This is a genomic window from Pseudomonas duriflava (assembly GCF_007830155.1).
Taxonomy (GTDB): domain Bacteria; phylum Pseudomonadota; class Gammaproteobacteria; order Pseudomonadales; family Pseudomonadaceae; genus Chryseomonas; species Chryseomonas duriflava.
In genome coordinates, this window is sequence record NZ_VLKY01000004.1 from 283,088 (window position 1) to 339,680 (window position 56,593).

The 56,593-nt window shown below is 53.8% G+C and carries 53 protein-coding genes, 4 tRNA genes and 1 pseudogene (2 of these 58 cut by a window edge); 29 read left to right on the forward strand and 29 right to left on the reverse strand.

Annotated elements, in window-relative coordinates; translation table 11 throughout:
* The 5 genes and pseudogenes from IQ22_RS07710 to IQ22_RS07730 form a co-directional block, all read right to left on the reverse strand.
* Window positions 1-913 carry the 5' portion of an ABC transporter ATP-binding protein gene (locus IQ22_RS07710; protein WP_145140482.1) on the reverse strand. 77 nt of this gene lie to the left of the window's left edge, so 913 of the gene's 990 nt are visible here — the first part of the coding sequence; the start codon lies at window positions 911-913; its stop codon lies beyond the left edge, outside the window.
* Window positions 910-1,692, reverse strand: a complete 783-nt coding sequence (locus IQ22_RS07715) for an ABC transporter permease (RefSeq protein ID WP_145140486.1) — start codon at window positions 1,690-1,692, stop codon at window positions 910-912. The genes IQ22_RS07710 and IQ22_RS07715 overlap by 4 nt, the downstream gene beginning before the upstream one ends.
* Complete coding sequence (locus tag IQ22_RS07720) at window positions 1,679-2,509, reverse strand: ABC transporter permease (RefSeq protein WP_145140489.1); 831 nt, start codon at window positions 2,507-2,509, stop codon at window positions 1,679-1,681. Before IQ22_RS07720 ends, IQ22_RS07715 begins: the two co-directional genes overlap by 14 nt.
* Window positions 2,506-2,817, reverse strand: a pseudogene (locus IQ22_RS07725) (alkaline phosphatase family protein); the annotation flags it as partial. The pseudogene IQ22_RS07725 and the gene IQ22_RS07720, both read right to left, overlap by 4 nt.
* An 80-nt stretch (window positions 2,818-2,897) precedes the next feature.
* Complete coding sequence (locus IQ22_RS07730; protein WP_145140492.1) at window positions 2,898-3,959, reverse strand: ABC transporter substrate-binding protein; 1,062 nt, start codon at window positions 3,957-3,959, stop codon at window positions 2,898-2,900.
* 272 nt (window positions 3,960-4,231) lie between these two features.
* Here IQ22_RS07730 and IQ22_RS07735 point away from each other — a divergent pair, with 272 nt between their 5' ends.
* Entirely contained in the window at window positions 4,232-4,960 is a 729-nt protein-coding gene (locus tag IQ22_RS07735) for a UTRA domain-containing protein (RefSeq protein ID WP_145140495.1), read from the forward strand.
* Window positions 4,961-5,016: 56 nt separating this feature from the next.
* Here the strand turns inward: IQ22_RS07735 and IQ22_RS07740 are convergent, their stop codons facing one another.
* From IQ22_RS07740 to minC, 5 genes are all read right to left on the reverse strand, one after another.
* Window positions 5,017-6,303: a M18 family aminopeptidase gene (locus tag IQ22_RS07740; protein WP_145140498.1), complete on the reverse strand. Its 1,287-nt coding sequence runs from the start codon at window positions 6,301-6,303 to the stop codon at window positions 5,017-5,019.
* Between the two features lie 335 nt (window positions 6,304-6,638).
* Window positions 6,639-7,274, reverse strand: coding sequence for an RluA family pseudouridine synthase (locus IQ22_RS07745; protein ID WP_145140501.1), 636 nt, complete (start codon window positions 7,272-7,274; stop codon window positions 6,639-6,641).
* A 55-nt stretch (window positions 7,275-7,329) separates the two neighbouring features.
* The gene (gene minE / locus IQ22_RS07750; protein ID WP_145140503.1) at window positions 7,330-7,584 is read right to left on the reverse strand and encodes a cell division topological specificity factor MinE; all 255 of its coding nucleotides are present in this window, start codon (window positions 7,582-7,584) and stop codon (window positions 7,330-7,332) included.
* Window positions 7,581-8,396 carry a septum site-determining protein MinD gene (minD, locus tag IQ22_RS07755; RefSeq protein WP_145140506.1) on the reverse strand — a complete coding sequence of 272 codons (816 nt, stop codon included), beginning with the start codon at window positions 8,394-8,396 and terminating at the stop codon, window positions 7,581-7,583. Before minD ends, minE begins: the two co-directional genes overlap by 4 nt.
* A gap of 162 nt (window positions 8,397-8,558) precedes the next feature.
* Window positions 8,559-9,320: a septum site-determining protein MinC gene (gene minC / locus IQ22_RS07760; protein ID WP_145140509.1), complete on the reverse strand. Its 762-nt coding sequence runs from the start codon at window positions 9,318-9,320 to the stop codon at window positions 8,559-8,561.
* 124 nt (window positions 9,321-9,444) lie between these two features.
* Between minC and IQ22_RS07765 the strand changes: the two genes are divergently transcribed.
* Both IQ22_RS07765 and IQ22_RS07770 read left to right on the forward strand, forming a co-directional pair.
* Complete coding sequence (locus tag IQ22_RS07765) at window positions 9,445-10,377, forward strand: lipid A biosynthesis lauroyl acyltransferase (protein WP_145140512.1); 933 nt, start codon at window positions 9,445-9,447, stop codon at window positions 10,375-10,377.
* Window positions 10,378-10,476: 99 nt separating this feature from the next.
* The gene (locus IQ22_RS07770) at window positions 10,477-11,676 is read left to right on the forward strand and encodes a patatin-like phospholipase family protein (protein WP_244309011.1); all 1,200 of its coding nucleotides are present in this window, start codon (window positions 10,477-10,479) and stop codon (window positions 11,674-11,676) included.
* On the opposite strand, the gene IQ22_RS07775 is transcribed toward IQ22_RS07770, so the two are convergent.
* The 4 genes from IQ22_RS07775 to IQ22_RS07790 form a co-directional block, all read right to left on the reverse strand.
* The gene (locus IQ22_RS07775; protein ID WP_145140515.1) at window positions 11,652-12,509 is read right to left on the reverse strand and encodes a pirin family protein; all 858 of its coding nucleotides are present in this window, start codon (window positions 12,507-12,509) and stop codon (window positions 11,652-11,654) included. The genes IQ22_RS07770 and IQ22_RS07775 overlap by 25 nt on opposite strands.
* 150 nt (window positions 12,510-12,659) lie before the next feature.
* Entirely contained in the window at window positions 12,660-13,442 is a 783-nt protein-coding gene (locus IQ22_RS07780) for an MlaA family lipoprotein (RefSeq protein ID WP_425298848.1), read from the reverse strand.
* Complete coding sequence (locus tag IQ22_RS07785; protein WP_145140520.1) at window positions 13,435-14,739, reverse strand: alpha/beta fold hydrolase family protein; 1,305 nt, start codon at window positions 14,737-14,739, stop codon at window positions 13,435-13,437. The genes IQ22_RS07780 and IQ22_RS07785 overlap by 8 nt, the downstream gene beginning before the upstream one ends.
* A gap of 83 nt (window positions 14,740-14,822) precedes the next feature.
* Window positions 14,823-15,311: a GNAT family N-acetyltransferase gene (locus tag IQ22_RS07790; protein ID WP_145140523.1), complete on the reverse strand. Its 489-nt coding sequence runs from the start codon at window positions 15,309-15,311 to the stop codon at window positions 14,823-14,825.
* 222 nt (window positions 15,312-15,533) lie between these two features.
* On the opposite strand from IQ22_RS07790, the gene IQ22_RS07795 reads away from it, so the two are divergent.
* Window positions 15,534-16,382: a glycine betaine ABC transporter substrate-binding protein gene (locus IQ22_RS07795; protein ID WP_145140525.1), complete on the forward strand. Its 849-nt coding sequence runs from the start codon at window positions 15,534-15,536 to the stop codon at window positions 16,380-16,382.
* Between the two features lie 189 nt (window positions 16,383-16,571).
* Here IQ22_RS07795 and IQ22_RS07800 read toward each other — a convergent pair whose 3' ends face one another.
* Window positions 16,572-17,042, reverse strand: coding sequence for a MaoC family dehydratase (locus IQ22_RS07800; RefSeq protein WP_145140528.1), 471 nt, complete (start codon window positions 17,040-17,042; stop codon window positions 16,572-16,574).
* Between the two features lie 291 nt (window positions 17,043-17,333).
* On the opposite strand from IQ22_RS07800, the gene fadD1 reads away from it, so the two are divergent.
* The 3 genes from fadD1 (at window position 17,334) to IQ22_RS07815 (ending at window position 24,254) form a co-directional block, all read left to right on the forward strand.
* The gene (gene fadD1, locus IQ22_RS07805) at window positions 17,334-19,019 is read left to right on the forward strand and encodes a long-chain-fatty-acid--CoA ligase FadD1 (RefSeq protein WP_145140531.1); all 1,686 of its coding nucleotides are present in this window, start codon (window positions 17,334-17,336) and stop codon (window positions 19,017-19,019) included.
* Window positions 19,020-19,180: 161 nt separating this feature from the next.
* Window positions 19,181-23,230 carry an ATP-dependent RNA helicase HrpA gene (hrpA, locus tag IQ22_RS07810; RefSeq protein ID WP_145140534.1) on the forward strand — a complete coding sequence of 1,350 codons (4,050 nt, stop codon included), beginning with the start codon at window positions 19,181-19,183 and terminating at the stop codon, window positions 23,228-23,230.
* A gap of 421 nt (window positions 23,231-23,651) precedes the next feature.
* The gene (locus tag IQ22_RS07815) at window positions 23,652-24,254 is read left to right on the forward strand and encodes a LysE family translocator (protein WP_145140537.1); all 603 of its coding nucleotides are present in this window, start codon (window positions 23,652-23,654) and stop codon (window positions 24,252-24,254) included.
* Here the strand turns inward: IQ22_RS07815 and IQ22_RS07820 are convergent.
* Window positions 24,245-25,063: a helix-turn-helix transcriptional regulator gene (locus IQ22_RS07820; protein ID WP_145140540.1), complete on the reverse strand. Its 819-nt coding sequence runs from the start codon at window positions 25,061-25,063 to the stop codon at window positions 24,245-24,247. The two genes, IQ22_RS07815 and IQ22_RS07820, sit on opposite strands and share 10 nt — an antisense overlap.
* A gap of 168 nt (window positions 25,064-25,231) precedes the next feature.
* Here IQ22_RS07820 and IQ22_RS07825 point away from each other — a divergent pair, with 168 nt between their 5' ends.
* Entirely contained in the window at window positions 25,232-25,561 is a 330-nt protein-coding gene (locus tag IQ22_RS07825) for a DUF1992 domain-containing protein (RefSeq protein ID WP_145140542.1), read from the forward strand.
* A 69-nt stretch (window positions 25,562-25,630) separates the two neighbouring features.
* On the opposite strand, the gene IQ22_RS07830 is transcribed toward IQ22_RS07825, so the two are convergent.
* On the reverse strand, window positions 25,631-26,410 hold the full coding sequence (locus tag IQ22_RS07830) for a transporter substrate-binding domain-containing protein (RefSeq protein WP_145140545.1): 780 nt from the start codon (window positions 26,408-26,410) through the stop codon (window positions 25,631-25,633).
* 160 nt (window positions 26,411-26,570) lie between these two features.
* Between IQ22_RS07830 and IQ22_RS07835 the strand changes: the two genes are divergently transcribed.
* From IQ22_RS07835 to IQ22_RS07880, 10 genes are all read left to right on the forward strand, one after another.
* The gene (locus tag IQ22_RS07835) at window positions 26,571-26,771 is read left to right on the forward strand and encodes a hypothetical protein (RefSeq protein WP_145140548.1); all 201 of its coding nucleotides are present in this window, start codon (window positions 26,571-26,573) and stop codon (window positions 26,769-26,771) included.
* A gap of 395 nt (window positions 26,772-27,166) precedes the next feature.
* Entirely contained in the window at window positions 27,167-28,162 is a 996-nt protein-coding gene (locus IQ22_RS07840) for a TRAP transporter substrate-binding protein (protein ID WP_145140551.1), read from the forward strand.
* A gap of 339 nt (window positions 28,163-28,501) precedes the next feature.
* Window positions 28,502-28,828 (forward strand): hypothetical protein, encoded by a 327-nt coding sequence (locus IQ22_RS07845; protein WP_145140554.1) that lies wholly within the window; start codon window positions 28,502-28,504, stop codon window positions 28,826-28,828.
* 115 nt (window positions 28,829-28,943) lie between these two features.
* On the forward strand, window positions 28,944-30,065 hold the full coding sequence (locus IQ22_RS07850) for a beta-ketoacyl-ACP synthase III (RefSeq protein WP_145140557.1): 1,122 nt from the start codon (window positions 28,944-28,946) through the stop codon (window positions 30,063-30,065).
* A gap of 232 nt (window positions 30,066-30,297) precedes the next feature.
* A tRNA-Ala gene (locus tag IQ22_RS07855) sits at window positions 30,298-30,373 on the forward strand.
* Between the two features lie 45 nt (window positions 30,374-30,418).
* Window positions 30,419-30,494, forward strand: a tRNA-Glu gene (locus IQ22_RS07860).
* A 41-nt stretch (window positions 30,495-30,535) separates the two neighbouring features.
* Window positions 30,536-30,611 (forward strand) — tRNA-Ala (locus tag IQ22_RS07865).
* 45 nt (window positions 30,612-30,656) lie between these two features.
* Window positions 30,657-30,732: transfer RNA gene (locus IQ22_RS07870), tRNA-Glu, on the forward strand.
* 237 nt (window positions 30,733-30,969) lie between these two features.
* Window positions 30,970-32,109 (forward strand): GNAT family N-acetyltransferase, encoded by a 1,140-nt coding sequence (locus IQ22_RS07875; protein ID WP_145140560.1) that lies wholly within the window; start codon window positions 30,970-30,972, stop codon window positions 32,107-32,109.
* A 24-nt stretch (window positions 32,110-32,133) separates the two neighbouring features.
* Window positions 32,134-32,466 carry a YnfA family protein gene (locus tag IQ22_RS07880; RefSeq protein ID WP_145140564.1) on the forward strand — a complete coding sequence of 111 codons (333 nt, stop codon included), beginning with the start codon at window positions 32,134-32,136 and terminating at the stop codon, window positions 32,464-32,466.
* A gap of 16 nt (window positions 32,467-32,482) precedes the next feature.
* Here IQ22_RS07880 and IQ22_RS07885 read toward each other — a convergent pair whose 3' ends face one another.
* The 4 genes from IQ22_RS07885 to IQ22_RS07900 all read right to left on the reverse strand — a co-directional run bounded on the left by IQ22_RS07885 (window position 32,483) and on the right by IQ22_RS07900 (window position 37,550).
* Window positions 32,483-32,731 carry a YheU family protein gene (locus tag IQ22_RS07885; protein WP_145140567.1) on the reverse strand — a complete coding sequence of 83 codons (249 nt, stop codon included), beginning with the start codon at window positions 32,729-32,731 and terminating at the stop codon, window positions 32,483-32,485.
* 93 nt (window positions 32,732-32,824) lie between these two features.
* On the reverse strand, window positions 32,825-34,024 hold the full coding sequence (locus IQ22_RS07890) for an osmoprotectant NAGGN system M42 family peptidase (protein WP_145140571.1): 1,200 nt from the start codon (window positions 34,022-34,024) through the stop codon (window positions 32,825-32,827).
* Window positions 34,021-35,760 carry an N-acetylglutaminylglutamine synthetase gene (gene ngg / locus IQ22_RS07895; RefSeq protein ID WP_145140574.1) on the reverse strand — a complete coding sequence of 580 codons (1,740 nt, stop codon included), beginning with the start codon at window positions 35,758-35,760 and terminating at the stop codon, window positions 34,021-34,023. Before ngg ends, IQ22_RS07890 begins: the two co-directional genes overlap by 4 nt.
* A gap of 17 nt (window positions 35,761-35,777) precedes the next feature.
* Window positions 35,778-37,550: an N-acetylglutaminylglutamine amidotransferase gene (locus IQ22_RS07900; protein WP_145140577.1), complete on the reverse strand. Its 1,773-nt coding sequence runs from the start codon at window positions 37,548-37,550 to the stop codon at window positions 35,778-35,780.
* A 283-nt stretch (window positions 37,551-37,833) separates the two neighbouring features.
* Here IQ22_RS07900 and IQ22_RS07905 point away from each other — a divergent pair, with 283 nt between their 5' ends.
* Window positions 37,834-38,097: a type B 50S ribosomal protein L31 gene (locus IQ22_RS07905; protein WP_145140578.1), complete on the forward strand. Its 264-nt coding sequence runs from the start codon at window positions 37,834-37,836 to the stop codon at window positions 38,095-38,097.
* A 41-nt stretch (window positions 38,098-38,138) separates the two neighbouring features.
* Here the strand turns inward: IQ22_RS07905 and IQ22_RS07910 are convergent, their stop codons facing one another.
* A complete protein-coding gene (locus tag IQ22_RS07910) occupies window positions 38,139-38,921 on the reverse strand; it encodes a helix-turn-helix transcriptional regulator (RefSeq protein ID WP_145140579.1) in 783 nt (260 codons plus the stop codon).
* 109 nt (window positions 38,922-39,030) lie between these two features.
* Here IQ22_RS07910 and IQ22_RS07915 point away from each other — a divergent pair, with 109 nt between their 5' ends.
* Entirely contained in the window at window positions 39,031-39,861 is an 831-nt protein-coding gene (locus IQ22_RS07915) for a carbon-nitrogen hydrolase family protein (RefSeq protein ID WP_145140580.1), read from the forward strand.
* Window positions 39,862-39,970: 109 nt separating this feature from the next.
* Entirely contained in the window at window positions 39,971-41,299 is a 1,329-nt protein-coding gene (locus IQ22_RS07920) for an APC family permease (protein ID WP_145140581.1), read from the forward strand.
* A gap of 205 nt (window positions 41,300-41,504) precedes the next feature.
* Here the strand turns inward: IQ22_RS07920 and metR are convergent, their stop codons facing one another.
* The 5 genes from metR to IQ22_RS07945 all read right to left on the reverse strand — a co-directional run bounded on the left by metR (window position 41,505) and on the right by IQ22_RS07945 (window position 47,568).
* Window positions 41,505-42,422 (reverse strand): transcriptional regulator MetR, encoded by a 918-nt coding sequence (metR, locus tag IQ22_RS07925; RefSeq protein ID WP_145140582.1) that lies wholly within the window; start codon window positions 42,420-42,422, stop codon window positions 41,505-41,507.
* A 153-nt stretch (window positions 42,423-42,575) separates the two neighbouring features.
* Complete coding sequence (glpD, locus tag IQ22_RS07930; protein WP_145140583.1) at window positions 42,576-44,117, reverse strand: glycerol-3-phosphate dehydrogenase; 1,542 nt, start codon at window positions 44,115-44,117, stop codon at window positions 42,576-42,578.
* A 152-nt stretch (window positions 44,118-44,269) separates the two neighbouring features.
* A complete protein-coding gene (locus tag IQ22_RS07935) occupies window positions 44,270-45,025 on the reverse strand; it encodes a DeoR/GlpR family transcriptional regulator (protein WP_145140586.1) in 756 nt (251 codons plus the stop codon).
* Between the two features lie 131 nt (window positions 45,026-45,156).
* Complete coding sequence (gene glpK / locus IQ22_RS07940; protein ID WP_145140588.1) at window positions 45,157-46,662, reverse strand: glycerol kinase GlpK; 1,506 nt, start codon at window positions 46,660-46,662, stop codon at window positions 45,157-45,159.
* A gap of 15 nt (window positions 46,663-46,677) precedes the next feature.
* Entirely contained in the window at window positions 46,678-47,568 is an 891-nt protein-coding gene (locus tag IQ22_RS07945; RefSeq protein WP_145140591.1) for an MIP/aquaporin family protein, read from the reverse strand.
* A 327-nt stretch (window positions 47,569-47,895) separates the two neighbouring features.
* On the opposite strand from IQ22_RS07945, the gene ybaK reads away from it, so the two are divergent.
* Both ybaK and IQ22_RS07955 read left to right on the forward strand, forming a co-directional pair.
* The gene (gene ybaK / locus IQ22_RS07950) at window positions 47,896-48,366 is read left to right on the forward strand and encodes a Cys-tRNA(Pro) deacylase (protein ID WP_145140594.1); all 471 of its coding nucleotides are present in this window, start codon (window positions 47,896-47,898) and stop codon (window positions 48,364-48,366) included.
* A 230-nt stretch (window positions 48,367-48,596) separates the two neighbouring features.
* Window positions 48,597-49,382, forward strand: a complete 786-nt coding sequence (locus IQ22_RS07955) for a PhzF family phenazine biosynthesis protein (protein WP_145140597.1) — start codon at window positions 48,597-48,599, stop codon at window positions 49,380-49,382.
* A gap of 5 nt (window positions 49,383-49,387) precedes the next feature.
* Here the strand turns inward: IQ22_RS07955 and IQ22_RS07960 are convergent, their stop codons facing one another.
* Together IQ22_RS07960 and argF are read right to left on the reverse strand one after the other, a co-directional pair.
* Entirely contained in the window at window positions 49,388-50,422 is a 1,035-nt protein-coding gene (locus IQ22_RS07960) for an ABC transporter ATP-binding protein (RefSeq protein ID WP_145140600.1), read from the reverse strand.
* Entirely contained in the window at window positions 50,419-51,336 is a 918-nt protein-coding gene (argF, locus tag IQ22_RS07965) for an ornithine carbamoyltransferase (RefSeq protein WP_145140603.1), read from the reverse strand. The genes IQ22_RS07960 and argF overlap by 4 nt, the downstream gene beginning before the upstream one ends.
* 321 nt (window positions 51,337-51,657) lie before the next feature.
* On the opposite strand from argF, the gene grxD reads away from it, so the two are divergent.
* The 6 genes from grxD to IQ22_RS07995 form a co-directional block, all read left to right on the forward strand.
* Complete coding sequence (grxD, locus tag IQ22_RS07970; RefSeq protein ID WP_145140606.1) at window positions 51,658-51,984, forward strand: Grx4 family monothiol glutaredoxin; 327 nt, start codon at window positions 51,658-51,660, stop codon at window positions 51,982-51,984.
* Window positions 51,985-52,148: 164 nt separating this feature from the next.
* Window positions 52,149-54,131, forward strand: coding sequence for an FUSC family protein (locus tag IQ22_RS07975; protein ID WP_145140607.1), 1,983 nt, complete (start codon window positions 52,149-52,151; stop codon window positions 54,129-54,131).
* Entirely contained in the window at window positions 54,118-54,321 is a 204-nt protein-coding gene (locus tag IQ22_RS07980) for a DUF1656 domain-containing protein (protein ID WP_145140608.1), read from the forward strand. Before IQ22_RS07975 ends, IQ22_RS07980 begins: the two co-directional genes overlap by 14 nt.
* A gap of 42 nt (window positions 54,322-54,363) precedes the next feature.
* On the forward strand, window positions 54,364-55,266 hold the full coding sequence (locus tag IQ22_RS07985) for an efflux RND transporter periplasmic adaptor subunit (protein WP_145140609.1): 903 nt from the start codon (window positions 54,364-54,366) through the stop codon (window positions 55,264-55,266).
* 272 nt (window positions 55,267-55,538) lie between these two features.
* Window positions 55,539-55,850, forward strand: a complete 312-nt coding sequence (locus IQ22_RS07990; protein WP_145140610.1) for a DUF485 domain-containing protein — start codon at window positions 55,539-55,541, stop codon at window positions 55,848-55,850.
* Window positions 55,847-56,593 carry the 5' end (the start) of a cation acetate symporter gene (locus tag IQ22_RS07995; RefSeq protein WP_145140611.1) on the forward strand. It continues 912 nt past the right edge of the window, so only the first 747 of its 1,659 coding nucleotides appear in the window; it begins with the start codon at window positions 55,847-55,849; its stop codon lies beyond the right edge, outside the window. The genes IQ22_RS07990 and IQ22_RS07995 overlap by 4 nt, the downstream gene beginning before the upstream one ends.

Sequence of the window (56,593 nt, forward strand, 5' to 3'; positions counted from 1 at the left end):
TGCGATTGAGTACATCTACGAGTAGTTCAACATCGTTAATCTGCACGTGGTAGCGGATAACGTTGCCCAGCAGACTATGTCCCTTGATTTCTGCCAGAGGCCCGGTTGATACGCTTAAATGGATTGATTCAGGGCGTATCGCTACTTGCTGGGTATACGGCCGGCCAAGTATGGCTGATGCCTGGCTGGCGCTCAGTATGTTGTAATTGCCAATGAAGCCCGCCGCGAACAGCGTGGCAGGCGCCGTGTACAGTGTCTCCGCATCGCCGCTCTGGACGATCCGGCCTTCTTGCATTAGGACAATGCGATCTGAAATCGTCAGGGCTTCTTCTTGGTCGTGCGTCACGAACACGGTGGTCAGCTTGAGCTCTTGCTGAATTCGCCGGATTTGTTCGCGTAAATGCTTGCGGATTCGTGCATCCAGAGCGGAAAGAGGTTCATCAAGCAGTAATAGGCGCGGCTGGGTCACGAGAGAGCGAGCCAATGCCACGCGTTGGCATTGCCCGCCGGAAAGTTGGTGCGGATAACGTTCCTCGAAGCCGTTCAGCTCGATCAGTTCGATAACTTCCGCCGTGCGCGCCCTGAGCTCTTGGGTAGCAACCCTTTGCATGCGTAGGCCGAAGGCCACATTCTGACTCACAGTCATGTTTGGAAAAAGCGCGTAGCTTTGAAAGACCATGGCGATGCCACGCCTCTGAGGGGGCAGCGGGGCAATATCTTGCCCATCGAGCAGAATACGCCCACTGTTTATTGGCGTTAGTCCTGCCAGGCAGCGCAGCAAGGTCGACTTCCCGCATCCGGACGGGCCCAGTAATGTGACCAGTTCTCCACGTTCTGCGGAAAAGTCAATATCACAGAAAATGGTATCCGTTCCGTAGCGCTTGTGCAGGCGCTCGACACTAAGAAAGCTCATTGTTTATCCCGGTTCAAGCTGTTGGCCACCCAAGTGACGAGCAGGACGACCAGAAAATAAGAAATGACCAGTGCGCTAGTAAAATGGCCACTGCCGTTGCGCATGCTGTAAAGGTATACCTGCAGAGTCTCGTAGCGTCCTCCAACCAGAATGTTGGCAAACACGAACTCGCCCATCAAAAAGGAAAACGATAGGAAAAGAGCAACCATCAATCCTTTGCGTAGGTTGGGCAATACCACTATCAGCGCAGCGCGAAATGTACTAGCACCCAGCAGATGGGCAGCATCCATTAAGTCGCGCAGATTCAAGGCCTGCAGGTTATTACTGATGGCGCGGTACATGAATGGCAGGGCAATCGTGAAATAGCAGCCGATCAGGATCCAGGGGGTACCGATCAGCGGCAGCGGGCCACTGGCATAAAGTTGCAACAGGCCCACCGAGGAAACAACTGGCGGTACGGCAAAGGGCAGCAGGATCAGTACGTTCATTACTGCATCAAGCTTTGGGAAGTGATAGGCGATAACAAACAGCAGCGATAGTACGAGAAAAATGGCCAGCAGCAGTGCTCCCACACACACTACAAGCGAGTGGCCAAACGCGACAAGGAAGCGGGGATCGTTCCAGAGCGCTACGTACCATTTGAGCGTTAGGCCGCTGGGAAGAATCGTGGCTGACCACTGTGTAGCCAGGGAGTAAACAAGCGTTGCAGCCAGAGGTAATAGCAGGATCAGGAACAGTAGCCAGACGACTAGTCGATGGTACAGCTTAGCGTTGGACATGGTAGCTCCGACGCAGCAGCCATTGGTGGATGACGGTGATCAAGGCCATGAGCGCGACCAGCAACATAGCCAGGGCGCTGGCCATGTTGGGATCAAGAAATATATCGCCGGAAACCAGGGCGGCAATGCGCACCGGTACAACGTTGAAATTGCCCGTGGTCAATGCATAGACCGTGGCGTAGGCACCCAGCGCATTAGCCAGCAAAATGATGAAAGTCCCGAGCAGGGCCGGTGTCAGGATGGGCAAGCCAATGTACCGCCAGTAGTGCCAGGCATTGGCACCCAGCAAGGCGGCAGATTCGCGCCACTCCTCGCGCAGTGCACCGAAGGCTGGGTAGAGCAGCAGAACACCTAGTGGTATCTGAAAATAGGTGTAAATCAGAATCAGGCCGCTCTTCGAATACAGGTTGAAGTCTTGAATCAACCCGGCCTGTTTGAGCAGCAAGGTCAGGCAACCGTTGAAGCCCAGCAGAATGATAAAGGCAAATGCCAGCGGGACGCCGGCGAAATTGCTTGTCATATTGGTGAAGGCGGTAACAAATCCCCTGAGCGTCGAGTCAACCTTGTGTAGCGAATAGCTGCTAATTACCGCAATGACCAATCCCAGCACGCTGGACCATAGCGAGATCTCTAACGAGAAGCGTATTGCTTGGCGGTAAAACGGTGACCCTAGAATTTCTCGAAAGTTATCCAGTCCCCAACCTTGACTGCTGTTCAGGCTGTTAAACGTAATCCAAAGTAAGGGGGCAATTTGGAAGGCAAAGAAAAATACCAGAAAGGGCAGTGTGCACAGTGCTGCCAGCCACTTGCCTTTCATGACAAAAGCTCCCGACAGACCGTTTTGTCATGAGGCACTCCTAGAAGTTCGCATACCGTACCGCATAGTTCGGTTTGGCGAGGCTTGGCCTGGCATAGAGCAAAGGCCTCGCCAAACACAAATAAGGGTACCTCACGCTCTTCCGGCAACAGGCCACCATGGCTGCGGTCGTTGTTCATACCATGGTCGGCAGTCACAAGAACCTGATAGCCCTCCGCCAGCCAGGTGGATAGATAATGGGATAGATAGGCATCTGCCATACGTGCCGCATTGCGGTAGGCGCTGCTGGACAGGCCGTGCACAGAGCCCTTGCAGAAAACCCATACAGTCGTGAGCTATCTGGTAGGTAAGACCATCAAGCACAACCAGAATCGTTTTCATGGTGCCGTTATTGCTGCATGTGCATGATCACGTTTTCCTGCCACAGGCGCGGCAGCCGCTTGGCCGTTTCCTCCCAAGCTGCTGCATCGGTGATGGGCTTGGCGTTGGCGTATTGTGTGCTGGGCAACAGCTTGCTCTTTACATCGTCTGGTAGCTGTAAATAATCGGTGCGGATAGGGCGGGCATAGCCACGAGCCAGGTTGATCTGGCCTGCATCCGAGAGAATATATTCGCGAGTCAGTTTCGCAGCGTTCGGGTGCTTGGCATAGGTATTAATGATTGTGGTATAGCCAGACGTAATCGAGCCATCCGAAGGAATAAGCACTTCGAAGCGCGAGTCATCAATTTGGTCTCGATAGTTGAGGCCGTTGAAATCCCAGACGATACCTACTTCCACTTCGCCTTTTTCCAGGGTAGAAACGACGGGGTTGATAAGTGATAGCCGTCCTTGCTGCGCCAGCTTGCCAAAAAAGTCCAAACCCGGCTTGATATTCTTTTCATCCCCGCCATTGGCGTAGGTTGCCGCCAGCACGCCGCTGACCGCCTGGGAAGCCGAGCTGACATCACCGATGGTGACTTTGTACGTGCCCTTAAGCAGGTCAGCCCAGCTATGAGGTATGTCCTGTACCAACTGCTTGTTGACGATAAAAGCGATAGTTCCGGTATAGGCCAGCATCCAGTGACCATCCTTGTCCTTGGCCCATTCTGGGATTTGATCCCAGGTGGAGGGCTTGTATGGCATGGTCACGCCTTTCTGCACGGCAATCGGCCCGAATGAGGCTCCCACGTCGCCAATATCTGCCGTGGCGTTTTCTCCTTCAGCCGCGAACTTGGTAATTTCCTGGGCTGAGCTCATGTCAGTATCCATGTGCTTGAGGCCATACTTCTTTTCCAGATCGGCCCACGTATCTTTCCAGTTGGCCCAACTGTCCGGCATACCAACGCTATTAACCTGGCCTTCCTGGCGGGCCGCTTGTTCGAGTGATTGAAGGCTGTCAGCGGCAGCCAGGACTAAGCTGCCGCTCAGCGCGACAGCGCCGCCCAACAGTGAAGCAAGCAAGCGTTTCATCTGGTGCTCCTTCGATACGGTAAGTAAATAAAGCTGGTCTACATCAGTAGGATCCAGGCCAATCTAGCAAGCGTGGATTACGGTTTAATTGCCGCTTCGAAGGGGTATTTATTCGTTCGAGCTGATGCGTCACGCAGACTTCCAAAGCGTCTGGCTCATGGAGTAGGGCCTGTTTTGGTCATGCGGTGGTCATTAACCGGACTTATTCTGCCTATGAATAAAGCCCTTTGTTTGGGCGGATGTTTGCCTGCTATTTGTCTGGACTAGTCCACATGAGAGCACCTGTACATGAAGATGCGTCGCGAACGGTCACAGCAATCTATCGAACGCTAGAAGAACAAATCGTACGAGGCCTTCTACCGCCGAGCGCTAGATTGCCGGCAGAGCGCCAATTGAGTGAGTTATTCGCCACAACACGTATTACGCTACGTGAGGCGCTTGGCCAGCTGGAATCACAGGGGTTGATCTATCGAGAGGAGCGTCGAGGCTGGTTCGTGTCGCCGCCGCGAGTGGTTTACAACCCTTTGGTACGTTCGCATTTCCATGCCATGGTTACCGAGCAAGGTCGGGTTCCATCTACCGAATTGTTATCTGCACGTCTAATCCCGGCGAACTCGAGCGTATGTGAATTGTTGGCGTTACCAGCCCTGACCGGGGTTTACCAGATCAGACGGACACGACGTATTGATGGGCGGCTGGTGCTGTATGTGGAACATTATCTCACGCCGGCCTTTTTTCCTGGTCTGCTTGATAATGACCTTACGCATTCATTAACTGATCTATATGCCCAAAAATACGGTATTCACTATGGGCGGGTCCGCTTTGACATACGACCCACGGCTTTGCAGGCTGAAGCTGCGCTGGCGCTTAAGGTAGCAACGGGAAGTCTTGCCCTTCACATTACACGGCTCAAGCGAGATCAGCGCGGTCAGTTAATCGACTGTGATCTGGAGTTCTGGCGGCACGATGCTATCCACGTGAGCGTTGACGTGCCGGATTAGGAGTTTAGAGAAGGGTAAAGGCAGGTACGAACAAGGTTCAATACCTGCCTGACGGCTCAGGGTAGGGTATGGCTGGCGTAAAAAGCTTTAAGCACTTTCACTAAATAGGTTAGGTCCTGGCTACCGGCCAGCTCTCGAATGGAATGCATGGCAAAGGTTGGCAAGCCGATATCGACGGTCCGAATGCCTAGCTGGCTGGCCGTAATCGGGCCGATGGTCGAGCCGCAAGCCATATCGCTGCGCGTGACGAAGCTTTGTACGGGTATCTCGTTTTCCAGGCATAGGTGCCGGAAGAAACCACCGGTTTCACTGTTCGTCGCATAACGCTGATTGTTGTTGATCTTGATTACCGGTCCGGCATTGAGTTTCGGGCCGTGATTGCCGTCGTGCTTCTCCGCGTAATTGGGATGTACACCATGGGCATTGTCAGCCGAGATGAGCAAGGAGCGGGCAATCGTTCGAGTAAAATTTTCGCCTTCCGGCAGTACACGGCGTAACACCTGTTCAAGGAAGGGACCATCGGCGCCGCAGTGCGAGCAAGAGCCAACTTCCTCGTGATCGGTACAAACCAGTACGCAGGTTTCATTGCCCTCGGCCGTTAGCAGGGCTTCCAGACCGGCATAGCAGGACAGCAGGTTATCCAGGCGGGCCCCTGCGATGAAGTCATCGTCCAGGCCTATCACGGCTGCCCGCTGGACATCATAAAACGACAGCTCGAAATCCAGGATCGACTCAGCCAGGATGCCATGTTCCTTTTCCAGCTGCTCGGTCAGCAAGGCGCGAAAATCGCGCCGTTCTCCAGTAGGCACCTGAGCTACGATAGGCGGCAGTTCGTTTTGCGCATTGATTGGCCAGCCCTGGTTTGCCTCACGATTGAGGTGGATGGCCAGGTTGGGAATAATGGCGATGGGTTTCTTGAAATCAATCAGACGGCTGTGCTGCATGCCGGTCTGACGAAACGTCACTCGACCTGCCAGTGACAGATCACGGTCAAACCAGGGGGCCATCAACAGCCCGCCATAGACTTCTACACCCAGTTGCATGAACCCCTGCTTATAGAGTTCAGGGTTGGGCTTTACCCGTAGACATGGACTGTCTGTATGAGCGCCTACCAGACGCATGCCTTCCCGAAGAGGATCGTCACCCAGGCGAAAGGCGATTAAAGACGAATCGTTACGGGTGACGTAGTAGCGGCCACCGGGGCGTACATGCCAGGTGTCGCGCTCATCAAGCCGTTGATAGCCGGACTGCTCCAGGCGACGAGCCAGACTGGCCGTGGCATGAAAGGGAGTAGGGGATGAGGCAAGAAAATCGATCAGACCTTGGTTGAGTGTGTCGCGCATGCGGTACTCCTTACAATATGCCTCTAGTCTATCGAGTGCTGGGCGAGTCAGTCGATGCCGCTTTATACACTCACAGCAAAGATAAACGACCGATAGCGCTCATGAGCCCACTTCCTCTCTTACTGCAGCCTTACGATATAACCGTTTCTGTATACTCGCGACGCACGTCGTACGCCCTTTACGGGATAGCGCGGTGCCATAGACGAGTCAAAGGTCAATAGCGAGAGCCATACGAACCAAGCGCTGCGGCAGTATCCAGGGTCTTCAATGCTCCGTTTCTTTCGGATCTACATAAGCCTTTTACCGAGGGCGTTGAGTAACTGAGCTGCACATGCTTAGAACGGTGCCGTACTTTCGAAGCGCATACGTTCACCGGTCTGGGGATGCGTCAGAACAAGCAGGCACGCATGCAGGCAAAGTCGCTCATGAGCGATTAAGGCCTGTTCGTGGGCATACAGCTGGTCGCCCAGGAGCGGATGACCAATGGATAGCATATGTACCCGCAATTGATGAGAGCGCCCTGTAATCGGCGTCAGCTCTACTCGACTGTAACGGCCATGTCGCTCAAGAACACGCCAAAACGTCAAGGCATGCCGTCCTAGTTCATGATCAACCACGTGTCGCGGTTTGGTAGGAGGGTCATAACGCAGCGGCAATTCGATACGGCCACTGTCGGCGTCCGGCTCGCCCCAGCACAATGCGGTATAGGCTTTTTCAGTTTCACGGTCATGAAACTGGCGCGATAATTCACGATGACTGTCAGCATCGCGAGCCAACACCATTACGCCGGAGGTTTCCCAGTCCAAGCGGTGAACAATACGCGCTTCGGGATAACCATTTTCCTGCAGGCGGGTAACCAGACAGTCTCGGTTATCCTCGGCTCGTCCTGGCACAGATAGCAGTAAGGTGGGTTTATCAACCACCAAAAGGGCGGCATCCTGATACAGGATACGAATGTTCGAAAGAGGCATTTGACGCTCGAAAAACCGTCGGCGGCTTGAGCCGCCGTCGTGACTGCCAGTAGGATCAGCGATCCGGCAGGGTAATGTTAAGTTCCAGAATCGAGCAGTTACCCTGATTCTCCAATTCGACCTGAATCTGGTCTTGCTCGATAGGCACGTATTTACGGATCACTTCCAGTAGGTCTTTCTGCAATTGCGGCAGATAGTCGGGCTGGGAGTGCAGTCCACGTTCGTGAGCGACTATGATTTGCAGCCGCTCTTTAGCGATCGAAGCGCTGTTTTGCTTCTTCCGATCGCGAAAGAAAGCGAAAAGGCTCATTCACTCCCCCCGAAAAGACGCTGTAGGAAGCCCTTCTTCTTGACGTCGAGGAAGCGGTGCGGCATTTCTTTGCCTAGTAAGCGGTCAACCGAATCGCTGTAGGCCTGACCGGCGTCGCTCTGCTCGTCAAGAATCACGGGGACCCCTTGGTTGGACGCTTTTAATACGGCCTGGGACTCTGGAATTACACCTAGCAGGCGAATAGCCAGGATCTCTTCGACATCTTCGACACCTAGCATTTCGCCCTTGGTTACCCGCTCAGGGTTGTAGCGCGTTAGCAGAAGGTGCTCTTTGATCGGTTCCTCACCATTTTCGGCACGGCGTGACTTGCTCGCCAAAAGGCCAAGCATCCGGTCGGAGTCACGTACGGAAGAAACTTCCGGGTTGGTTACGATGATAGCCTCATCGGCAAAATACATGGCCAAATGAGCGCCTTTCTCAATACCGGCTGGCGAGTCGCAGACGACATATTCAAAATTTTGCTTAAGTTCTTCGATTACCTTGCCGACACCTTCAAGAGTGAGGGCGTCTTTGTCACGCGTCTGGCTGGCAGCCAGCACGTAGAGGTTGTCAAGGCGCTTGTCTTTGATAAGGGCCTGGCTCAGGGTTGCTTCGTTGTTAATGACATTGACGAAGTCATAGACGACGCGGCGTTCGCATCCCATGATCAGGTCGAGGTTACGCAGACCCACGTCGAAGTCGACAATGACGGTCTTGTGTCCACGCAGCGCTAGACCGGTCCCGATCGCAGCGCTGCTAGTAGTTTTGCCGACACCACCTTTACCGGAGGTGACTACGAGTACATTGGCCAAGCTGATTCACCCTAATCGAATTGAGCTCACAGAATGTACGCTGAAGTGCCGGGATCACCGGACGCCGGAAGACTAAAATACTCGGCTGACTACAAGCGCCATTCAGGTCAGGAAGTGGTACGTCAATCAGTACCACTTCGAAAAAATTCGCGGCAGTATCCGTCAAAGACGTGTGATGTTCAACACATCTCCAGACAGACTGATCTGTACAGGATTACCCCATTGAGGATGCCTGCGTAGGTCTTCTGCCACTTTGTATTGTCCTGCAATCGAGATTAATTCGGCCGTCAACTGCTGGCAAAAAATTCTCGCTTTTGTGTCGCCTTTCACACCCGCTAAGGCGCGCCCCTTCATGGGGCCGTACACATGAATATTGCCATCGGCGAGTAATTCAGCGCCGGGGCTGACCGGTGACAGTACCACCAAATCGCCACCAGGGGCATACAATTGCATGCCGCCGCGTACAGGAGCAGTAATAACTTTGGTCGCGTTGATCAGCGGCGCTGCAGGCGCAGCCGGCTTTTCAACAACCGGCTCCGGATTGGCAGGCTCTCGCTCGCGCAAGTCTACGACCCGCTCTCGTCCCGTATGGGAAGCCGGGGGTAGAATCGGTAGGTCATATTCGTTGGCGGCCCGTATGTCCTTGGCTCGCTTGGCACGCAGTGCCAGCGTGCGCAGGCCGTAACGGCGACAAAGGTCTAGCAGGGCGCCCAAGTCGAGGATCTCATCCTCTTCTTCGAGTTTGTCGAGCGAAAGGATAAGTGGGGTGTCACGAAAGAAGTTGGGTGCCTGCGCTACCTTTTGCGCCAGTTGGCGATCGAGGCGGGCGAGGTCATTGCGGGAGAGTTCCAGCACGGTCACGGCAAGCATGTTGCCCTTGAGCTGAAAGACGGAGTCGTTATCGAGGAGATCAACCTGGCTCATGATGGGACCAAATGCGACAGATGCCGAGGACTTATAGCGAGATGGCAACCCTATCGCAAGCATAGCTGTTTGCTGACGGTCAGGAATGTAGAATGTCTCGTTTGTTTTACTGCCAGGAAATTTGATGGAGCGCCCTCGTTTTAGACGTGCCTTTCTCCACCCTCGGTTTTGGTTACTGTGGTTAGGGTTGGGCTTGCTATGGTTGATCATTCAGCTGCCGTATAGGGTGTTGCTTGCTCTGGGACGGCTGTTGGGAATGGTTATGCTTCGTATGGCCTCAGACCGGCGGGCCATCGCAGCGCGCAATCTTGAACTGTGCTTTCCACAGTGGACGGTCAAAGAGCGCGAACGTGTACTCAAGGAAAATTTCGCCTCCAGCGGGATCGCCTTGCTAGAAATGGCGATGAGCTGGTGGTGGCCGCCGGCACGTCTGCGCCGTCTTGCCCATATCGAGGGGCTTGAGCACTTGCAGCAGGCCCAAAAGGACGGTAACGGTGTGATTCTGATGGCGCTGCACTTCACGACGCTGGAAATTGGTGCGGCATTGCTCGGTCAGCGTCATACCATCGATGGTATGTATCGGGAGCACGGTAATCCGGTCTTTGATTACATTCAGCGGCGCGGACGCGAGCGGCACAACCGGGATGCCACAGCCATCGAACGTGAAGATGTGCGCGCCATGCTCAAGGTGCTGCGTGCCGGGCGTGCCATCTGGTATGCACCCGATCAGGATTATGGTGCCAAACAGAGCCTGTTTGTGCCGCTGTTTGGTATTCCTGCTGCGACAGTAACGGCTACGACAAAGTTTGCACGCCTGGGGCGAGCGCTTGTCATGCCTTTTACCCAAGAACGTCTGGCGGATGGTTCAGGGTATCGGTTGGTAATCCACCCGCCATTGGATGGATTTCCTGGCGAAAGTGAAGAAGCCGACTGCCTGCGAATCAATCAGTGGATCGAGAGGCAGGTGAGCCAATTGCCTGAGCAATACCTTTGGGCACATCGGCGGTTCAAGACGCGTCCCGTAGGAGAGCCCAAGCTGTACGCCAAGAGACGATAGGCTAGTATCAAAAGATCACTGGCCTGTTCAGGTTTGAGACCTGCTCGTCATATTCATTTGAGTGACTTGTCGTTTTGCTGTAGTGCCAGGGAGTCAGTTGTGGGCCGTTATGTGAACAATGCTCCGGTTACAGGATTAATTCTTTCAGGCGGCGGGGCGCGAGCGGCTTACCAGGTCGGTGTTTTGTCTATGGTTGCCGAGTTGCTACCGCCAGGTGCGCATAATCCCTTCAAGGTTATCGTAGGGACATCAGCGGGGGCTATCAACGCCACGGTGTTGGCCTGCGGAGCCTTACAGTTCGGCTTGGCCTGCCAGCGTCTTACCCATGTATGGCAGAACTTTCGCACACACCAGGTTTATCGGAGCGACTGGTGGGGCGTTACCCGGCAGGCAAGCCGTTTTCTTGGGCAGAATCTTCTGGGCTTACGTGGACATGGCGAGCCTACTGCCTTACTCGACAATGCTCCGCTACGTGAGCTTTTATCGCGCGAACTAGACTTTTCCGGAATCACCGCTGCGGTAAAGGCGCGCCAGTTACAGGCGATTGCAGTCACTGCATTCGGCTATGAGTCAGGCCATTCGATGACGTTTTATCAAGGGCATGGGGCAATCGATCCGTGGCTGCGGCACCGACGGGCAGGCTTTCCGACACGGCTGACTGTAGAGCACCTTATGGCGAGCACAGCGATTCCCCTCATCTTTCCTCCGGTAAAGGTTGGTAGAGAGTACCTGGGTGACGGTTCGGTCCGGCAGGCTGCTCCGATCAGCCCAGCGCTGCACTTAGGGGCGAGCCGGGTTCTGATCGTGGGAGTCAGCGCGCCTGAAGCAAATGGGGGAGAGGATTCATTGCCGACAGGGCAGCCGCCTACCTTGGCACAGATCAGTGGTCATTTGCTCAACAGCACATTTATCGACAATCTGGAAAGCGATGCCGAAGTAATCAAGCGAGTCAATTTCATGAGCCGCTTGATTCCGCCTACCGAGCGCACCGCACGCCTGGGTGTAAAACCGATCGAGACGCTAATCATTGCACCCAGTGAGCCATTAGCTGATATCGCGGCTCGGCACCGTCGCTCCCTGCCGCGGGCGCTGCGTCTGTTCCTTAGAGGGCCGGGCGCTACCGAGGCCAGCGGTTCGGCTGTCTTGAGCTATCTGTTGTTTGAGTCGGGGTATTGTAGCGAGCTGATCGCGCTGGGGCGGCGCGATGCTCAAGCGCAGCGTGATCAGCTGCTGGCCTTTTTAAATGCTACAGAAAGTACGGGCGAGCCAGTCTGTCAGCCGCCGAATTGCCCCCTTTGATAATCACCAATCGCTTGTTCGATCTCTGCCTGTGTGTTCATTACAAAAGGGCCATATTGAACAATAGGTTCGTTCAGTGGGGCTCCAGCTATCAGTAAGACGCGTGCATTTTCAGTGGAAGTAATCGTTAGGGTACCTTCATTGGATAGTCGTACCAGGTGGTTGGCAGACACGGGCGTCGACTGTGTTCCCTCAAGCATTACCTCGCCTTCATAGACATACAGCAATACGCGATGCCCATCAGGCACCCTGGGGCTGATATGGCTACCTGACGGCAGGATCAAGTCGTAGAGCTGTGGGTCCGTGTCGGGTCGCTGTACCGCTCCGGTCTGCTCGATGACGCCATCGCTGAATCGACCGGCCAGCACTACAACTTCGACGCCTTCAGCCGTAACGACGCGTGGAAGTTCTTTCGGTTCATAGTCTCGGTAACTGGCCGGACTCATTTTGCTCTTACCGGGCAGATTAAGCCAAAGCTGGAACCCACGCATCAGGCCTTCCTGCTGTTCAGGCATCTCACTATGGATAATGCCACGCGCAGCCGTCATCCATTGCATGCCGCCGGGCTTCAGCAGACCCTGGTTGCCCAGATGGTCCTCATGGCGCAGACGACCTTCAAGCATGTAGGTGACCGTTTCGAAGCCCCGGTGCGGATGAGCAGGAAAGCCACCGATATAGTCGTCAGCATTAGCCGTGTCGAATTGATCAAGCATCAGAAAGGGGTCGAAACGTTCTATACCTTGGCCAGCAAAGACACGCGTCATGCGTACCCCAGCACCATCCGAAGCGGCTCTGCCTACGTGTAAGTCCAATACGGTGCGATGCATGGTCATTTTTCATATCCCCTAGGGCATGAAGCAATCTATCGATAAGCACCTATGTTAAAGAGTAAAAATGAATGAATGGTTGAGCTTTTTGCTCTTTTATTATCTGTTTTTTCGATGAATGTAACCATTAAAAACCGGCGCTAGGCCGGTTTTTAATTACTCGCTAACTTGCAACTCTCGTGCCTTGGTATAAACGTAGCGGACTTTCTCGTACTCGAAAGGTGAGTTGAGCTGGCCGTAACGAAAGCTGGTTACGTAGCGCAGGTCAATCCCGCGAAGTAGAAGAATTTCTGGATGTCGACCGCTTTCTTCGCTGACATTCAGGAAATTGATCTGACTTTCGGCGGTCATGTCGACTGCCAACCCGCCAGCATCACGTAGGTTAGAGGGACCAAACAGCGGAAGGACTAGATAGGGCCCCTCCGTTACACCATAAAAGCCTAAAGTCTGTCCAAAGTCTTCGCTTTGTTTGGGTAGTCCCATGCGTGTCGCAGGGTCCCATAATCCAAACACACCGATGGTGGTATTCAGTAATAGTCGCCCGGTGTTGTTGAGGGTGCGCTTCCCTTTAAATTGCAGCAGGCTATTGAGGGTATTGCCTACGTCGCCCAGGTTGCTGAAAAAGTTACTGACGCCGCTGCGCACAAACTGCGGCGTGATGTAGCGGTAGCCATTGACGACCGGCAGCAGTACCCACTCATCCAGCCGGTAGTTGAAGTGGTAGACCCTACGGTTCCAGGATTCCCAGGGATCATAGACGTTGAGTGCATCAAGCGAGGCGCGCTCGAATTCACGTTGGTCAAGCCCTGGGTTATACCTCAGTGTTGATAGCGGATTGGTGAATCCATCCGCATCAATGGGGGTTGAAGGTGCTGGAGTAGTTTCGGCATACACACAGGCGCTGAAGAGCAGGGGAAGCAGAAATAGACACTTAGCCACGGAAGAACTCCAGCATATGGTCGGCATTGACGCGATAGTTGAGGTTGCCGCAGTGACCGCCTAAGGGATAGACAGTCAGGCGTTTACCAAACGTACGGCGCAAAAAGCCAAGATCGCCAGGGCCGAGAATGAGATCATCCGCATTATGCATAACACCAATCTTGTCGCTTTCCTTGAGATAGTCGGCAATGGACGTCAGGCTCGATTGCCGAGCTAGCTCCGCCAGGCTGGTACCTTTGGTAGTTCGCTCCCAGAATGGCAGCAACTGGTCATACATATAGCAATCAAAATCGCACAAAAGGGCGCGGGCAAAGAAGCGCGACATGCTGGTGCCTTCATTGATCGGATAGCCTGGCGGGGTAATCAGCCCTCGCCGGTTGATCAGATCAGAGGTAAAGGCAATATCAGCTGCTGAAAAGCGGAACGAAGTGCCGATGAGCATGGCCATCTCTTCATTGCTCAATCGCTGTGGTGATTGTTGGAAGTCCAACAACAAGGCCTCGTTGATATCGATATAGCCTTTTTGTTGGAAGTAACGCGAGAGCTTGGCCAGCACCAACTCGTAAAAGGTCCGGTTATTAGTAACGCCTTTCACTTGGGTTTGTACCAGGCGATCAAGATTTCGAACCGATGTCAGCAGATTGACCGGTGGATTGACGAGCAGGACACGCTTGAAATTGAAGCTGCGCTGCGTTTCGTCAAGTTTGCTGACAAAGGCGGCTTCAAGTGCCCCCAGGCTATAGCCCGTAAGCAGATAATTCGTTACGGGTAGTTTAGGATGCTGTGCCCGTACAGCCTGCATGACTCGATACAGGTCTTCTGCATCACCGGGCGTATAGCCCGGCGTCGCTTGCCGTGAGGCTGCTGCCATGAAGTCATAACTGGTCGGCGACGAGAGCTGGACCACATGGTACCCGGCGCTGTAGTAGAGGCGCTTGAGGTACTCCATCGAGCTGGCTGCATAGCTGGCGCCCGTGCCGGCAATAATGAACATCAAGGGCGCCGGCTGATCCTGTTGGGCGAGGCGATAATGTAGCTTTTTAACCGGCCAGAAGTTATCGGGGAGCTCGAACTCACGCTCGGGGCGCAGGTTGATACTGTAGTCGTCCTGGTTGATCTCGAAATCTGTTGGCAGGAGCGGTCGTAGCTCCTGCGGTGTAGAAGCGATAGTCGCCTCGAAGGGGTTGGAAAGAGGGAAACCATAGCTGGCGGCGTCAATATCAACCGCAAAGCTACGACTGGAGAGGCCGAGCAAAAGCGCACCTAAAAAGGCTGTGATGCGCAACGGGGTAACCATGAAGGCTTCCTTTCGCGAGGTTATTTATTAGCGATTATGACCATAGCCTAGCGATATGGTGCGCCTCACTCAGGTCCGTCGTTTCAAAGTGTGCGCCCGGCCAGATTTGTCAGCGCCTCGCCAGTGACTCGGTTGACCGTCCACTCATCCATCGCCGTTGCACCCAGGCTTTGGTAGAACTGAATTGCCGGCTCGTTCCAGTCCAGCACGGACCACTCTAGGCGCCCGCAGCCACGCTCAACTGCTAGCTTGGCCAAGGTAATCAGCAGGGCTTTGCCAAGCCCGACTCCGCGAGCGGAAGGTTGAACGTAGAGGTCTTCGAGATAGAGGCCGGGTTTGGCGAGCCAGGTGGAGTAGTTATGAAAGAACAAGGCAAAGCCGGCCGGGAGATCGTCTACTTCACCGATTAATACTTCGGCATAGCGAGGTGTGCCAAATAATGTCTGACGGAGTGTTTCTTCTGTAGCGATTACTTCATGAGGAAGCTTTTCATAATCGGCCAGCTCCTTGATGAACGCCAGGATGGTAGGTACGTCATCAGCCGTAGCAGGACGAATATTTAAGCAGGGCATGGCATGTTCTCGGATTCAAAATAGCAAAGGATGCCGACCCATCATTGGTGAAGCAAGCTGCGCTTTGTTAAGGCTTGGCCATGCATTTTTGGATATACCAAACAGCTGATGTCGTGGCAGGGGTCGTCAAGGTCGCTTTCAAGCTCATGCGGGTCTTGTCTGGCTTGAAGATAGAGGGGGCTCGAGTGGCCCTTCATCCAAGACCTTGGGAGAGGAAACCTGATGCGAGCAATAAAAAAACTACTAGGTATAGGCATGGGCCTAGCCCTGTCTGCCGCTGCTAGCTTGGCCCTGGCAGCCAAACCCATTATTACTATTGGCTACGTGGATGGCTGGGCCGACAGCGTCGCGACGACCCATACTGCCGCGGAGGTGATTCGGCAAAAGCTGGGCTATGAAGTGAAGTTGATGCCAGTGGCGGCAGGGATCATGTGGCAGGGGGTGGCTCGTGGCAAACTGGACGCCATGTTGTCGGCCTGGCTGCCAGCAACTCACGGCTCCTATTATGAAAAGATGAAAAATGACGTAGTGGACCTGAACGTCAATACACCTGATGCCAGGATCGGTCTGATCGTGCCGCAGTATGTAACTGCCAATACCATTAGCGATTTGCAGGCACAAAAGGATGCCTTTGCCGGACGTATCGTTGGAATCGATGCAGGGGCTGGCGTTATGCTCAAGACAGATGAAGCCATCAAGGCGTATGGGCTGGATTACAAACTGGTTGCCAGCTCCGGAAGTGGAATGATTGCTGAGCTCATCCGTGCGGAAAAAGATCAAAAGCCTATCGCGGTAACCGGCTGGATTCCGCACTGGATGTTTGCCAAATGGAAATTGAAATTTCTTGAAGATCCCAAGGGCGTTTATGGCGGCTCCGAGCACGTTAATACTATGGCCAATCCTGCTTTGGAGGAAAAAGCCAAGCCGGTGTGGGACTTCTTGAAAAAATTCGCTTGGCAGCCCGGTGAAGTCAACGAGGTCATGCTTGCTATCGAAGAAGGTAAAAAGCCTGATCAGGCTGCTCAGGACTGGTTAAAGGCGCATCCAGAACGGATGAATAGCTGGCTATAAAGTTTGAAGAGGCCCCGCTTTAAGCGGGGCCTCTTGTTTCCGAATCGTGCTGCTGCTTCGTTCTAGAAGTGCTTCTAAAGGCAAGCCGCATCGCTATGCCCTTTCTACGCTAAACATTACCGAGCACTAAAGCAGTTCAGCTTCTTGGGCTAGTGATGTTTGATCGTGTACACGATGCGGATTGTAGTATCAGCCAATCGTAACGGGCGGTAGCGTACTGAGTTCGATACTTAGTGGTTTGCGAGGAGCCAGAACTTCAGCTTCGCCTTCTACTACAGATTCATCATGCTGATTAAAGATCCGCGTCGCCAGGCGAACTCGATTTTTCGGCAACTTTTCCAGCACTTCGATTTCAATGCGTAGCGTATCGCCCAGTTTGACCGGCTTGCTGAACGTCAGGCTCTGCCCGAGATAAATCGAGCCAGGGCCTGGCAACTCGCATGCGATGGCTGCACTGATAAGGGCTCCAGTCAGCATGCCATGGGCAATCCGCCCCTTGAAAGCGGTTTTGGCAGCGTAGGCTTCGTCCAGGTGTACAGGGTTGCGATCCCCCGAAACCTCGGCAAATAACAAGATATCTCGCTCTTCAACAATACGGCTCACGATGGCCTTCTGGCCGACTTCCAGGGTTTCGTAGGGCTTGTTTTCAGTAATGCTCAACAGGACTTCTCCCTTGTTTGGATAGGGTGACTTGCAGGCTAACCTGTAAAAGCGAATAAGACGCTTTAGGCAGGCCGAGCGGCACGTCTTGGGGTTCTTTCTCAAGCAAACAGGTTAGTGGGTGCAGTGTTGTGACTGTATTTGCTATTTTGGTCATTTTAAGAGCTTTAGGTCCGCCTTTCGGTGCTGGTGGCAACAAGTTAAAGCTGATAACCTCGCTGCGCCTTCGCCCTTCTGCCGGAGGCGATACAATCACAACAAGAACACGTTGTCGCTTAGGAGTGGGCTTCCATGACCCAGAATTTCTGGAAGGACAAATATCCAGATGGTATCGCTTCGGAAATCGATCCTGATCGTTATCCCAACGTTCAGGCGGTGCTTAAGGAGTCTTGCAAGCGCTTTGCAGACAAGATCGCTTTCAGTAATTTAGGGCAAACGCTTACCTATCAGGAACTCTATACCCTGTCAGGGCAGTTCGCGGCATATCTGCAAAATCATACTGATTTAAAGCCGGGCGACCGCATTGCCATTCAGCTACCTAATGTTCTGCAATATCCTGTAGCGATTTTCGGTGCCATGCGGGCGGGGCTTATTGTCGTCAATACCAACCCTTTGTATACCGCCCGGGAAATGCAGCATCAGTTCAAGGATGCGGGTGTCTTGGCATTGGTTTGCTTGGCAAATATGGCGCATTTGGCTGAGCAGGTGCTGCCAAATACTGAAATTCGCCATGTGATCATTACGGAGGTTGGTGATCTCTTGCCTCCGCTCAAGCGGCTGCTGGTCAATAGTGTGGTGCGGTATGTGAAAAAGATGGTACCCGCCTATCATCTGCCTCGCGCCATAAAGTTTACGGACGCCTTGGCCCAAGGGCATAAGGAAGTGGTGGTGGACGCTTTACCGGCCAGCGATGACGTGGCGGTTTTGCAGTACACAGGCGGTACGACCGGTATCGCCAAAGGTGCCATGCTGACGCACCGTAATCTGCTGGCTAACATGCTTCAGTGCCAGGTATTAATGGCTTGTAACATGCAGGAAGGGCGGGAAATTGTTATTGCCCCTTTGCCGCTCTACCACATATATGCCTTTACCTTTCATTGCATGGCGATGATGTTGTTAGGCAATCACAACGTCTTGATCACCAATCCGCGCGATTTACCCGCAATGATCAAGGACTTGTCCAAATGGAAGTTTACGGGTTTCGTCGGGCTTAATACTCTGTTTGTAGCGCTATGCAATAATGAACACTTCCGGGCGCTGGATTTTTCTGCACTCAAGGTGACCCTTTCCGGTGGAATGGCGCTTCAACATGCGGCGGCTGACCGCTGGAAGGAAATTACAGGGTGCGGCATCTGCGAAGGTTATGGCATGACCGAGACCAGTCCGGTAGTCAGCGTCAACCCTATTCAGCATTGTCGGCTGGGTACTATCGGGATACCGGTTCCTTCAACAGACTGTAAGGTAGTGGACGACGATGGTGTCGCTCAACCGTTCGGAACGCCGGGCGAGTTGTGTGTGAAAGGTCCGCAGGTCATGAAGGGCTACTGGAACCGTCCGGAGGCTACGGCTGAAGTGTTAAGCCCAGACGGCTGGCTGCGTACCGGAGATATTGCCGTGATCGAGTCCGACGGTTATATCCGGATCGTTGATCGGAAAAAGGATATGATTCTAGTCTCCGGTTTCAATGTATATCCAAATGAGTTGGAGGATGTACTGGCGCAGCTGCCGGGTGTGCTGCAATGTGCCGCTATCGGGGTTCCGGATGACAAGGCTGGCGAACAGATAAAGGTCTTCGTGGTGCCCAAGCCAGGTACTTCGCTAACTACCGAGCAGGTGCTTAAACATATGCACGATAACCTGACCGGCTACAAGCGCCCTAAGTATGTAGAGTTTCGCGATAGCCTTCCTACGACTAACGTCGGCAAGATTCTGCGCCGCGAGCTGCGGGATCAAGAGCTGAAAAAACTCAGCGCTTGACTGCGGCCGTCTAACAGAGCCCCGACTGGATCGGGGCTTTTTCGTTTTCAGCCAGGCAAATCTGCGACAATAGTCTTTCGCTTTTTCAGCAGCTTCCATGATCGGCGAACTGCGCTGGTCTGCGAGCGCTCCTAATTAAAATGGTTGCCATACAGCATTCAATGACAGATCAGACACCGTCTTTCGACCAGCTCTTGCAACGCCTCGACTCGGCCCTGATGGCCGATCGTCACCGTCTTCGCCGCCAGTTAGGCGAGCTTCGCAAACATCCAAACGAGACGAAACTGGCTCAATGGATAGAACGTCTCGAGGCCTCGTGCGCTCGTGTGGAGGCGCGTAGGGCCAGCGTGCCAGCCCTGCGTTACGACGATAATCTGCCCATTGCGGCCAAACGCGATGAGATCAAGGCTGCCTTGGAAAAGCACCAGGTTGTGGTCATCGCAGGCGAAACCGGTTCAGGAAAGACCACGCAGCTTCCCAAGATTTGCCTGGAAATGGGGCGTGGCACCAAAGGACTGATCGGACATACCCAGCCTCGTCGTCTGGCGGCACGTAGTGTTGCTGCCCGGGTAGCCGAAGAAATCGGCACGCCGCTTGGCGAGCTGGTGGGTTATCAGGTGCGCTTCGAGGATCAGAGCAATGAGCGCAGCCTGATCAAGCTGATGACTGACGGTATCCTCCTGGCCGAGACGCAGCATGATCGTTACCTTGAGCGCTACGATACGATCATTGTGGACGAAGCCCACGAGCGCAGTCTCAACATCGATTTCCTGCTGGGATTCCTGCAAACCCTATTGCCGCGACGGCCAGACCTCAAGCTGATCATTACCTCGGCGACGATCGATCTGGAGCGGTTTTCAAAGCATTTCGGCGATGCACCCATTGTGGAGGTGTCCGGGCGAACCTATCCCGTAGAGACCTGGTATCGTCCGCTGGCGGCCGAGATCGATGAAGACGGTAATCGCATCGAAGAAGACCTGAGTGTGGATCAAGGCATTCTGGCTGCCTTGGATGAGCTGGACGCTTATGAGCGCAGCGAGAAGAAGCGACCGGGCGATGTACTGGTCTTTCTGCCAGGAGAGCGGGAGATTCGGGATGCGGCCGAGGTGTTGCGTAAGGCAAATCTCAAGCATACGGAAATTCTTCCGCTCTATGCGCGCCTGACACCTGCTGAGCAGCAAAAGATCTTCCAGTCTCATCCGGGGCGGCGTGTTGTGCTGGCTACGAACGTAGCGGAAACCTCACTGACCGTACCGGGCATTCGTTACGTGATCGACAGCGGGACCGCACGGATCAGTCGGTACAGCTATCGTGCCAAGGTCCAGCGGTTGCCGATTGAGGCCGTGTCCCAGGCCAGCGCCAATCAGCGAAAGGGACGCTGTGGGCGGGTAGAACCGGGTATCTGTATCCGCCTTTATAGCGAGGAGGATTTTCTCTCTCGCCCGCATTTTACCGATCCGGAAATCCTGCGGACCAACCTGGCGGCGGTCATTTTGCAGATGCTGCATTTGCGTTTAGGCCGTATTGAGGACTTCCCCTTTATTGAGCCGCCGGATGGCAAGGCGATCAAGGATGGCTTTACCCTGTTGCAGGAACTGTCGGCTGTTAGCCCACAAGGGCAGTTGACACCATTAGGGCGGCAGTTGGCGCGTTTGCCAATTGATCCACGCCTGGGCCGTATGTTGCTCGAAGCGGCCGAGCAGGGCAGCTTGGCAGAGGTGCTGATTGTAGCCAGTGCACTATCGGTACAGGATCCGCGTGAGCGGCCGGCCGAGCGTCAGCAGGCCGCTGACCAAGCCCATGCACAGTGGAAAGATCCCGATTCGGACTTCGCGGCCCTGATCAACGTGTGGCATGGCTTTGAGGAGCAGCGGCAGGCGCTAGGCTCCAATGCACTGCGCAGTTGGTGCCGTAAGAACTTCCTCAGCTACTTGCGTCTACGCGAGTGGCGAGACGCGCATCGTCAGCTCACGCTCATTTGTCGCGAACTCAGGCTGCAGACAAACAAGGGCGGCGATGCACGCAAAGGTGACGTGAAAGAGGAGGTGGCCCAGCACCAGACGTCTGGTGAACAGGCTCGCTCTACAGACAAGAAGGTCAATACCAAGGCGGCGTTGCAAGCAGAAGCCGCCGAGGCCGCTCAACGTGCGAAAGGTTATGCGGCTGTGCATAAAGCCATTCTTTCAGGCTTGCTCAGTCAGATCGGTAATAGGACCGAGGAGGGGGACTTCCTTGGTGCACGGCAGCGTCGTTTCTGGGTACATCCCTCGAGCGTGATCGGTCGTAAGAAGCCCAACTGGGTAATGGCGGCCGAACTGGTTGAAACCACCAAGCTGTTCGCGCGAATGGTTGCAAAGATTGAACCGGACTGGGTCGAACCGCTGGCGCGTCATCTTACCAAGCCCAACTACTTCGAGCCCCACTGGGAGAAGAAGCGCGGACAGGTCATCGCCTATGAGCAAATCACGCTTTACGGCTTGATCATTGTGGCGAGGCGTCCAGTACATTACGGTCCGATCGATCCAGTCGTTTCACGCGAGCTGTTTATCCGTGAAGGCTTGGTGCGCGGTGAGATTCAGTCGCGCGCCAAATGCCTGAGCGCTAATCGGCAGCTCCTTGAGCGGCTCGATGAATTAGAGGCCAAGGCACGCCGCCGCGATATCCTGGCTGATGAGGAAACGCTGTTTGACTTCTATGCGGCCCGCCTGCCGGAAGATGTCTACCAGACAGCAACTTTCGATAGTTGGTACAAGCGGGAAAGTGCGAAGAATCCGCAGCTTCTGATCATGCGGGAAGAGGATGTGCTTGCCCGCGAGGCCAGTGAGGTCACAGCAGCGCAATATCCGGACACGCTACGGATCGGTGATCTGCAATTGCCGCTTACCTATGAGTTCGATCCGACCCATCCGCGTGATGGCGTCACCCTGCGCGTGCCGGCTCCGCTGTTACCGCAATTACCAGCGGAGCGGCTGGACTGGCTTGTGCCCGGGCTGCTGTATGACAAGGCGGTAGCGCTGGTTCGCAACCTGCCCAAGGCCGTCCGCAAGAACTTCGTTCCGGTACCGGATTTCGTCAGGGCAGCCCTAGATAAAGTTGTCTTTGGTCAAGGCTCGCTGTATGAGAGTCTTGCTCGTGAATTGCAGCGAATGACCGGTGCGCGAGTCCCTGAAGAAGCCTGGCCGGAAGCGGCCAAGCTTCTTGATCGTCATTTGCGCATGAACATAGAGGTAGTGGATGCCGATGGCAAGTATTTGGGTGAAGGTTGGGATTTGTCTGAGCTGACGGCACGGTTTGCCGAAGCGAGTCAGGCAGCGCTGGCCATTCCCCAGCACAAGGCCGAGCAGCAGAAGCCGGTCGAAGCCAAAGCATTTGCCGCTGTACCAGAGCAGGCCCAGCAGAAAATCGCCGGGCTTTCCATGACAGTGTATCCCGCGTTGGTAGAAGAGGGTGGTGTTGTTAAGGAAGGCCGCTTCCCCACGGCTTCCGAGGCTGAATTCCAGCATCGTCGAGCGCTTCAGCGGCTGCTACTGCAGCAATTGAATGATCAGGTCAAGTTCCTGCGCACCAAACTGCCGGGGCTGACCGAGCTAGGGTTGCTCTATCGCGAACTAGGCCGTGTAGATGCTCTGGTGGAGGACATTCTGCTGGCCAGTCTGGATAGCTGCATTCTTGAGGGAGAAGCAACACTTCCGCGGGACGGTGCCGCATTGGCTTCGCTTGCCGAGAAAAAGCGCGGCGGATTGACCGAGCATGCCGAGCGTGTGGCTCGGCTGGTTCTGGATATCCTCAAGCAATGGCATGCTTTGCAAAAGCGTTTCAAAGGTAAGATCGACCTGGCCCAGGCTATGGCTTTGAACGATATCAAGCAGCAAATCGCTCATCTGGTCTATCCCAGGTTCGTTCGCGAAACGCCATTGGAATGGCTCAAGGAGTATCCACGCTACCTCAAGGCTGTTGAGCAGCGCCTGGATAAGGTGGGCTCGCAGGTACAGCGGGACCGTGTCTGGACTTCGGAGCTAATGGGGTACTGGGATCAGTACAAGGCTCGAGTTGCCAAGCATGCCCAGGAAGGCAAGCGCGACGTGAACCTGATGTTGTATCGGTGGATGCTGGAAGAGTACCGCGTATCGTTGTTCGCTCAACAGCTAGGAACGCGTATGCCCGTTTCGGATAAGCGCTTGAGTAAACAGTGGCAGTCAGTCGAGGCTTGAGCGTTTCGATCGTAACGTCCCGTAAATCAGGGCGCAAAGTCCTGGTCTACCGGGTTGGTTGGCCAGTCTTCGAAGATTTTGATAGCCCAAACAGCACGCCCGGCTGTCCTTTAGGCCTAAAGCATTCTCGTTCCAATAAGAAGTGCGGGTGTAGCGGAGTTAACTATCACTACCGCAAGTGCCAAAGCAGCAGGCTTGGCCAGTGCGCTTCATCTTGGGTAGTGTAGTGGTCGGCTGAGGCATTTTCACTGGAGCGGCTAACCAAACGAATAGCCGGACATGGAAAGTGACAAGATCAAGGCTTTACGTGTGGATAACAGGATAAAGAATACCCTTACTGGTTAAGGGTAATTTCCTTCAATACGGCTTTTTCATTGGGTATTAACGTGTTTCGCGTCTTGATTACGCGAGTGAGTACCTAATGGACATGCTTTTTCCCATGGCTGCCTTTGCGCTGGCCTCTTCTATATCCCCAGGGCCCGTCAACCTGGTTGCGCTTGGAGCAGGCGCCCGTCATGGTTTCTTGAGCAGTTTGCAACATGTGACCGGGGCGACTGTAGGGTTTACTGTCTTACTGCTTTCGATTGGGCTTGGGTTGTATAAGCTGCTCGGGCATGTGTCAGGCTTGATTCAGCTTATTCAATGGGGTGGGGTCGTTTTTCTTCTGTATATGGCCTATCAACTGGCACGGGATGATGGAAGCTTAGGGGCTAACTCTGTTGAGAACCGACCCTCGTTGTATCGAGGAGCACTGATGCAATGGCTAAACCCTAAGGCATGGTTAGCTTCGTTAGCAGGGATGGGCGCTTATGCAGCAGATGGAGACGTTATAAAGGTTTGGCAGTTTGCTGCACTGTATTTTGTTGTCTGCTATGGCTCGATTGCCTGCTGGGCCTATGCCGGCAGTTTTCTCAAGAGCTATGTGCAGCAGCCTCGCCGTATTCGGCTACTCAATCGGATCATGGCCGCTTTGCTGGCGGGCAGTGCGTTCTATCTATTGAAGGGCGGAGCTCTTCAGCCCTGATAATGACCTGGGGTCGCAGCCAAGTGCTTTTTGAACATGCGTTGAAAATGCGCCTGATCGGAAAAACCGGCAGCCGCTGCCACTTCTGCAAGGCCGCGACCTTCTTTTAGCCACTGCCGGCTGCGCTGAATCCGGCGGTTGATCAGGTACGCATGAGGCGTCATACCGTAGTGCTGTTTAAACGCTCGAATCAAATAGGACGGTGACAGATTGGCAGCCAGGCAAATGTCATCCAGCCTGAGCGCTTCGGTGCAGTGTTCGCCGATAAACCTGGCTGCTCGCTGAAGAGATTCAAGTGGCTGGGCTGGAAGCGTGAGCGACTTCGGGCCAAGGCGCTGTTGCAGTAGGGTGAAAAACTCGATTGCGCTACTGTGCCGGTGGAGCGTGTCAGCATCCGGATCAGTCAGCATGTCGTATAGCTGATTGAGCGCTCGATACAGAACGGTATCGCCAGTATGGGTCACAGCAAAGGCCGAGAATCCAGCGGCCACATCTGCTCCTAACTCATGCTGGAGCTGCCCCAGCCAGGCGGTATCTACATAGAACATTCGATACGCCCAGGGCTCATTCTCGATCGGATTGCATGCATGAACGGCCTGAGGATTCATCAGGACGACATCGCCCTGAGCGATGTGCATCAGATGATGGCCATTAAGGTAAGTGCTACGGCCAGCCGTAATCGCACCGATGGAAAACGTGTCATGGGAGTGCCTTGCATAGCAGACCTTACGACCATCCAGAACTTCTCGTGCCTCGATAAATGGTAGGGATTCATCACGCCAGAAGCGGGATAGAGAGGAAGTAGGCATGGTAGATAGACTGACCTCATTCGGCTGGACTTCCCTCACTATAGCAATGCCCGCCGTTATATAGGCACCCTCGCAAACAGAGCATCCTGTCGGTCAAGCGGGCTGCTTGTTCAACAGCGTCATATCCTTAGGATTTAGTAATCGTAGTTTCTTTTCCCTGGAGGTCTCATGAGTACATTGGAGCAGGAGATCGAGCGCAGGATTGCTAGAGAGGTCGAGGCCTGGCAAAAGCAGGTGACTGGCAAGGGCGAGCCGTTGAAAATTGATGAGGGATGGCTACAAACGCCAGAAGGATTGCGTATGCCTTTCCGGGTTCTCAAGAATGCCGGCATTCCTCCCCGTGAAATAGATTTGTTTCATCAGCGTGCTCAATTGAAAGCGAACATCGAGGCTGAGCAGGATTCCGCAACGCGAAAACAGTTACAGCAAAAGCTTAGTGAGCTGGAGCAGCAGATTGCCTTTCGCTTGGAAAAGCTCCGGCAGCTAGGCAAAGGCTAATAGCGCCTTACAGGTAGGTCTAGCCGTAACCAGGTCTACCTGGGCTTTAACTTGAGCTATAAAAGTGGGTCATGTCTTAGTCTTGGCTAGCCACTGGCCGACAATTCTCTGGTATTCACCGGTAGCCTTGTTGAGATGCAGCCATTGATCCACATACGCCTTCCAGGTTACATCGTCACGAGGCAACAGAAACGCTTTTTGGCTGTACTGCATGGGTTTGTCAGGGTTTACAGCGCACAGCGAAGGGTAGTGGGTCTGCTGGAAAAGGGCTTCCGAGGCGTCAGTGATCATGACATCGGCTTGCTTGTTGACCAGGTGTTCGAAAATGGTGACGTTATCCTTAAATAATGTCAGTTGCGCCTGTGGTAGTTCCCGGCGAGCAAAGGCCTCGTTGGTACCACCTGGCGGTTCTATCAGGCGAACCGAAGGCTTATTGATTTGCTCAATGGTTTCATAGCGTTTGGTGTCCTCGCAACGCACAAACGGAATCTTGCCGTCGACGGTAATCGCGTCGCTAAAAAAGGCCTTTTTCTGGCGTTCAAGCGAAATCGAGACACCACCAACGGCCATGTCGCATTCTTTTGCAAGAAAGTCCGGCATCAGGGTTTTCCAGGTGGTTTTTACCCACTCCACTTGTACTCCCAGGCTACGGGCCAGCGACTCGGCCATGGCAATCTCAATACCTTCATAATTGCCATCTTCTCGAAGGTAGGTATAGGGCTTGTAGTCCCCTGTTGTGCAGACCTTTAAAGTGCCGTCTTGGAGCACACTGTCGAGACGGGAAGGAGAGCTTTCCGCATGGGCCGTACCCATCGCTATGATTAAACTAGCTACCCATGTTCCTCTCATTATGCTGGATCCTTTTGCTGTTATTTTCAGGGTGGATGCACGCTACCGGAAGGGAACGGAGGGCTCAAGGAGAAAGCCAGAACCGATGGCCTGAAACATCGAACTGCCAGGTCACCTCTAGGTCCATTCTTTACAGCCCTCTATTTGATGAGAGTTTCCTATGTATCCGAACCGCCTGCCTGAAACTCGTATCTGCATCCCTGGCGCCTGCTTTGCCCAGGTATGGAAAGCCAGTGACGATAATGCCCCATTGGAAAACGTGCCAGGAGGTAGTTACGACGTAGACGAAGACTTTGTGACCTCTGTGGGAGATGAAGAGGCGTTAGAGTCTGAAGGTGAGTCAGAGGACGGCACACAGTAAACACCGTCTTGTATGTTCTTTCGTTGTTAATCGATCAACGTTCAGGCTTGAAGCGTTTGGTTCGGAGTGCTTTCAAGCCAGCGCCTAAATATGCCGTTTCCCCTATTTTTCAGGCGACTGCCTATGCTTTTGCTAAGTAGTTGAGTTGTCGCGCCTGTAGGCCAGCATTTTGCATACTGGCCACCTATAGGGTGCCGTAGAACGTTGTGTTACCGGCTACCCTGCCTGATAGGTTTTCCATGTTGGTATATGTCGATGGGCATCCGTGCGTCAAAAACGGTCGTAAAAGAAGAATAAATGTCAGTTGACCTAGGCTTTTGGCCATACCTCATGATGTTACCGGAACGAAAACTTCATCAGCCGGTTTTTTATTCGAGAATACAAAAGGGAACACCATGTTCAAATTTGTCGCTATGACGCTGTTTGCGGCATCACTGACCATCGCTCCGGCGGCTTCGGCCCTTGCCGACGAGCCAGTTATTATCAAGTTTTCCCATGTGGTTTCAGACGACACGCCTAAGGGAAAGGGCGCTCGACTGTTCCAGAAACTGGTACAGGAACGATTAGCCGGTAAGGTCAAGGTCGAGGTTTACCCTAACTCGACACTATATGGCGATGAAGACGAACTGGATGCTCTAATACGCAACGATGTACAGATGCTAGCTCCTTCGCTTTCCAAATTTGATCAGTACACCAAGCAGCTCGAAGTCTTCGATATGCCGTTCCTGTTCGATGACATGGAAGCTGTCAAGCGGTTTCAGCGTCGCGATAAAAGCCGTGAGTTATTGGGCTCCATGGCTTCACACGGGATCTATGGCCTGGCCTATTGGAACAATGGCATGAAGCAACTGACTGCTACACGGGAGCTGCGCAAGCCGGACGATGCCAAGAATCTTGCTTTCCGTATTCAGGCCTCTAACCTGCTAGACGAGCAGTTCAAGCAGATCGGTGCCAAAGCAGTGAAGTTGCCGTTCAACCAGTCCTATAAGGCGCTTAAGTCGGGTCAAGTCCAGGGCACAGAAAACACTTGGTCCAACTTATATAGCCAGAAGATTAATACCGTTCAGCCTTACATCACGGAAAGCAATCACGGCGTATTGGCCTATATGCTGATCACTAATTCCAAATTCTGGAACAGTTTGCCCTTTGCGATTCGTAGCCAGCTGGAACAGATCTCGGATGAGGTAACGCAGGTCGTTAATAAAGAGGCCGAGAGTATTAATGCGAAAGACCGGGAAAACATTGTCAACTCCGGTTCCAGTAAGCTGATCAGTCTGACCGCAGCTGAGCGCGCCGCTTGGCGCAAGACCATGGCTCCCTTGCTAAAGAGTTATGAAGCGAAGATTGGGGCCGATGTCCTTCATGCCGCTCAGTTGGTCAATCGTCGCTAAGTATTCAGTTCTTATCTAGCCATTCCTTGCTTTGGCTATGCCCTTCACTTGAAAGGCATAGCCAATGATCTTTCTCTACGCCTTTCTTTAGGTATTGTCCGGTTTGGCCGCCTAAAAACACTGCTGTGTTGGCTTTTAAAGAGCTGGCTCTGCCTCTTCCTGTCTTTCGTTACGGCTTGGTCTTAAGAGTTGACCTGGATTTCAAGTCCGCTTGCCGACTCCTGATCGCTTGTATAACTAGGGGTAGCTGTCCGCTAGTCGTCTCTTTTGGAATGTCTTGAGCAGAGGAACAGTAGATGTTTTTCTTGTTCAAACAGGGAAAACCTAAAGGAGCGCGCCATGCGCATGAAAATCCCCTCAATCATTATTGCCACCCTGTTCTCTGGCCTGTGCCTGGCTCAAGGGCTTGAGCTCGACCAGGATGTCAGTGAGCTGAATATTCTGGCGGAGTCCTCGGGCGAGGAATTACCTAACGATTCCCCTCAAGGCCTTAGATTGACTAATAACGATCAGGTAACCGTAGATTGCTGGCTGCAAGCTCATGGGCCTCAAGATGCGGAGCAAGAACATCATATTCTAACCCCTGGTCAATCGGTATTGCTGCGAATGCCAGGTAAGGCTGCTGGAGCGGCGACTCAGGCAAAACTAGTCTGTCGCAAGCATTGAGCTTGATCTCTCATGGGTATGAGGGAAGGTAAATGATAAAGGTGTTCTGCATAGGGTTTGGTCATGATTTCCGGCACAATAGGTTCTTATTCTTACAAGAGCCAGAGGAACGACCGTGCATCAGGCAGTCATTAGCGGCACCGGCCTATATACCCCACCTCATCGTATTTCTAACGATGAATTGGTAGCGTCATTCAATGCCTATGTCCAGCACTATAACCGCGAGCATGCCGAGGCTATCGCTCGTGGCGAATGCGAAGCGAAACAAGAATCCAGCTCGGCCTTTATCGAAAAAGCATCCGGTATAAAAAGCCGTTATGTGATTGATAAGGAAGGTATTCTCGATCCGCAGCGTATGGTTCCTCATATTCCTGAGCGTAGTAATGATGAGTGGTCGATTCTGTGTGAAATGAGTGTGACGGCAGCTCGTGAGGCATTGAGCCGTGCGGGCCGGACCCCGGCAGATATCGATGGAGTCATCGTGGCATGCTCCAATTTGCAACGGCCTTATCCAGCTATTGCTATTGAGGTACAAGCGGCGCTGGGTATCCAGGGTTTCGGGTTCGACATGAATGTGGCATGTTCCTCGGCTACCTTTGGCTTGCAGACAGCCGCCAATGCGGTCCAGTTAGGGCAGGCACGGGCTGTTTTGGTAGTAGACCCGGAAATTTGTACAGGCCACCTTAATTTCCGTGACCGTGACAGCCATTTCATTTTTGGCGATGCGGCTACCGCCTTGATCATTGAGCGAGCTGATCTAGCAATTTCACCATATCAGCTTGAGATTCTAGGGACCAAGCTGTTAACCCAATTCTCTAATAACATTCGCAACAACTTCGGTTTCCTTAACCGTGCCGCAGAAGAGGGAATGGGCAATCCAGATAAACTTTTTGTGCAGGAGGGGCGCAAGGTATTCAAGGAGGTCTGTCCGATGGTGGCTGACCTAATTAGTACGCACCTCGCTGAGTTGCACATTCCTATCGACAAGGTTAGCCGGTTCTGGCTGCACCAGGCCAATCTCAACATGAATCAACTCATCGTGCGCCGCCTGCTCGGGCGCGATGCTGAGCCTCATGAATCGCCGGTGATCCTCGATACCTATGCCAACACTAGCTCGGCCGGTTCGGTGATTGCGCTACACCTCAATCAGGATGACTTGAAGCCAGGAAATCTTGGAGTACTCAGCTCGTTTGGTGCCGGTTACTCCATTGGCTCAGTGGTACTGCGCAAGCATTGATCACCTTATAAGCAATTAGCTCTACGTCACTATTAATCCAGCAGGATATCAGTACAAGTGAAATTTGTTGGAGAGCTTGCTATACCAATGGAATAGGGTAGGGCGCGGAAGGAGCTGCAGCCAGGCGAAACGGTATAAGTTACTGTGTATTCAGCAAATATTTTCACTGAATCCTAAAAATGCCGTTGACACATGGTCGAGGTAACCTTAAGATTCGCCCCGTCTTAGCGACGGGGCTATAGCTCAGCTGGGAGAGCGCTTGCATGGCATGCAAGAGGTCGACGGTTCGATCCCGTCTAGCTCCACCAAATTTCCAGAGTCAGCATGCTGTGCTGATCTAAATCGAAGGTTTCGTCCCCTTCGTCTAGTGGCCTAGGACACCGCCCTTTCACGGCGGTAACAGGGGTTCGAGTCCCCTAGGGGACGCCATATTTAATAGTCGCTAAATACCCAGAGCGACAATGTGTTACGGGGCTATAGCTCAGCTGGGAGAGCGCTTGCATGGCATGCAAGAGGTCGACGGTTCGATCCCGTCTAGCTCCACCAAATTTCCAGAGTCAGCATGCTGTGCTGATCTAAATCGAAGGTTTCGTCCCCTTCGTCTAGTGGCCTAGGACACCGCCCTTTCACGGCGGTAACAGGGGTTCGAGTCCCCTAGGGGACGCCATTATTTAAAAAGTCGCCTTGATGGCGACTTTTTTTTGTCTGCGATTTGGCCATTTTAACGGTCATAAATAGCGCCGAGCCCAGCTCAAGAACGTAGTCTGTTCTGGATCGAGCTAAGTATGTATGACGAGGCGTCTTATTAAGAAAGTCGCTGTTCATACAGGTCTTTGCTAGATATAAACCTTTAACGGGATGCGCCTGTAGAGGACACCTTTAAGGGCACCAGTAGGGGACATCTGTGATCATAGAGCGGCTTGAAAACCTGTCCGAATTGCCTGCAGACGCATGGAACGGGCTTTTACCTACCCATCAGCCTTTCATGCGTCATGAGTTCTTGTCTTCGCTAGAGGCCAGCGGCAGCGTTGGGCGTCGTACGGGCTGGAAACCGTCGCACTATATCGTCCGGGACTTCGAGGGAACGCTTCGGGCGGCCATGCCGGCATATACCAAATACCATTCTTACGGGGAATATGTTTTTGACTGGGCATGGGCCGATGCATGTCATCGGGCTGGAATCGATTACTACCCTAAATTATTGTCTGCTGTGCCGTTCTCGCCTGTGGGAGGGGCGCGGCTTCTAGGTGAGCCTGACGCGTGCGTACAACTATTGTTGGGGTTAACCGGTAAGCTCGAAGGGCGAGGCCTTTCGGGGCTGCATATCAACTTTACTGACAGCTATGCGGATACCTTGCTGGCAGAGCAGGAGGGTTGGCTGGAGCGCCTGGGCTGTCAGTTCCATTGGCATAATCGGGGCTATCGGGATTTTCAGGATTTTCTCGATGCACTTGCTTCACGTAAGCGCAAGCAGCTACGTAAGGAGCGGGAGCAGGTTGCTGGGCAAGGTATCGAATTCGAATGGCATGATGGCGCCTCTCTGCGCGAGCAATCTTGGGATTTCGTGTATGCCTGTTATGCCAATACGTATGCGGTGCGAGGTCAGGAGCCGTATCTGACCCGAGCGTTCTTTAGCGAGCTGGCAGCGCGGATGCCTGAGGCCATTCGAGTCGTATTGGCGCTGCAGGCGGGTCGTCCAGTGGCCATGGCGTTCTACTTACGGGACGAAAATATATTGTATGGACGTTACTGGGGATGTCTGGCTGAGTTCGACCGGCTGCACTTTGAAACCTGTTTTTATCAAGGGATCGACTATGCGATTCGTGAGGGCATTACGCGTTTTGATGCAGGGGCACAGGGCGAACACAAGCTTATTCGCGGATTCGAGCCGGTTCTGACACGCTCGTGGCACTACCTTGTACATCCGGGATTGCGTACAGCGGTGAGCCAATTCCTTGAAGACGAACGCGAGGGTATTCGACGTTATGCGCAAGCGGCAGCGGAAGCGCTACCATTTAAACAGGAAGACCAGGCCGCGTTATAGCCTTTAGAGTCGGCGTTAAAATCCATGCTCAATTATTTGTGGTTTACCCTGGCGGCCGTGTTTGAAATTGCCGGCTGCTACACCTTCTGGCTGTGGTTGCGGTTGGAAAAAAGCCCGCTATGGTTGCTGCCCGGGATGATTTCCCTGGCTTGTTTCGCCTTAGTACTGACACGGGTCGAAGCAGCTTATGCGGGCCGTGCCTATGCAGCCTACGGCGGCATTTACATCGTAGCTTCACTGTTCTGGCTGGGGCTGGTTGAAAAGACGCGTCCAGGCTGGACGGATCTGGCAGGCGCTGCGTTGTGTCTGCTGGGTGTAGGCCTATTAGTAATAGGGCCACGGTTTTCCTCTCAGTGAGGAAAGCAGTCTCTTGCTATATTTCTTCCTTTCCTGGCTCGGTAAGCCATTCCTTGGGAACGTCCCGTCTGAGCATCAGCTGGCATTGACCGCTGTCGGGTTCAAAGACGATTACGGCCTCCCCTTGCTCCAGGGCGCGTCGGGCGCGTGCAACCCGGATATCTAATGGCGTTTCGTCGCCATTATCAGTGCCTTCACGTGTCACAAAGTCTTCCAGTAGATTGGCGAGCGTGTCGTGATTAAGCATGTCGTAGGGGATCAGCATGGTAGGCAACTCCTCAAGCGGGTCGCGATGCTAACGTGCCGGATGTTTTCTGGCGAGAGGGGAGAAAGCCGACTCGACGAGTCGGCCTTATGCTTAGTCCTTGGCGTGATCGGTTCCTTCGCCGATCAAGTGCTCAAGATGGGGGAGATCTGTCTGGTTGTTCTGGTGGGTTTCTTCCAGATCCAGCTGATGAGCGAAGCGCTCTGTAGAGGTATCGGCAGGCTCGGCGTCGCTATCAAAGACGGGCGGACTCATTATATAGCCCACCAGCAGCTGGCTAAGGGCGGCCAGACTGACAATATGGGTGCGCTCGTATCCATGTGTAGCATCGCATCCAAACGCCAAGAGAGCGATTCGCACATCATGGCCAGCATTAATGGCTGAGTGGGCATCGCTGTAGTAGTAACGGAACAGATCACGGCGAACCGGGATGCTGTGTTGTTCCGCAAGCCTTAGGAGATAGCGGGATAGATGATAGTCATACGGTCCACTCGAATCGTGTAGAGCCACGCTGACCCGGTGCTCGTCGGATTGTTGACCGGGCGCGACAGGGGCGATGTCGATACCAACGAATTCGCTGACATCCCAGGGAAGGGCGCCAGCAGCACCAGAGCCGACTTCTTCGGTGATGGTAAAGAGAGGGTGGCAATCGATAGGCGGGATGACACCTTCTTCCTTGATTATCTTAAGCGCTGTCAGCAGCGCCGCGACACCGGCTTTGTCATCAAGGTGACGAGCGCTGATATAACCGCTTTCGGTGAATTCTGGAAGCGGATCGAAGGCTATGAAGTCGCCTACCCGAATACCCAGGTATTCGGTTTCCACACGGCTCTTGGTAATAGCGTCCAGGCGAACTTCGATATGGTCCCAACTGACCGGCATTTTATCGACTTCGGTATTGAAAGCATGTCCCGATGCAAGCAAAGGTAGAACGCTACCGCGGAGCGTGCCGTTATCGGTAAAAATGCTGACCCGACTGCCTTCTGCGAAGCGGCTGGACCAGTGACCTACCGCTGCCAAGGCAAGACGGCCATTGTCCTTGATCTCACGAACGATAGCGCCAATGGTATCCAGGTGAGCCGATACGGCCCGGTCTGGGCTTTCTTTACGACCCTTGAGCGTGGCGCGAATCGTACCGCGGCGGGTCAATTCATACGGAATATCGAGTTCATTAAGGCGCTCGGCCACATACATGACGATCGTATCGGTAAAGCCGGTTGGGCTAGGAATGGCCAGCATCTCCAACAGGACGCGGCGAAGATAGTCAAGATCGGGCGATGGCAGCTTTGTCATGCAGGAACCTCGCGTGACAAGGGAAACAACAGATCAATAAAGCGCTCAGCCGTTGGACGAGGCTCATGATTGGCCAGTCCAGGGCGTTCATTCGCTTCGATGATCACGTATTCGCTCTGATCAGCCGCAGGCACTAGCAGGTCCATGCCGGTTACCGGGATGCTCAAGGCGCGGGCAGCGCTAATTGCTGCCTGGGCAAGAACGGGATGAAGAATATCGGTGACATCTTCGAGCGTACCGCCGGTATGCAGATTAGCTGTCTTGCGTACAGCAAGCCGAACGCCTTCCGGCAGAACTGAATCATATGTATACCCGGCTGAGCGAATTGTGCGTTCGGTTTCATCGTCTAAAGGAATACGACTCTCCCCACTCGTAGCGGCTTGGCGACGACGGCTTTGAGCTTCGATCAATTCATGGATGGTGTGCTTGCCGTTACCAATGATTTCTGCCGGCCGCCTAATTGCTGCTGCAACCACCTCATAGCCAATGACCACAACACGCAGGTCCATGCCGGCATGGTAACTTTCGAGCAGGACTCGATCATCGTGCTTGCGTGCCTGGGCAATGGCTGCTTTCAAATGCTCCGGGTCGCGAATATCTACGGCTACGCCTTTGCCTTGCTCGCCATTGACCGGTTTAATGACCAAGGCGCCGTGCTTGGCCAGAAAGGCTTCATTTTCCTCGTCCGAGCCAGCCAGGATTTGTTCGGGTACACACAGCCCGGCCTCTTTGAGGGTGCGAATGGTCAGGGTTTTATCCTGACACAGCGTCATGCTGACGGCGCTGGTAAGGTCGGTCAGTGATTCTCGACAGCGGATGCGGCGGTTGCCTTGAATAAGCGTGAACAGACCGGCCTCGACGTCATCGACCTGAACATCGATCCCTCGCCGCTGGGCTTCGCTGACAATAATCTTGGCATAGGGGTTGAGGTCCGCCTCGGGGCCAGGACCCAAGAACAGTGGCTGATTGATGCCGTTCTTACGTTTAATGGTAAAGGTCTGCAGCTCGCGAAAGCCGAGTTTGTCATATAGGCGTTTGGCTTGGCGGTTGGTGTGCATGACCGAGAGGTCGAGAAAGTCCAGGCCGCGGCTGGCGTAGTGCTCAATCAAATGGCGAACCAGCGCTTCGCCAACGCCGGGGCGCGAGCAATTGGGCGCTACGGCCAAGCACCATAAGCTGGAGCCACATTCAGGGTCATTGAAGGCCTTCATGTGGTTAAGGCCCATGACGGACCCAATAATTTCGCCGGTGTCCTGATCTTCGGCCAACCAATATACCGGTCCGCCTTTATGCCGTGGCGTCAGTTTTTTGGTATCGACCGGCAACATATGCCGGGTCTGATAGAGGCGATTGATTTCGTTCCAGTCGTGCTCGCTATAGACGCGACGAATACGAAAGCCTCGGTGAGGGCTATACGCCGGGCGATAGTCAGTGAACCAGAGACGGAGCGTATCGGAGGGGTCCAGGAAAAGTTGTTGAGGTGCCTGCGCCAGGACTTGCTGCGGCGCTGCGACATAGAGTGCAATATCACGCTCGCCTGGCTGTTCATTCAGCAGTTCCTTGGCCAGGCTTTTAGGGTCGGAATAGGTGTGACCGATCAGGAGCCGCCCCCAACCGCAGTGCAGACAAACGGGCTGACAGGCAGCCCGTGCATCTTCTGTCATGCGGGCCTGTAGGCGCTCGTAGGAAGGGGTCTGGGCTCGCTGAAGACGCTGGTTGATGGAAACCGCTTTCATTGTGCAATCCTCCAGCACTATAGGCCTTGTTCACTTAGCCATAGATTTAGTGCCGCTAGTTGCCATAGCTTCGAACCGCGCAGCGGAGTGATCCGGTCCTCGGGGTTAGCCAGTAGTCGTTCGATTTCGGCCGTGTTGAACACCTGACGATCCTGGCTTGGGTCCAGTAGAAGCTCTCGTACCCAGTTCAGGGTATTACCTTCCAGATGCTTGAGTCCCGGTACTGGAAAATAGCCTTTGGGGCGGTCGATAACTTCATGCGGGATGACCCGACGTGCAGCCTCCTTGAGCACATGTTTACCACCATCACCCAGTTTGAACTGTGCAGGAATGCGGGCAGACAATTCGGCCAGACGGTAGTCAAGGAAGGGAACACGTGCTTCTAGACCCCAGGCCATGGTCATGTTATCGACCCTTTTAACCGGATCGTCTACCAGCATGATCGTACTATCGAGACGCAATGCCTTGTCGACACCTGCCTCAGCGCCGCGCTGGGCAAAATGTTGTCGAACGAAATCGCCAGCCGCATCGTTTTCGACACGGTAGGCATCCTGCACCGTATTGGCGTATTCGGCATAATCGCGGTCAAAAAAGGCCGAGCGATACGCAGCGAAGGGATCGCTGGCGCTGTCGACTATGGGATACCAGTGATAACCGGCAAATAGCTCGTCAGCACCCTGACCGCTTTGGACGACCTTGCAGTGCTTGGACACTTCTCGTGACAGGAGGTAGAAAGCGATGCAGTCATGGCTGACCATCGGTTCGCTCATGGCACGGAAAGCTGCAGGCAGTTGCTCAATGATTTCGGACTCGTTGATACGCAGTTTGTGATGGCGCGTACCGTAGTGCTTGGCAATGAGGTCAGAGTAGATAAACTCGTCGCCGCGTTCACCGCCTGCATCCTCGAAACCGATTGAGAAGGTCAATAAATCGTTCACGCCAGATTCATGCAGCAGACCCACCAGCAGACTGGAATCCACGCCACCTGAGAGCAGGACACCTACGTCACGTGCCGCTCGTTGGCGAATGGCTACAGCGTCGCGCAGGCTGTGCAGTACCTTATCGCTCCAGTCCGCCATGCTGTAGTTCACTTCGTCAGGCGCGGGACCGTAATCAAGTGTCCACCACGTTTGTTGCTCGGTCTTGCCGGTAGCGTCAATGCGCATCCAGGTAGCAGGCGGCATTTTCTTCACACCATTCAACAGTGTGTGAGGCGCCGGAACTACCGCATGGAAGTTCAGGTAATAGTTCAGGGCTACCGGATCAAGCGAGGTATCGACGTCTCCTGCTTCGAGCAGGGCGGGCAGGGTCGATGCAAAACGCAGGCGATTTTTGTCCTGGGTCAAATAAAGCGGTTTGATGCCCAGGCGATCACGAGCGATAAACATCTGCTGCTTGTCGCGTTCCCAGATAGCGAAGACAAACATGCCATTTAGTTTGGGCAGCATGCTTTCGCCCCAGGCGTGATAGGCCTTCAGCAAAATCTCGGTGTCACCCCCTGAGTGAAAGCGATATCCCTTGGCTTCCAGTTCATTACGCAGCTCAGGGTAGTTATAGATGGCGCCGTTGAATACCATGGATAGACCCGTATCCGAGTCGATCATCGGCTGGCCAGAGGCCTCGGCTAAATCCATGATTTTCAATCGTCGGTGACCAAGCGCTACAGGCCCTTGGCTGTGAAATCCCCACGCGTCAGGGCCGCGTTGGGCGAGGCGATGAGTAACCCGCTCAAGCGCTGCGAGCGCGACGGGGCGATTATCGAAACGTAATTCTCCAGCTATACCGCACATAGTTCCTTACCGGTTGCTCCGTTGGGGATGGAATTTTTTTCCATAGGGAAACGACAAGCATTCGGGAGGTAAGTTGCATTTTTCATCGCTTCGGTTGAGCAAGGCCGTGATCTACTGCCTGCTAAAACACTAAACAATTGTTCTAGCCAAACGATTTTGGATGAAAGGAGTCTGCGAGGAGAATGAGGTTTTCGTTGAACTCAAAGTCACTGGAAATGTCTTTTGTTATAATGTAACGAATAACGCCTCGGCGTTCTGCCCACGTTACTTAATAGGAGGTACCATGAAACCTAATATCCATCCCAACTACCGGCCAGTGTTGTTTCATGACACGACATCAGACACTTATTTTCTGATTGGCTCTACTGCTCAGACTGATCGAACCCAGGAGTATGAGGGTAAGACGTATCCTTACGTGGCGTTGGATGTTTCCAGTGCCTCTCATCCGATTTATACCGGTGAGCAGCGTCAGATGAAGAATGAGGGCCGTGTGTCCAGCTTTAACAAGCGCTTCGCCGGTTTTCCGGGCGGCAGTACCTCGCGCTAAGCAATGGCTTTTCTTTAAGCCCTCGCTTCGGCGGGGGCTTTTCATGTCTGTTGTTGTGCTTGCAAAAAGATTGCAAAGAGTTCCGATTGAGATTTGATACCTAGCTTGGCGTACATATGCTTGCGATGGACCTTAACCGTCTCGACTGAAATATCCAATTTGCGGGCAATTTCTTTACCTGAACAGCCGCTGAGCATTAGGCGGCCAACCTCTAGTTCTCGAGCGGTCAAGGCAGTATCGCTCCGTTGGCTTGTGGCTTCGAACTGTTGCTGCCAAGGTGGAGCTGGCGGCGTGGAGCGTTCCTGCTCGAAGGCCAGGCGCTGGCGCATGAGGGCCATGACCCAGGATTGTATTAGACTCAAAATCCCCATTTGCTCCAGCGTGAAGCGCTGCCGTGAACCCAACGACAAACATAGCGTACGCTCGGAATCCAGGTTGCAGTTGAGCTGTACTTCATCAGCTACTACGTTCAGTCGGAAGTAGCGCTGAAAATAGTCGGTTTGCTCGAAATATTCGGGGGCTACGTCATCCAGGCGGAATAGCCCGCTCCGTGGATGCTCGCGGCTGGCTATATAGAATGGATCGAGTAGATAGAGCCCTTGCAGATAGTCTTGGAATAGGGGGTCAGGCCCGCCATCTTCTGTAGGGCTTTCGGCAAACACGAGCGGACGTCCCGCACTAAACAGCAAGATTACCCAGCTATCGAACGGTAAATAATGCTCCAACTGGCGAACCAGAGCGATCCAGAAGTTGGGTGCATCCAGTGCTTCGATCAAATTTCCGATCGTGCGATGCCAGGCGATGTCCTGCAATGTAATGGCCATACCTACCTCGAAAGGGTTAACCCCCAGGCGTAATTACCTTGCCCGGGTATGATGCTCATACTGCCGTAGAAGCCCTATTGGTGCGAGTTTGGCACATACAGGAGACCTCATGAAGATCGAATTGGCCCAGGTAGCCGGTCGCGATGGCGACAAAGCCTATAACCTGAAAACGGCGCTGGCAGCTATTGAGGCCTGTGCAGAGGATACGCAGCTGATCGTATTCCCTGAAACTCACTTGAGCGGATTCCCTACGCTCGACAACGTAGCGGAGCTAGCTGAGCCAATTGATGGGCCTATGATCATGTCGATTCGGCAGGCGGCTCGGGCTCGTAACGTGTCGGTAGCTATCGGCTTTGCCGAGGTAGAGAGCTCTGCAACGGAGGCTGCCAAGTATTACAACACTACGGTGCTTATTACTCCGAATGAGATTGCCTTGCGCTATCGCAAGACACATCTGTGGGCTTCTGATCAGGGGGTGCTGTTGCCTGGCGATCGCTTCGCCACGTGTCTCTGGAACGGAGTCAGGGTCGGCTTATTGATCTGCTATGACATTGAGTTTCCCGAGACGGCCCGGGCACTGGCGCAATTAGGGGCCGAACTGATCATTGTGACCAATGGCAATATGGACCCTTACGGTCCGATTCACCGCGCCGCCCTTATGGCGCGCGCCATTGAAAACCAAGCTTTCGCCGTCATGGTAAATCGGGTAGGCGAAGGCGATGGCGACCTGACGTTTGCCGGCGGGAGCATGGCAGTCGATCCCTTTGGACAGGTACTTGTCGAGGCAGGCCGGGACGAGGCGCATCTTAACGCCACACTTGATCTCAAGCTGCTGAAGACTGTGCGTCACGATTATCGCTATCTAGATGATCGCCGTTTGGTTATTCCCGGCGTCTTAGTTGAACACGAGGGAGGACGACGCGAACTCCTGATCCCCTGATCCTATAAGAAAAATATTCGATTTTTGCCGATTCGGCTCTGCCACAACACCCGACTACCCGTAGCGTCAGCGCTACGGGTGGCATGACAATGACTATACGGAGTGGTTCATGGCTCATTTGAAAAGGACGCTTTCCCTTGGCTCGGTGGTGCTGTTCGGCATCGCTTATATGACGCCAATTATTGTACTTGGCACCTTTGGTATCCTGGCGCAGAGTACAGAAGGACACGTGCCCGCCGCGTATTTGATTGCGCTGGTAGCCATGCTTTTCACGGCGATCAGTTACGGTCGTATGGCAGCTGCTTTCCCCGTCGCCGGTTCCGCGTATACCTACGTGCGTAAATCCATTAACCCTAAGCTGGGCTTCATTGCTGGGTGGGTAGTCCTGTTGGACTATCTGTTCCTGCCTATGGCGATCTGGCTTATTGGAGCGGCTTACTTAGGGTCGGCCTTTCCAGCTATTCCTCAGGCCGTATGGGTATTGGCCTTCATTGGTATTACAACAGCTATTAACATTATCGGCCTGAGGCTGGCCAATACAGTGAATGCCGCCTTAATGCTGGTTCAATTCCTTGTGCTGGGGGCCTTTGTCGTACTCTCTATCCATTATGTGGGAGGGGATTCCAGCCAGCCATTATTTGACTTGTCGCCTTTTACCGGAGGAGAGGTACATTGGCCCCTGCTCATGAGTGGCGCCGCCATTGCCTGTTATTCTTTTTTGGGCTTCGATGCAGTCAGTACCCTGACCGAAGAAACCAAGGACGCCCAGCGCACTATCCCAAAGGCCATCTTACTGGTAACCCTGCTAGGAGGACTGGTCTTTGTAGTCGCCTCGTATTGGGTGCAGCGAGCACATCCAAGTATGGCCTTTTCCAATATCGATTCGGCGGCGTATGAAATTGCTCGCAATATTGGTGGCGATCTATTCGTGTCGATGTTTTTAATCGGTCTCATTGTGGGGCAGTTCACCTCGGGACTTTCTGCCCAGGCAAGTGCTTCACGTCTATTGTTTGCGATGGGGCGCGATGGTGTGCTGCCAAAAGCGTTCTTTGGACGCTTGTCCGAGCGTTTTGGGACGCCCGTATACAGTCTGATACTGTGCGGTGTAGTCGCGTTGCTAGCCTTGAAACTGGATGTAACGACTTCAACATCATTTATCAACTTTGGTGCCTTTATGGCGTTCAGTTTGGTAAATCTGTCGGTCATCTTCCACTACTATCTGCAGGCCTCCCGCCGCGGTCCGCGCGAGACACTGTTGTTTCTCGTCTGTCCAGGGATTGGTCTTTTAGCGGATCTCTACCTGATGGCAAGCCTGGATCATCTGGCCGTCGTACTAGGGCTTTCCTGGCTTTCCCTTGGTGTGATCTATCTAGCCAAGCTGACCGGCGGCTTTCGTACCCAACCTCCTGAAATGAGCTTCAACGAAGCCGAGGCTTGATTGAGCGCAGCTTGTTAGTGGAATCGCAGGGTAAACGTACGGTCTTCATCTTGAGCGCTGCATGTCGGCGCTCAGGCTATGATTTTCCTGCCAGAGCGTTAATGTGGATCAGTCGAGGCTGGCACCGTCTTGATGAACGGCGCCTCGCTGCCAAGGCAGTATGATGATGGCGTTGCTGAAACTAACGAAGCGCGGATAGAGTGGCTTAGCGCGCCGCGCTAACGCCTTCCAGAGTAGCAAAGGACGTGTCCTTCGCAGTCAATAGGAAGTCCTGCATAAATGGCGCTTCAAGCATGTCTTCGCGGATGCCGGCGTAAAGCGTCGCATATAGGCCTTTCTCGCCTAAACGCTTCGCTGTGACATAACCGCGTGAGCTGTATTCATGCAGGGCCCAGTTTGGTAGGCAGCAGACGCCACGGCCAGAGGCTACAAGTTGAAGCATCATCACGGTCAGCTCTGCTGTACGAATGCCGGCCGGTTCGACTCCGGCAGGGTCTAAAAAGCGTGTAAAGATATCCAGGCGTTCCCGGTCTACTGGATAAGTGATCTGTGTCTCTTCGGCTAAATCTTCTGGAACAATATAAGGCTTTGCCGCCAGCCGATGCTGGTTGGCCATGGCCAGCTGTGCTTCGTAAGTGAACAGCGGTACATAGGTAATGCCCGTTAAGTCGATTGGGTCTGAGGTTACGACCAGATCCAGGTCGCCGCGAGCCAGGGCGGGCAGAGGGGCAAAGGAGAAGCCGGAAGCTAGGTCCATTTCCACTTCAGACCAGGTATCGCGAAACTGATCAATGGTTGGCATCAACCACTGAAAGCAGCTGTGACACTCGATTGCAATGTTAAGTCGGCCTGCAGTGCCGCCGGCGAAACGGGCCAAGTCACGTTCAGCGCTACGCAGTTGGGGCAATACGGCATCAGCCAGTTGCAACAGGCGCAGCCCTGCGCTGGTAAAGCGAACAGGCTTGGTTTTGCGAACGAACAGGGCTAGGCCAAGCCGCTCTTCCAATTCCTTGAACTGATGTGAAAGTGCCGATTGTGTTAAATGCAAACGCTCGGCCGCTTCGACCAGGCTATCAGCCTCACGTAAAGCATGAAGCGTTTTAAGATGGCGAAGTTCGAGCATGACTAGGATCCTGAAGCGCTACGGCAAACAAGTATCCATTATGAAGGATTTCAATGCTTGAGCGGATTTTGGGACGACACATTTACGCTGGGGTCGTATGCCAAGAGAAAGATCATGCAGCGTCTGCCTAGACAGGCGCTGCATGGATAGGGTTCAAGCGGCATTACTGCTGGTCTTGCTCGTGTCCAATCTTTCAAGGTAGATCAGCAGTGCCGCCTTTTCCGCGCTGGTAAAGGCTAGGCCCAGTTTGGTCCGCCGCCAGAGAATGTCGTCAACTGTGTTTGCCCATTCGTATTTATGCAAGTAATTCACTTCGCAGGCATACAGATCAGCCCCTATAGGTTCACCCAGATCAGCCATTTGAGTAACGCCCTCCAGCAATTTGCGGGTGCGATTGCCATACGTAGTCGCCCAACGCTGCGCCAGGGTATTGGGTAAGCCTTTCACCTGATGTTGCAGTTGCGTGGCCAGCGCTTGCGGCGTTGTCATCTCTTCACCGCCTGGAAGGGGAGCTTTGGCCGTCCAGGATGGCCCCATATTCTTGAAGAACGGCTGCAACTGCTGCATGGCAGACTCGGCCAGTTTGCGATAGGTCGTCAACTTGCCACCAAAAACAGACAGTAAAGGCGCATGGTTTTCTGGTGCTGAGAGAGACAGGGTGTAATCCCGCGTGATCGCCGAAGGATTATCTGACTCGTCATCACACAATGGGCGTACGCCGGAAAAAGTATGAACAATGTCGTCACGGGTCAGCTGATGACGGAAATGCGCGTTGGCTACGCTCAGGATGTAATTTGTTTCCTGATCGCTGATACGAACATTGGCAGGGTCGCCTTGATACTCGCGATCAGTTGTACCAATCATGGTGTACCGATCCATATATGGGATAGCGAAGACGATACGGCGGTCTTCGTTCTGCATGATATACGCATGCTCGCCTTCATACAGTTTGGGTACGATGATGTGGCTGCCTTGAATCAGACGAATTCCGTAAGGAGAGCGTTCCTTGATGGTTTCGCGCACAATCTGCGCTACCCAGGGACCGGCGGCGTTCACCAGGGCCTTGGCCTTGATGGAGAATACGCTGCCGTCTTCACGCTCAAGAGTAACAGTCCAGATATCCTTGCCGCGTTGGGCGCTAAGGCAGCGGGTTCGTGTATGAATGTGGGCGCCCCGCTCACGAGCCGCCATGGCATTCAGTACGACCAGGCGTGCATCGTCTACCCAGCAATCTGAGTATTCGAAGCCGCGGTTTATTTCACCAATCAATGGGCTGTCCGCTCCGAATCGCACACTGCGCGAAGCAGGCAGCTTTTCACGCTTACCCAAGTGGTCATATAAGAACAGGCCAGAGCGGATCATCCAGGCCGGCCGCAAATGCGGGCGATGCGGTAAGACGAAACGCATGGGTTTGACGATGTGAGGCGCCTTGGCCAGCAAGACTTCACGCTCGGCAAGCGCTTCGCGTACCAGGCGGAACTCATAATGTTCGAGATAGCGGAGGCCGCCATGAATCAACTTGCTACTGGCTGAAGAGGTATGGCTCGCCAAATCGTCCCGCTCGCATAAGAACACAGACAAATTACGGCCAGCAGCATCAGCCGCAATACCGACTCCATTAATGCCACCACCGATCACGGCGATGTCGTAAACCTCGGAAAGAGGGGGCGTCCCGGGCAGGGTGGACTGAGTCATGGGCGTCTCCTGATTGAAACGAACATTTATTTTCGTATTCGAACAATCGTAGACAAAAGAGTTGCAGCTGGCTAGGCCATTTTTGATTGAAAATCGCTAAAAGGAAAATAAACGAACTTAAATGAAATAAATGTGAAGGGCCCGACAGTAGGTCAGGCTATTTCCAGGCGTACTTTGAACTGATTCAGTAGGCGCAAGAAGCTATCGTCAGGGGCGCTATCGGTAAACAAGACATCGATCTGCTCCAGCGAGCCCAGGCGGATCATGGCGCTACGGCCAAATTTGCTTGAGTCTGCCGCCAGGAATACCTTGCGTGCATTTTCGAAAATGGCTTGTGATACCCGTACTTCCTGATAATCGAAATCCAGCAACGTACCGTCCTCGTCGATGCCGCTGATTCCGACCAGAGCGAAATCTACCTTGAACTGCTTGATGAAGTCGGCAGTAGCCTGTCCTACAACACCGCCGTCACTGCGTACGCTGCCACCTGCGATCAGGACCTCAAAATCTTCTTTAGCACTTAGAATGTTGGCTACGTGCAGATTGTTGGTGATGATTTTTAGGCTGCGATGACCGAGCAGGGCATGGGCGATAGCCTCTGTCGTTGTACCAATATTGATAAACAGCGAGGCATGATCGGGAACCTGTGCTGCCACGGCTTCGGCAATACGACGCTTTTCATCGCGTTGCTGACCGGCTCGCATGGTATAAGCCGTGTTTTCCACGCTTGAATCATGTGCGGCACCACCGTGATATCGACGTAGCAGGCCACTTTCGGCAAGTTGGTTAATATCGCGGCGTATCGTCTGCGGTGTAACGGCGAAATGCTGGGCGAGTTCTTCGATGCTGACATAGCCGCGTTCGCGGACCAGATCAAGAATATTTTGCTGACGGGGCGCCAGGCTCATGCAGTCTTCCTTCGTCGTGGGTATGACGGGAAGGATGCCGTAGCGCGGCGCCGGACGCCAGTTTAGTGAGGTAAGTTCTTCACTATCCCTAAAGAAAAAGGGCGACTTTCCCGTCGCCCCGTCCCATGCCATCAGTCCTGCGCCCAGCCACGGGTGCGCTCGACTGCTTTTTTCCAGCCTTTGTAAAGCTCGTCGCGGTGATCGTCATTGCAGGCAGGCTCGAATACGCGTTCAATGGTGCTCTTGCTGCGTAGTTCGTCCAGGCTGCTCCAGAAACCTGTTGCAAGGCCGGCCAGGTAAGCCGCGCCCAAGGCGGTGGTTTCCTTCATCTCCGGCCGTTCAACGCAGGTGCCGAGCAGGTCGGCCTGGAATTGCATCAGGAAGTTGTTGGCAACAGCGCCGCCGTCTACGCGTAGTGCGCGAAGACGTTCACCAGCATCCTGCTGCATGGCATCCAAAACATCGCGAGTCTGGTAGGCAATCGATTCCAGGGCGGCGCGAATCAGATGTTCGACCTTGACGCCACGAGTAAGTCCGAAAAGTGCGCCGCGGGCATACGGGTCCCAGTAGGGAGCGCCGAGACCGGTAAAGGCTGGTACCAGATAGATTCCATTGCTGTCTTTTACCTTTGTGGCGAAATATTCGGAATCGAGCGATTCGTTGATAACTTTCAATTCGTCGCGTAGCCATTGAACCGTGGAGCCGCCGTTAAAGATGGCGCCTTCCAAGGCATAGTTAACTTCGCCGCGAGGCCCGCAGGCAATCGTGGTCAGCAGGCCATGCTGCGATTGAACGGCGTTGGCGCCGGTGTTCATCAGCAGGAAGCAGCCTGTGCCATAAGTGTTTTTGGCTTGGCCAGGCTCGACACACATCTGGCCGAACAGGGCGGCCTGTTGATCGCCTGCAATGCCTGCGATCGGGATGCCTGTTTCCTGACTACTACCTAGGGTGGCGTAGCCATAGATTTCGGAGGAAGGGCGAACGGTAGGCAGCATTTCACGCGGAATATCCAGCGCTTCGAGCATGACTGGATCCCAATCAAGCTTATGGATATCAAAAATCAGCGTGCGCGACGCATTGGTGTAATCGGTAACGTGCACCTTGCCTTGAGTCATCTTCCAGATCAGCCAGGTGTCGACTGTGCCAAACAAGAGTTCTCCTCGACGTGCGCGCTCACGGCTACCCTCGACATGGTCGAGAATCCATTTGATCTTGGTGCCCGAAAAGTAAGGGTCGATCACTAGGCCAGTCGTGCTGCGAATATGGTCTTCCAGGCCATCACGCTTGAGCTGATTACAGATCTCGGTGCTCTGGCGGCTCTGCCAGACGATCGCATTGTAAATAGGGCGGCCGGTGAGCTTATCCCAAACGATGGCGGTTTCGCGCTGATTGGTAATGCCAATGGCCGCTACGTCATCGTGGCTAATTCCCGCTTGTGCCAGAGCCTCTACAAAGGTTGCGCTTTGCGTGGCCCAGATTTCCATTGGGTCGTGCTCAACCCAGCCAGCCTGCGGATAGATCTGTACAAATTCGCGTTGAGCAATGCTGATGACATTGGCGTTACGGTCTAGAACGATGGCCCGGGAGCTGGTAGTACCTTGGTCAAGGGCGACAATGTAATGCTTGTTATTTGACATGGCGGTTATTCCTTATTATCGGGCTTGAGGCGCACTGATTTTTTCTTGGACTGAGGGTGCGCTGGCATCATTGCTGACAGGTGCGTTGGTTGGAGCATCACAAGCTCCAGAGCCCAATCCGGGTAAGTGGCGACAGATCAGGGCTTTGTAACCGGCGGCTCCAAGGCATGCGCCTAGGATAGGGGCGAAAACAGGCACGAGAAAATAGGGAATGTTGCGTCCGCCGGTAAAGGCTACATCACCCCACCCAGCCAGGAAGGTCATGACCTTAGGGCCGAGATCGCGTGCAGGATTCATGGCAAAGCCGGTCAGTGGGCCCATGGAGCCACCGATAACGGCTACCAGCAAGCCGATAAGCAAAGGTGCAAGCGGGCCGCGTGGCAAGCCGTTGCCATCATCTGTCAGGGCCATGATTACGGCCAGCAAAATGGCTGTAATCACCATCTCAACGAGAAAGGCCTGGCCAACGGATAAGGCGGCGTTCGGATACGTGGAGAAGATGCTGGCTAGCTCAAGGCTGCCTATGGTGCCACGTACCATGGCGTGAGTTTGTTCGAAATCGAAAAAGAGACTGCTGTAAAGTCCGTATACGAGCGCAGCGCCGGAGAAGGCTCCTGCGAGCTGGGCCGCTATATAAAAGGGAACCTTGCGCCGCTCAAAGCCAGCGAATAGCCAAAGAGCGATAGTAACGGCTGGGTTCAAATGGGCGCCAGAGACGCCAGCGCTGAGGTAAACCCCCATGCTGACAGCAATACCCCAGATGATACTGATTTCCCACAGCCCCAGCGATGCGCCGCCTACCTTCATGGCTGCGACGCAACCGGTGCCAAAGAAAAGAAACAGTCCTGTTCCCAGAAACTCGGCAATGCATTGCCCTTTTAGGGTAGGCAACTGTGGAGTACTCATGTGAAGAGCCTCTTGATTGTTGTATTTATGAGTAGTGAATAGAAAGCGAAACTACATCCTTTCGAAAGCGAAAACTTAGATTCAAATTCGAACCTTGTCAAAGGTTTCTCTTTCGTCTCGATAGAAAAATGTGATGGGCGGAGCAGCTTATTCTCTGAGTGAAAGTCGCAATGAGGCCAAATTGAACCTTTCGGGCGACTATAGAGCAAGAGATCAAAGGGTTTCTTTATTAGAGCACCTGCTAGCTAGAGTGTTTTCACCCGGTTTGCCTATTATTAATGGATCGCCTGGATGTGGTGCATCTCTTGTAGGAATGGATAACTCTTTATGACACCGGCTATCAATCTGCTGAAAAAGCATAAGGCTCCTCATCATGTGCTGAGTTATACGCATGATCCCAAGACGGCTTCGTATGGTCTGGAAGCCTCTGAGAAGCTAGGGCTGAACCCTGCGCACGTTTTCAAAACACTCCTTGCTGTTACGGAGAAAGAAGAGTTGCTGGTTGCCATTGTTCCGGTAACAGGCAGTCTAGATTTGAAGGCGCTTGCGCAGGCAGCTTCAGTCAAGAAAGTGGATATGGCTAGCCCTCAAGAGGCACAGCGGGCGACTGGTTATTTGGTAGGCGGTATCAGTCCTCTAGGGCAAAAAAAGCGCTTGCGTACCTTTATCGACAACAGTGCCCGCCAATATCCAGTTATCTATGTTAGTGCAGGGCGGAGGGGATTAGAGGTAGAGCTTGAGGCCGACGTTCTGGCGTCGTTGACGGGAGCTTCGTTTGCTGATTTAGCCCGCTATTGAATAACCATAGCCTCGGCTTTCTGCTTCCTGCTGATTTTAACCACAGCGCCATGTAGCTCAGGAGCGTTGGGCAAAGGGTCTTTCAACGAGGCGTTAGAGACTATAAGAAAAAGGATCGTAATAAAGCGGAGGAACTGGGCGTTACGCTGTCACAAATAGGAGCTGTGCGTTACTGCATAGCTCTGAATTTTTCACGTTATCCGCCAGAATTAAAAAAGAGGGAGCCCTCCATGCAACTTGACTTCCACCAGATCGATGCGTTTGCCGATCGTCCCTTTGGGGGCAATCCGGCTATGGTTTACCGTCTCGATGCATGGTTACCGGATGATTTGATGCAGCGTATCGCTGCCGAGCATAATCTGGCGGAGACTGCTTTTGTAAAAAAGGAAGGCACCGTTTGGCGCATTCGCTGGTTTACGCCAAAAACGGAGGTGCCGTTATGTGGTCATGCTACTTTGGCGGCAGCGCATGTCTTGTTCCATGTCTACGGCGAGCCTGGTGAAACACTCGAATTCATTTCCCGTTCGGGCACTCTGCGTGTCCATAAAGAAGATGATGGCCTGCTGGCACTCGACTTCCCCTCAATGGTGCCCTCTGAAATCGGATCCTTTCCAGAGTTAGAGCGCGCTTTGGGTGTAAGCCCGGTGGATGTATTGGGGGCAGACAAGCTATTGGTACTGCTTGAATCTGAAGAGGCTGTGCGTAATTGCAAGCCTGATTTCGCAGCGCTGGCACGGTTGCGCTGGCCCGGCATCATTATCACGGCGCGAGGCGAGCGTTACGATTTCGTATCGCGCTTCTTTGCGCCGGGTATTGGCGTGAATGAGGACTCCGTGACCGGCTCCGCCCATTGCTGTCTGATTCCATATTGGTCTCGCCGATTGGCGAAACGCATGCTGCGCGCTTATCAGTGTTCGCCCCGTGGCGGCGAGCTGTGGTGCCGTTTCGATGGAGAGCGTGTCAGTATCGCAGGGCATACCCGGCGTATTGCCAGCGGGCAATTGTTACTGGATTGAACGCTTCATTCGGCCTTGAATACGGTCACCACTGTTTCCCTTAGGCGGATGCCGATCATTTCGCCTGTTTGTTGTTCAACGAGGCCCGGAAACGTGGCCTCTACAAGAGTGCCACTGGGCAACTGCAGATGGTAACGAGAGCTGGCACCAAGAAAGGTATGAGTGACAACGCGGCCTTGCACTGGAGACTCAGGGCTGCGAATAAGAAAGTCTGGGCGAATCAATACATTGACCAGCTGTCCCTCGCTAACCTTCAGATTCAGACTTTCAACGATGCCCAGTTCCGTCCGTATCGTGTTATTTCCCATACCAATGCCCGGAATGAAATAGCCTTGGCCGATGAAGGTGGCTACGAATGGGGTCTCAGGTGCATGGTAAAGGCGGCCGGGGGTATCCCACTGCTCTAAATGACCATGTTGGAAAACACCTATCTTATCGCTCACGGCAAAGGCTTCCTCCTGGTCATGGGTAACCAACACAGCGCTTGTCCCACGACTCTTAAGAATATCGCGTACTTCAGCGCTGAGTGTGCGTCGCAGTTCTACATCCAGATTGGAGAAAGGCTCGTCAAGTAAAAGCAGGCGGGGGGAAGGAGCCAGCGCACGCGCCAATGCAACACGTTGCTGCTGACCACCGGAAAGCTCGTGAGGGTAGCGCGTATGGAGTGCGTCCAGCTTGACCAAGCGAGTCAGCTCATTGACTACGCGGGTGCGCTCGGGGTGTCGGCGGATACCAAAGGCGACGTTTTCCGCCACTGTCAGGTGAGGAAACAAGGCATAGTCTTGAAATACCATGCCGATGTGTCGTTTCTCAGGCGCCACCGTAAAGCCGGGGCGGGATAGGATTTCGCCTGCCAGTTTTATCTCCCCTTGTGATATCGGCTCGAACCCGGCAATGGCGCGCAATGTGGTCGTTTTGCCGCAGCCGGAGGGACCTAGCAGACAACCGATCTCACCTGGCTCCAGGGTGAGATCAAGGCCGCTGACTACAGGATGTTCCGTATAACCACAGGCCAGTTGACGTAAGGTCAGGAGGCTCATGCGGAGGTAGCGTGAGGGATCAGGAATTCCATCAGAGCTTTCTGGGCATGAAGGCGATTTTCAGCTTCGTCCCAGACAACAGCACGCGGATCTTCAAGCAGATCATGGCTGATTTCCTCGCCCCGATGTGCCGGTAGGCAATGCATGAACAGGACGTCGTTGGCTGCCTGGTCCAGTAACTCACGGGTGACCTGGTAATCCTTGAAGGTTTCCAGACGCAGCTTGGCTTCGTCTTCCTGGCCCATGGAAGTCCAGACATCAGTGCTCACCAGGTGAGCTCCTGCAACCGCTTCGCGTGGGTCGCGAACGACCTGCACGCGATCACCCGCCCGGGCAAGGAAAGTGGCGTTGGGTTCAAAGCCTTTCGGGCACGCAACGCGTAATGTGAAGTCGAGCTGCTCGGCAGCTTCGATATAGCTGTTGCACATGTTGTTGCCGTCGCCGATCCAGGCAACCACTTTGCCCTGGATATTCCCGCGATGCTCGAAGAATGTTTGCATGTCAGCCAGCAACTGGCAGGGGTGCAAGTCGTCGGAAAGGCCATTGATAACCGGCACTTTGGAGTTCGCAGCAAAAGTGGTCAGGGTGCTATGGGCGAACGTACGGATCATAACGCCATCAAGCATGCGGGACATGACGCGTGCGCAATCGTCGACCGGCTCGCCACGCCCCAGTTGGGTATCACGCGGAGATAGGAAAATAGCCTGGCCACCCAACTGGATCATGCCAGCTTCGAATGACAGACGTGTCCGAGTAGATGCCTTTTCAAAAATCATGCCGAGCACCCGACTCTTCAGGGGCTCGTGAATGACGCCGCGATTTCGCAGCTCTTTCAGCTCGATGGCGCGGTGGATCAGCTGGAGCAGCTCATCGGAAGTGCAGTCCATGAACGAAAGAAAATGACGAACGCTCATCATAAATACCTAAGATTACAAGTCAGGGGTACCGGCAGTTGGATGTAATTAGAAGGCCAGTCCGCGGACAACTACCGCACCAAGGCGGCGAAAAGGGGAAGGCGGGATCTTATAAGTAATTTATACATTTGAGCAAATAGCCCTGTCATTCGAGTGGAAAACCTCTTGTAACGGCCCGTGTCTCTAAAGAAGGAAAAGCCATAACGTACGCTTGAATCCTAGCTGTATGGCTTCATTTATACGACAGGCAATATTGTAAAGACCAAGCGCTTCACTCAGCTTTACGTTAAACTGCTTTATCGAAATTCAGCGAGGTGCACTGTGGATATTATCGAGACGATTAAAGAGCAGATCGCCAATAATCCTGTTCTTCTTTATATGAAGGGGTCTCCGAATGCCCCGCAATGCGGCTTTTCTGCCCGTGCCTCGCAAGCGTTGATGGCGTGTGGTGAAAAGTTCGCTTATGTGGACATTCTGCAAAATCCGGAAATTCGCTCTAATCTGCCCAAGTATGCGAACTGGCCAACTTTCCCTCAACTGTGGGTGAACGGTGAGTTAGTGGGTGGTAGCGATATCCTGCTTGAACTGTATGAAAAAGGCGAACTGCAACAGATCGTCAAGAGTGCTGCTGGTAAGGCCGACGCCTGAGGTGCAGGTGCAGGCTGAGGGTTAACCCTTGAGCCGCCAGAATGCAACACGACAAGCCCCGCTTAGGCGGGGCTTTGTTTTTGGCGAAGAAAACGGAGGAGTGCTTTTGAGGAACTTCCGGCTCGCTTAGGGAGACTATCGCTTCATCACTTGGCGATTATCTCGTGCACATTCCCTGGAAGGTTTTTCTAGCGCCTTCTCCTCTGGCGCTCACGTTTGCGATCAAGACACTCTTTGCCGCAGGGCTTGCCTTGTGGTTGGCGTTTCGTTTTGATTTGGAGCAGCCAACCTGGGCCATGATGACAGTTTTCATCGTATCCCAACCCTTATCAGGCATGGTAGTAGCCAAGGGGCTGTTTCGCCTGATGGGCACGGTATTGGGTACAGTGATGTCCGTGGTGCTTATTGCCTTGTTCGCCCAGGCGCCGTGGGCATTCCTGCTAGCCCTGGCACTCTGGCTTGGCTTCTGTACCGCAGCCTCGACGCTGTTACGTAACCATGTGTCCTACGGTTTTGTGCTGGCAGGCTATACCGTTGCGATCATCGGGTTGCCAGCCATAGCCCAGCCCCTGACAATCTTTGATCAGGCCGTGGCCCGGTGTACCGAGATATGTTTGGGAATCATTGTCGCATCGCTAGTCAGTTCTCTCTTTTGGCCGCAACGGGTAGAGCGGAGCCTGGCCCAACAGGCTGCTGGTGTATGGCAGGCTGGCCTGCAGGCGGTACGTGCCGAAGTCGCGGGCGCCGAGGCATCCGGCTTGCTAGGAGTCTTCGGGCAGATTGTCGCGGTAGATGCGCAGCGGGATCATACGTGGTTTGAGGGCTACCGTGGTCGCCAGCGCGCCCGAGCGTTGAGATTGTTCTGTCGTGACCTGCTCAGTGTATTGCGTACTGCACGCGGCCTTGCCCGGCAATGGAATGCGCTGACACCTGGCGAGAGGGAGGCCGTCCAACCCTGGCGCGAAGAGGTATTGAATTGTCTAGAGCAGATGGATGAGGCGACTATCGAAGCGTTGCTCGAGCGACTCCGCCAGGCTGCAGGAGAAAGCGCGCTCGATAATGATCAATGCTACTTTTTGGCCCGCCTGGGTATTCTGCTGCGCAAGGTCCTGACAGCCGCTCAGTCTGTCCGTGCAGTATCGCTGGGTGTGGTGGATGATAGCGCCCCGTCGGCCTTATCCTGGCATCGCGATCTTCAGACCTCGATCTGGTATGGTTTGCGCAGCGCCATCGCCCTGTTAGGGCTGGGCGTTTTCTGGCTGAGTACGGCCTGGCCTGCCGCAACAGGGGCTATGTTGTTAGGTGCAGTGCTCTGTAGTCTATTTGCCAACCGGGACAATGCCGTCCAGATCGGGTTGGGTTTTTTGCGTGGCATTGGGTATGCAGTCGTCTCGGCGATTATTGTGAGTCAAGTCGTACTGCCCCAATGGACAGGTTTTCCAATGCTGGCCATGGCAATGGGCATACCGCTCTTTTTTGCAGCGCTAGGCATGGCAGCTCCGCCGGGTATTGCCGGGACGGCTACGGCGTTCGCTTTACATTTCATCGTGTTGGTATCACCCAGCAACCATTCGCATGTCGAGATGACGACGCTGCTCAATCAGGCGCAGGCGCTGTTAATCGGTGTTGGTTTTGCCGTGGTGGTGTTCCGGCTGATCACGTTGCGTCATCCACGCCGCCTCATCGGTCGGATCCTGGCAGCAACCACGTATGACCTGCAACGGCTGACCAATCGTCCCTTGGCCATTTCCGAGACCTGGTTCGGTGGGCGCATGGCGGATCGACTGTTGCAGTTGGCACGAAATATCAACCTGATGCCGCTTGAAGAGCGCAAGCGTTGGCATGACGGCTTATTGGCTCTCGACCTCGGCAACGAACTTTTACATCTACGTGCCTGTCTGGAAGGAGCTACAGGCATGCGAGCGCTTGAGCGCGACCGCTTTTTACGTGAGTTTTCCGAGGCATTAAGCAACGGAATGACATCCGTGCGGGCTGATCAACTCGATAGGCCAGCGGAGCGTCTGCAGGCGGTTTTAGCCTCATCGTCGGATGAGCCGGCGCGTCTGGCTCAGGGTGCTGTTCGGCAATTGCAGAGAACCTGGCAGTTATGGTGCCAGACGCTTGAGGAAAGTCATGGAGCTGCATGAATGGTCTATCGGTGGGGTGTACCTGAGCCCTTTGTTTATTTATGCAGTAGTGGCGCTTTTGCTGACCGGATTGATCCGGTTCGGCATGTATACCCTGCATGCTGAGCGCTGGATCTGGCATGAGGCCTTGTTTGGCTGTGCCATTTTTGTCGTGCTTCTGACCGTAATTACCGGTTTGGCCGGCACATGATTCTGGCCAGTGCTCAATCGTTGGAAGGAACAGGAGAGAGCGATGCGTAAGGTGGCTCGCGTCGTGATTACTATTGGTGTGGTCCTGTTGGCAATAGGGGCAGGGTTGTGGCTCTGGCGGTTCTATATGCTCTCGCCCTGGACACGTGACGCCCGTATACGGGCGGATGTGGTTGTCGTTGCGCCAGATGTCGCCGGTTGGGTTACAAATCTGGCTGTGGAAGACAATCAGCTTGTCAAAAAGGGCGACCTGCTGCTGGAGATAGACCGGGAGCGCTATCAGGCTTCTCTCGCTCATGCCCGTGCTGTTGCCGATACGCGCAAGCAGCAGATGCATTTGCGGGAAAGCGAAGCTGCGCGTCGTAATCGGCTAGGGACAAGTGCAATCAGTGCTGAAGATCGCGAGAATGCCCGGATCAACGCAGCTGTCGCTCGCAGTCAGTATCAAGAGGCTCTGACCGATGTGCGTTTGGCTGAACTTAACTTGGCGCGGAGTCGAGTGGTTGCGCCACGGGAGGGGCGTATCACGAATCTACGCTTCGCTGAAGGTAACTACGTCCGCACTGGCGAAGCTGTAATGGCTCTGGTCGACACGCACTCTTTTTATGTCATGGCGTATTTTGAAGAGACCAAAATTCCGCATATTCATATAGGAGATAGCGTTTCTGTAACTCTAATGAGTCACAGTGCTCCGCTTACAGGGCGCGTAGCCAGTATCAGCAGTGGGATCACTGATAGTAACTCAAGCCCCGACGAACAGCTTCTGGCCGAGGTTCAACCTACCTTCAACTGGGTGCGATTGGCGCAGCGGATACCGGTGCGAATCGAGCTGGAAGAAGTACCGCCGAATATTCATCTTAGTGCCGGTATGACTGCCAGCGTGTCCGTACAGGACGCCCATGGGCATCACCCTTTACAAGGCTGGCGGCGTGTCTGGGATTACTGAGCCTCTGCCAGGCATGGATCAATCAGGCAACAAGTGCCGGCTAAATCAGGGCAGTGATCATCGATTGCATAGTTTTTTGCCTCAGGGAGAGGGTCCTCTCCCATAGCATTTTCATAAAAGCTCCTTGTGCTTAGGACCGCGTGACAAGGCATGCACTTCGTCACCTGAAACGCTCCCTTTACTCTGGTTACGACTAAAGTCGTCTGGTTACCCTCTCTCGGTGGCCTAGAGTAGAGGTTGACGATCCCCGTCACGCTGTGAGGACAACAATAATGAACGACAGCATCTATCAGCAGATTCAAGCCAATCCGCGCTTTAGAGAATTAGTAGCCAAGCGTGAGCGTTTTGCCTGGCTGCTTTCCGCGATTATGTTGGGGCTATATTTAGGCTTCATTCTATTGATCGCCTTTGCACCGCATATCCTTGGTACCCGAATCAGTCCGGACAGCCCTACGACCTGGGGAATTCCCATAGGCGTTGGTCTGATCCTGTCCGCCTTTATTTTGACCGGTATTTATGTCCACCGTGCCAACGGTGAATTCGACCGGCTGAACCAGGCCATTCTGAAGGAGGTACAACAATGAAAGCCCCTCTCTCTGCCGTATTGGGACTCACCTTGTTCGCTCCGGCCACCTGGGCTGCCGATGCGTTGACTGGCGCCGTGGAACGGCAGCCGTTGAATATTGCTGCTATCTTGATGTTCGTTGCCTTCGTAGCCGGGACGCTGGGAATTACCTACTGGGCATCCAAGCGTAACCGCTCGGCTGCTGATTACTATGCGGCCGGTGGCCGAATCACAGGCTTCCAGAATGGTTTGGCCATTGCAGGCGATTACATGTCCGCCGCGTCCTTTCTGGGTATTTCCGCCTTGGTCTTCACCTCGGGCTACGATGGTCTGATTTACTCTATTGGTTTCTTGGTGGGCTGGCCGATCATTCTATTCTTGATCGCCGAGCGCTTGCGTAACCTGGGTAAATACACATTTGCTGATGTGGCGTCCTACCGCCTCAAGCAGAAGGAAATTCGTACTTTGTCCGCGTGCGGCTCGCTGGTGGTTGTGGCGCTGTACCTCATCGCTCAGATGGTAGGTGCCGGTAAGTTGATTCAGTTGCTGTTTGGGCTGGACTACCATGTTGCCGTGATTCTGGTTGGCATCCTGATGGTAATGTACGTACTGTTCGGCGGCATGCTGGCCACGACCTGGGTACAGATCATCAAAGCGGTGCTGCTGTTGTCGGGAGCCAGTTTTATGGCTCTGATGGTAATGAAATCGGTTAATTTCGACTTCGGCCTGCTGTTCTCCGAGGCTATCAAGGTACACCCGAAA

Excerpts from the sequence above, each read along its gene's own strand:
- IQ22_RS07715 (WP_145140486.1), bottom strand. The coding sequence starts at position 1,692 with ATGTCCAACGCTAAGCTGTACCATCGACTAGTCGTCTGGCTACTGTTC.
- IQ22_RS07720 (WP_145140489.1), bottom strand. The coding sequence starts at position 2,509 with ATGAAAGGCAAGTGGCTGGCAGCACTGTGCACACTGCCCTTTCTGGTA.
- IQ22_RS07730 (WP_145140492.1), bottom strand. The coding sequence starts at position 3,959 with ATGAAACGCTTGCTTGCTTCACTGTTGGGCGGCGCTGTCGCGCTGAGC.
- IQ22_RS07735 (WP_145140495.1), top strand. The coding sequence starts at position 4,232 with ATGAGAGCACCTGTACATGAAGATGCGTCGCGAACGGTCACAGCAATC.
- IQ22_RS07740 (WP_145140498.1), bottom strand. The coding sequence starts at position 6,303 with ATGCGCGACACACTCAACCAAGGTCTGATCGATTTTCTTGCCTCATCC.
- IQ22_RS07745 (WP_145140501.1), bottom strand. The coding sequence starts at position 7,274 with ATGCCTCTTTCGAACATTCGTATCCTGTATCAGGATGCCGCCCTTTTG.
- minE (WP_145140503.1), bottom strand. The coding sequence starts at position 7,584 with ATGAGCCTTTTCGCTTTCTTTCGCGATCGGAAGAAGCAAAACAGCGCT.
- minC (WP_145140509.1), bottom strand. The coding sequence starts at position 9,320 with ATGAGCCAGGTTGATCTCCTCGATAACGACTCCGTCTTTCAGCTCAAG.
- IQ22_RS07765 (WP_145140512.1), top strand. The coding sequence starts at position 9,445 with ATGGAGCGCCCTCGTTTTAGACGTGCCTTTCTCCACCCTCGGTTTTGG.
- IQ22_RS07775 (WP_145140515.1), bottom strand. The coding sequence starts at position 12,509 with ATGACCATGCATCGCACCGTATTGGACTTACACGTAGGCAGAGCCGCT.
- IQ22_RS07785 (WP_145140520.1), bottom strand. The coding sequence starts at position 14,739 with ATGGTTACCCCGTTGCGCATCACAGCCTTTTTAGGTGCGCTTTTGCTC.
- IQ22_RS07790 (WP_145140523.1), bottom strand. The coding sequence starts at position 15,311 with ATGCCCTGCTTAAATATTCGTCCTGCTACGGCTGATGACGTACCTACC.
- IQ22_RS07795 (WP_145140525.1), top strand. The coding sequence starts at position 15,534 with ATGCGAGCAATAAAAAAACTACTAGGTATAGGCATGGGCCTAGCCCTG.
- fadD1 (WP_145140531.1), top strand. The coding sequence starts at position 17,334 with ATGACCCAGAATTTCTGGAAGGACAAATATCCAGATGGTATCGCTTCG.
- hrpA (WP_145140534.1), top strand. The coding sequence starts at position 19,181 with ATGACAGATCAGACACCGTCTTTCGACCAGCTCTTGCAACGCCTCGAC.
- IQ22_RS07815 (WP_145140537.1), top strand. The coding sequence starts at position 23,652 with ATGGACATGCTTTTTCCCATGGCTGCCTTTGCGCTGGCCTCTTCTATA.
- IQ22_RS07820 (WP_145140540.1), bottom strand. The coding sequence starts at position 25,063 with ATGCCTACTTCCTCTCTATCCCGCTTCTGGCGTGATGAATCCCTACCA.
- IQ22_RS07825 (WP_145140542.1), top strand. The coding sequence starts at position 25,232 with ATGAGTACATTGGAGCAGGAGATCGAGCGCAGGATTGCTAGAGAGGTC.
- IQ22_RS07830 (WP_145140545.1), bottom strand. The coding sequence starts at position 26,410 with ATGAGAGGAACATGGGTAGCTAGTTTAATCATAGCGATGGGTACGGCC.
- IQ22_RS07835 (WP_145140548.1), top strand. The coding sequence starts at position 26,571 with ATGTATCCGAACCGCCTGCCTGAAACTCGTATCTGCATCCCTGGCGCC.
- IQ22_RS07840 (WP_145140551.1), top strand. The coding sequence starts at position 27,167 with ATGTTCAAATTTGTCGCTATGACGCTGTTTGCGGCATCACTGACCATC.
- IQ22_RS07845 (WP_145140554.1), top strand. The coding sequence starts at position 28,502 with ATGCGCATGAAAATCCCCTCAATCATTATTGCCACCCTGTTCTCTGGC.
- IQ22_RS07880 (WP_145140564.1), top strand. The coding sequence starts at position 32,134 with ATGCTCAATTATTTGTGGTTTACCCTGGCGGCCGTGTTTGAAATTGCC.
- IQ22_RS07885 (WP_145140567.1), bottom strand. The coding sequence starts at position 32,731 with ATGCTGATCCCCTACGACATGCTTAATCACGACACGCTCGCCAATCTA.
- IQ22_RS07890 (WP_145140571.1), bottom strand. The coding sequence starts at position 34,024 with ATGACAAAGCTGCCATCGCCCGATCTTGACTATCTTCGCCGCGTCCTG.
- ngg (WP_145140574.1), bottom strand. The coding sequence starts at position 35,760 with ATGAAAGCGGTTTCCATCAACCAGCGTCTTCAGCGAGCCCAGACCCCT.
- IQ22_RS07900 (WP_145140577.1), bottom strand. The coding sequence starts at position 37,550 with ATGTGCGGTATAGCTGGAGAATTACGTTTCGATAATCGCCCCGTCGCG.
- IQ22_RS07905 (WP_145140578.1), top strand. The coding sequence starts at position 37,834 with ATGAAACCTAATATCCATCCCAACTACCGGCCAGTGTTGTTTCATGAC.
- IQ22_RS07910 (WP_145140579.1), bottom strand. The coding sequence starts at position 38,921 with ATGGCCATTACATTGCAGGACATCGCCTGGCATCGCACGATCGGAAAT.
- IQ22_RS07915 (WP_145140580.1), top strand. The coding sequence starts at position 39,031 with ATGAAGATCGAATTGGCCCAGGTAGCCGGTCGCGATGGCGACAAAGCC.
- IQ22_RS07920 (WP_145140581.1), top strand. The coding sequence starts at position 39,971 with ATGGCTCATTTGAAAAGGACGCTTTCCCTTGGCTCGGTGGTGCTGTTC.
- metR (WP_145140582.1), bottom strand. The coding sequence starts at position 42,422 with ATGCTCGAACTTCGCCATCTTAAAACGCTTCATGCTTTACGTGAGGCT.
- glpD (WP_145140583.1), bottom strand. The coding sequence starts at position 44,117 with ATGACTCAGTCCACCCTGCCCGGGACGCCCCCTCTTTCCGAGGTTTAC.
- IQ22_RS07935 (WP_145140586.1), bottom strand. The coding sequence starts at position 45,025 with ATGAGCCTGGCGCCCCGTCAGCAAAATATTCTTGATCTGGTCCGCGAA.
- glpK (WP_145140588.1), bottom strand. The coding sequence starts at position 46,662 with ATGTCAAATAACAAGCATTACATTGTCGCCCTTGACCAAGGTACTACC.
- IQ22_RS07945 (WP_145140591.1), bottom strand. The coding sequence starts at position 47,568 with ATGAGTACTCCACAGTTGCCTACCCTAAAAGGGCAATGCATTGCCGAG.
- ybaK (WP_145140594.1), top strand. The coding sequence starts at position 47,896 with ATGACACCGGCTATCAATCTGCTGAAAAAGCATAAGGCTCCTCATCAT.
- IQ22_RS07955 (WP_145140597.1), top strand. The coding sequence starts at position 48,597 with ATGCAACTTGACTTCCACCAGATCGATGCGTTTGCCGATCGTCCCTTT.
- IQ22_RS07960 (WP_145140600.1), bottom strand. The coding sequence starts at position 50,422 with ATGAGCCTCCTGACCTTACGTCAACTGGCCTGTGGTTATACGGAACAT.
- argF (WP_145140603.1), bottom strand. The coding sequence starts at position 51,336 with ATGAGCGTTCGTCATTTTCTTTCGTTCATGGACTGCACTTCCGATGAG.
- IQ22_RS07980 (WP_145140608.1), top strand. The coding sequence starts at position 54,118 with ATGGAGCTGCATGAATGGTCTATCGGTGGGGTGTACCTGAGCCCTTTG.
- IQ22_RS07985 (WP_145140609.1), top strand. The coding sequence starts at position 54,364 with ATGCGTAAGGTGGCTCGCGTCGTGATTACTATTGGTGTGGTCCTGTTG.
- IQ22_RS07990 (WP_145140610.1), top strand. The coding sequence starts at position 55,539 with ATGAACGACAGCATCTATCAGCAGATTCAAGCCAATCCGCGCTTTAGA.